Origin of the sequence: Sphingomonas sp. ATCC 31555 (assembly GCF_000282895.1) — a bacterium.
Lineage (GTDB): Bacteria > Pseudomonadota > Alphaproteobacteria > Sphingomonadales > Sphingomonadaceae > Sphingomonas.
Genome location: NZ_ALBQ01000042.1, coordinates 1 through 56,531 on the forward strand (window position 1 = coordinate 1; position 56,531 = coordinate 56,531).

Sequence of the window (56,531 nt, forward strand, 5' to 3'; positions counted from 1 at the left end):
CTCGATTCCTAATCGAGAGGTCGGAGGTTCGAATCCTCTCCGGGTCACCATTTCCCCCGCAGGCGCGTAGAACGAAGGGAGCAGCGCGCCCTAGCACGCTGCTCCCAGTGATCCTCCGCCCGCCGGAGAGGGGATGGCGGGACGGGAGGAAAAAGGCTCAGAAGCGGGTGCCGATGCCGAAGCCGAACACCAGCGGGTTGATGTCAACCTTGGTCTGGTTGATCGTTCCATTGGTATTCAGGCGCGCAGTCGTGTCCATATCGATGTATTTTACGTCGAGGTTTAGGAAGAACTTCTTGTTCAGATCGATATCAATACCCGCCTGCAACGCATAGCCGAAGCTGTCCTTCAGCGAAAGACTGGTCTTGCCAAGCGCTTTGTTCAGCGATTCGCTGGTCTTCTCCGAATAGAAGGTGGTGTAGTTGATGCCTGCGCCGATATACGGGCGCACCGCGGTCTTCGGCATGAAATGATATTGCAGCGTCAGCGTCGGCGGCAGAACCCAGGTGCGGCCGACCTTGCCCAGCGCGGAGATCGCCTCGCGGCCCTGAAGGTCATGACGGGTGCTGGAGACGATCAGCTCCGCGCCGATATTGTCCGTCGCCATATAGGTGAAATCGACTTCGGGCATCACCGCATTGCCGACGCCGACCCGGCCGGTCGGGATCCCGGGCGTGATGCCGCTGGACGACTCGTTCGGGGCAACGACGATGCCGCGCAGGCGGACCAGCCAGTCGCCGGCGGCGATCCCGGCAGCGTCCTGGGCCTGGGCAGCTGCCGTCGAGGCCAGAAGGCCGGCAGCGGCCAGACCGACAAAAAGCGAAGTACGCATCTTCAAATCTCCTCGTGTTCGACGAGGGACCGGGTACGCCTGGCGCACCGCGGCAGGTTTGATCCGGCGCAATGTTGCGGCTAGGTAATGTTCCCAAGGGATTGCTGACCCTTTGCCTCGGACCAATACGTAACGACAGGCCACCGCGCGCGCGCCATGCAACGCGGGGAGGCGGATATGTACATGGATCGGAACCAGCCGGACTTCGGCGCAGCGGAATGGACCTTGCCTACGCGATGCGCCGCTTGCGACGTGCGGATGGCCTCGCTGTGCGGCCGCGTTTCCGCGCCGGCGCTGGAAGCGCTCAACAGGATCGGCCGAAAGCGCGTCTTGCGGCGCGGGGAGGCGTTGATTTGGCAAGGGGATGTCGCCGATCAGGTCGGCATCCTCCATCACGGCTTGGTCAAGCTCTCCGCCTCGTTGGAAGATGGGCGCGAGCAGATGCTGGGCCTTGCCTTTCCGGCCGATTTCGTCGGCGCGATCGGCGATCGACCGTCGAGCCACTGCGTTACCGCGCTCACCGAGACCGAACTGTGCGTCTTTCCGCGAAGCGCCCTGCCGGGGCTGGTCGAAGCGCATCCCGATATCGCCCAGGCACTGCTGACGCGGGCGTATGACGAACTCGATCATATGCGTCGCTGGATGCTGCTGCTTGGCCGCAAATCGGCAGAGGAGCGGGTGGCGAGCCTGTTGCTGCAGTTCGCGGCGCGAGGCGGATGCATGACGGGTGCCGCCGTGCCGCTGCCGCTCACCCGGCAGCAGATGGCCGAACTGCTGGGGCTGACGATCGAGACGGTGAGCCGTAAGCTGACGGCGATGAAGCGCGACGGGGTCATAGCGCTTCCCGATCTACGCAGCTTCGTGATGCTTGATCGCGACGCTCTGTCTGCAATCGCGGCCGAATATCCGTAACAAACCGCATGTCGGTGTCTGCCAGCGCAGAATAGCCTCGGAAGCATCTTCAAGTAAAACCAAGATGTGGAGGCGACGATGAAGAATGTTCTCGTTCTGATGCACGACGACGCCGGGCAGGAAGCACGGTTCCAAGCGGCCGTCGATCTCACGCGTGGTCTGGAGGGGCATTTGCGCTGCGTCGATGTCGCAATGGCCCCGGCCTATATGGGCGACTATGCCGATTTCGGCGTATCGGCGGCGCTGCTTGCCGACGAGCAGGCGCGCGAAGCCGAGAATCGCAGCCGCATGGAGCCGCGGCTGAAGGTGGAAGATGTGCCCTATGACTGGATCGACCAGACCGGATCGATCCGGGACTGCGTGCGGGCGGCGAGCGCGCTGGCCGATCTGGTAGTGCTTAACCGCGAACTGGACGGCACCAGCTATCCCGACATGCGCGAGTTGGTGGGCGATGCCGTGATCAAGACCGGCAAGCCCATCGTCGCGGTGCCGCAAAATGGCACGGGCTTCGATCTATACGGCCATGCCGTGGTGGCGTGGGATGGATCCCGCGCAGCCGAAGCGGCGCTGCAGGCGTCAATCCCGCTGGTGAAACATGCAGGGACCGTCACCATCCTGGTTGCGGACGAAGGCGAGTTGCGCGTCCCCGCAGCGGCGGCGGCCGAGTATCTGTCGCGCCACGGCATGCGGCCGGAAGTGCAAATCGTGCCGGTGCAGCGGAATGTGAGCGACACGATCCTGGAAGCGGTCGCAGCGCTGAAGGCGGCGTATCTGGTAATGGGCGGTTTTGGCCACAGCCGCTTTCTGGAGGCGGCGTTCGGCGGGGTTACGCGGCGGATGCTTGCGGAATGCCCTGTGCCGCTCGTACTGGCGCATTGAACCGCCGGCATTCTCCGTCAGGAAAAACAAATGGGGCGGGCATCATCGGATGCCCGCCCCATTTCCTTGCATCTTGCCGGTGAGGGCAAAGACGAGCGCTTTACTTGACGTGCTTGGCGAGGTGCTTGTTCATTTCGAACATGGTCGCCTTGTCGCCGCCGAAGATCGGCTTCAGCGTGTCGTCCGCCAGGATCTCGCGCTTGTTGGCCGGATTCTGCAGGTTGTTCTTCTTGATATATTCCCAAACCTTGCTGACGATCTCGCTGCGGGGCAGATCGGCGGTTCCTACGATCTTCGCGAGTTCGGGCGAAGGGGTAACCGGCTTGGCAATGCCGCCGCGTGCTTTGGTCTCGGCCATGATGTCTTACTCCTGTTCGTGCCCCTTTTCGGGGCTATTGCTTCGTCAGCGCCTCGGGATCGATGAGGCATCCTCCCCCTTGTCGCGTGCAACGATGTACTGCGGTTCGCACGGTTATGCACGTCCCTCCGCTCCCTTTGATCGTGGGAAGGGCCTCCTGTCCAGCCGAGAGATGGCGGGAAGGCGACGAGTTGCGTTTTTGTGGCGGCGCGGTGGTGCATCGGGGCAACACTCTTGCGGCACGTCATCTGGACAAGCGGCACAAATTGCGTCAGGACGGGGCGATGACGACGTTCGCGCGCCTCGATCTGCGACTTATCCGCCCTTAGGGGCCGATTTCGCACCTGCGCGTCTCCCCTAAGGGCAAACCGGACTTCCCGAACGCATCTCGGCTGCGCTAGGCGCAGTTCGACCTTTTGAGAGAGATACGCCCCATGTTGCGCGATCCGAGCGTGAAATACCGTCCCTTTCCCCAAGTGAATCTGCCCGACCGGCAATGGCCCGGCCGTACGATCACTCGGGCGCCGCGCTGGCTTTCCACCGACATGCGCGACGGCAACCAGGCGCTGATCGATCCGATGGATGGCGAGAAGAAGACCCGCTTCTTCGAACTGCTGCTGAAGGTGGGCGTAAAGGAAATCGAGGTCGGTTTCCCGAGCGCCGGCGCAACCGAGTTCGACTTCATCTCGGGTCTGGTGCGCGAGGGGCGAGTGCCCGACGATGTGATCGTCCAGGTGCTCACCCAGTCGCGTCGCGATCTGATCGAGACCAGCTTTCAGTCGCTGAAGGGCGCCAAGCAGGCGATCGTCCATCTCTATAATGCGGTGTCGCCGGCCTGGCGGCGTATCGTGTTCAACATGAGCCGCGACGAAGTCCGCCAGATCGCCATCGAAGGCGCCAAGGTGCTGCGCGACGAGGCTGGCAAGCAGCCCGACACCGATTGGCATTTCGAATATAGCCCGGAGACCTTTTCCACCGCCGAACTCGATTTCTCGGTCGAGGTCTGCGAGGCAGTCATGGACATCCTGCGGCCAACGCCTGAAAAACCGCTGATCCTGAACCTCCCGGCGACCGTCGAGGCGGCGACGCCGAACGTCTATGCGGACCAGATCGAATGGTTCTGCCGCAATATCCGCAATCGCGATAGCGTGGTCATCAGCCTGCACACGCACAACGATCGCGGGACCGGCGTTGCGGCGTCCGAACTTGGGTTGCTCGCCGGCGCGGACCGTGTGGAGGGCTGCCTGTTCGGCAATGGCGAGCGCACCGGCAATGTCGACCTGGTTACGCTGGCGCTGAATATGTACACCCAGGGCGTCGACCCGGGCCTCGACTTTTCCAATATCGACGAGGTGATCCAAACCGTCGAATATTGCAACCAGCTGCCGGTCCATCCGCGCCACCCCTATGCCGGCGATCTGGTGTTCACGGCTTTTTCCGGCAGCCATCAGGATGCGATCAAGAAGGGCTTCGCGGCCCAGGCGGCTCGCAACGACCAGCTGTGGGACGTGCCGTATCTGCCGATCGATCCCAAGGATCTCGGCCGCGATTACGAAGCGGTGATCCGCGTCAATTCGCAGTCGGGCAAGGGGGGCGTCGCCTGGGTCATCGAACAGGACAAGGGCCTCAAACTTCCCAAGCGCATGCAGGCCGAATTTTCCAAGCACGTCCAGGCGCTTGCTGACGAAACGAGCCGCGAGCTCAACGCCGCCGACATCTGGGGGTTGTTCGAGCGCGTGTACCTGCCGGGCGAGAAGGACCGGATCGCGCTGGTAGATTATGAGGAAAGCGGCAGCGCGGGCAGCCGTGTCTTTGTCGGCCGCATCTCGATCGATGGCGATAGCCGCTCGATCTCGGGGCGAGGCAACGGCCTGATTTCGGGTGTAATCGATGCGCTGGCGGGTTCCACCGGCCCGCGGCTCGACGTCGTTGATTACAGCGAGCATGCGATGGGCGGCGGCGCGGATGCGCAGGCGGCCGCCTATGTCGAGTGCCGTACGGAGGATGGTCGGACGGTGTTCGGGGTCGGTATCGACGCCGATATCGCCACGGCCTCCGTGCGGGCAGTGCTGAGCGCCGCCAACCGCGCCTGAGGCGGCGACCGTCCCTCCCGCCTCGGCGGGAGGGACCTCCGGATTAGTGGACGGTCGCCGCGTTCCGTTCGGAAACGGCGCTGCGGGCCTGCGCGGCGCGATCGAAGCGGAAGGCGCCGGCACGCTGGGCCAGCGAACTGACTTCGCCGGACAGGTTGCGGATCGCGGCCGAAGTTTCCTCGACCATTGCCGCATTCTGCTGCGTCACCAGGTCCATCGCCTTCATCGCCGTCGCCACTTGGCTGACGGCGGCCGACTGGGCATGGTTATCATGGTCGATCGCGGCGATCAGATCGTGCACCGCTTCGACGTCGCCGGAGATCGTGTCGAGCGCCGTATCGGTATCGTGCACCGCATCGGCAGCCTGGATGATGTCCGCCTGGGTTTCGCTCAACATGTCGCGGGCCTGTTTGGCCTGATCTTCGGCACGCAGCGCCAGCGCCGCGACGAGATCGGCGACGACCATGAAGCCGCGGCCGGCTTCCCCGGCGCGACCGGCTTCCACTGCCGCGTTCATCGCGAGCACGCGCGTCTGGAAGGCGATCTTGTCGAGCCCCTCGATTACGCCATCGATATTCTTGGCGCTGCCGCTGGCGCGATCCATTGCCTGCACGGCGCGTGCCGTGGTGCCGCGGCCGTCGCGCAGCGCGGTGGTGGCTTCGCCGGCGCGCTTTACGGTGTTGTCGGCGGCGATCATCGTCGCGCGCAGGCGTTCCTCGATCTTTTCCAGCGCCTGGGTGGCCTGGGCGAGGTTGGCAGCGCTCTTTTCGGTGCGGTGCGCTAGATCCTCCGATCCATGTGCGATTTCGCTGGAGGAGGTGCGGATGTTCTCGGCGCTTTCGCTGACTAGCTGCACGCGCGCGCGCAGCGAAGCGATCGCTTCGTTGATGTTCTGCCGCAGCACTTCATATTCGGCCGGAAAGCAGCGGTCGATCGTACGGCTCAAATCGCCTTCGCGCAACGCGAGGAGGCCACTGCCCAGAACTTCGGTTACTTCGCGCTGCTGCGCCAGCTTGTGCGCATCGGCCTCGCTCTGCGCGGCTGCGGCGGCGCGATAATGTTCGAGGCCGCAGGCGATGCGACCCATCTCGTCGGTGCGATCCTGATAGGGAATGGTCGCCACTTCACCGCGGGCCAGTCGATCCGTCAGGCTTGAAAGCGTGCCGACGGGTTCGAGGACACGGCGATACATGGTGATGTAGAAATGCGCAGCCTGCCCTGCGACGATCAGACCCAGCACCACGACGATGCCGATCGCAAGATAAAATTCCGCGGCGCCGCTCGCCTGGACGCGGGTCTGCTCGGCGCGCGTCATCGCGATCAGCTTGTCCACCGCCGCGCGGTGGGTGGCATAGAGCGCGCTGAGCTTGGCATAGCTCGCGTCCATCGCCGTGCGATTCTGCAGGCGAGCGGCGGGAAGGAAGCTCTGCTCGAGTTCGGTCCAGAAAGCCTGCGCGGCCGGGTGCGCCTGTTGCAGCAACTGATTGCGCAGGCCGTCGTCGATCGATGCCGTCTGCCAATATTGGTTGCGCTCGCCGTAGAGCTTCTGGAGCTTCGACAGCTTTTCCTCATGTGCGCCCACCGTTTCCGGATTGCGGGCGATCAGCGTCGCTTCCAGGAAAGGCTCGATGATATATTCCGGGGGGGGAAGGATGTCCGCGATCAGATCGGCATTCACCTGCTGGTGCACCTGCACTTCGCCGCCCATGCGGATACGATCCAGCCGCCATGCGGCAAGCAGCCCGCCCGCCAGCAGGATCGCCATCATGGCTAAGGCGCTATTGCGAACGAAATTGGCAATCGACATCCACAGTCCTCTGGTGGCGGGCGCACGGCTCCCCCGATCGGCCCCCCGGCGAAAAGGCCTTGGTAGATTATAGCGGGCAGGGTGGGGTCGCGGCGCGGCGACGTCGATTAATCTGCGGAACTACGTATGATTTCGCAGCCGACGCGAGCGTCAGGGTAGACATCCTGCTTGGCGGAGCGGACGCGCACTTCCGCCACTCGCCGATCGCGAAGCGCAAGGCGGGCGATCTCCTCGCACAGCACTTCCTGCAGCTCGAAATGTCGGGATGCTACAAGCGCATGAATGCCCTCGCGGAGGAAATCATAATCCACGACAGCGTCGATCCGGTCCTCCGGGATCGCAGGGTAGCGGCAGGTCATCGCCACATCGATGCGCACCCGCTGCGGCGCCGCGCGCTCGTGCGGATGGATGCCTAGCCCCATGATGACGTCGAGCGCTTCGAGGTGGATGACATAATCAGGCATCGGGTCGGTGCTCGCGTCCTTCGAACATCACGTCGCTGTCGCGGGCAAGGAAATGCTGGCCGCAATCGACATAGACATTCTGGCCGGTGACGCTGCCGCATTCGAGCAGGTATGCAACCGTCGCCGCGATGTCCGCCGGATCGACCGGGCGCCGCAACAGGTTCTGCGTGCCGGTGCGGGCGAATTCCTCTTCGCTCTGGTCCAGGCTGGGCAGGGTGAGGCCGGGGGAGACGGCATTCACCCGCACGCGCGGCGCCAGCTTCTGCGCCAGCATGTGTGTCGCGCCCTGCAGCGCCAATTTGGAGCAGGTGTAGCTGAAAAAGTCCGGGTTGAGATTGCCCACCTTCTGGTCGAGAATGTTGACCACCGCTCCTCCCTCCAGATCGCGCTGCGCCGCCAGCGCCGTCGCAAGGCCGACGGGGGCGGCAAGGTTCACATGCATATGGCGATCGAGCAGGGCGTAGTCGGCGATCGGCGGCTGGTCGTAGGCGAACAGCGAGGCGTTGTTGACCACCGCGTGTAACGTCCCGCCGAAGGCCGCGCGGCAGGCCTCGACCAGCGCGACGGGGGTAGCCGGATCGGCGAGTTCGCCCGGCAGCACGGCCACCGTCGCGCCGTCCATGCGCAGGGCGGCGGCCAGTGCTTCCGCCTCGTCGGGCGAATGATGGTGGTGGAGGGCCACCGCCCAGCCCCGGGCGGCGAGGCAGCGGGAAATGGCGGCGCCGATCCGCCGCGCCCCCCCCGTCACCAGCACACGGCGCTGCATCAATAGCCCATCAGCTTGAGTACTTCGGCCCGGCTCCGCTCGTCTTCGCGGAAGACGCCCATCATCCGGCTGGTGACCATGCCTACGCCCGGCGTGCGGACGCCGCGCGCGGTCATGCAGCCATGCTGCGCCTCGATCACGACTGCGACGCCGAGCGGATGCAGGTTACTCCAGATACAATCCGCGACTTCCGCGGTAAGCCGTTCCTGCACCTGCAGCCGGCGGGCGAAGGCGTGCAGCACGCGTGCGAGTTTAGAAATGCCGACAACATGGTTCCTGGGCAGATAGGCGATCGAAGCCTTGCCCGTAATTGGCGCCATGTGGTGCTCGCAATGTGACTGGAAGGGAATGTCCTTCAACAGCACGATCTCGTCATATCCACCGACTTCTTCGAATACGCGGGCAAGGTGATGCGACGGATCTTCCTGATATCCCGCGCAATATTCCCGCCACGCGCGCGCCACGCGCTGCGGCGTATCCAGCAGGCCTTCTCGGCCGGGATCATCGCCCGCCCAGCGGATAAGCGTGCGGATCGCTTCCGCTACGTGCTCCGGCACCGGAATTTTCGGCGCAGGTGCGACGATGTCACCGTCTTCGGGGCCATCGTGGTGATCGTGCATGTTCCTTCGTCCTTCTGGCGACCGCGTTGCCGTGCCGCTGCACCCTTGGCCCATCACGCGATCTGCAGGACCGCCCTGCGGGACGAGTCAGCGCTACGTTCCGGTTGCAGAAACAGCAAAGTTACTAGCGGCGCAAGCCCGCCGCCCGAGTTCCCAGCGGCGAGGCAGCAACTCGCTTGACCAGGCAACGGAAAACGCCTCGGCGGGCTAACCCCGCCGAGGCGTTGTCGCTGTTTGCTACCCAGTCCCTTCGCCGCGGGAATGGCGATCAAAGGGGCGTGCGGGCAGATTACTTCGCCGCGAACGCCGCGTTGATGTGCAGCTTCACTTCGTCGGAGACGAAGGGAACATATTTGTCCATGCCGAAAGCGCTGCGGCTGATCACGGTGGTAGCTTCGAAGCCAAAATTCAGCTTCTTCGACATCGGATTGGTGCCCGCACCAACCAGCGTCGTATCGAGCGTGACGGGCTTGGTGACGCCGTGCAGCGTCAGGTCGCCGGTGATCTGCGCTTTGGTACCGGAGACGACCACCTTGGTCGAGACGAAGCGGATCGTCGGATACTTGGCCGAGTCGAAGAAGTCCGGCGAAGCAAGGTGCTTGTCGAGCGCCGCGACGGTGGTGACGATGCCGCTGGTGGGAATGGTGATGTCCAGCTTGGCGTCGTTCGGCTTGGCCGGATCGATCGTCAGCGAGCCGGTGGTGCCGCCGGCCTGGCCGGTGAAGTGGCTGAAGCCGAAGTGATTAACGGTGAAGTCGACCTGCGTGTGGCCGGTATCGACTGCATAGGTGCCGGCTGGGACACGGGAAGCGTCGGCCTGGCCGGGCAGTTCCTGGGCGAAGGCGACCGGAGCGGCCGCGATGAGGGCGAAGGCAATGAGAGCGCGCATGACAATTCCCCTTGGGTGGTTGCGTCACGCCCGTAATGAGGCTGCCGGCCGCGCAAAGCTAGTGCGCAGCCGGCAACCTAAGGTTTCCGCCAGTGATCAGTTCTTTGACTGATCGACCAGCTTGTTGGCGCCGATCCATGGCATCATCGCGCGCAGTTCGCTGCCAACCTGCTCGATCTGGTGGCGCTTGGCGGCGATGCGGCTGGCCTTCAACTCGGGCTGGCCGGCGCGGTTGTCGAGCACGAAGTCCTTCACGAAGCGGCCCGACTGGATGTCGGCGAGCACGCGCTTCATTTCCTTCTTGGTCTCTTCGGTGATGATGCGCGGGCCGGTCTTGATGTCGCCATACTCGGCGGTGTTCGAGATCGAGTAGCGCATGTTGGCGATGCCGCCCTCATACATCAGGTCGACGATCAGCTTCAGTTCGTGCAGGCACTCGAAATAGGCCATTTCGGGGGCATAGCCAGCCTCGACCAGCGTCTCGAAGCCGGCCTGGACGAGCGCGGTGGTGCCGCCGCAGAGCACGGCCTGCTCGCCGAACAGATCGGTCTCGCACTCTTCGCGGAAGTTGGTCTCGATGATGCCCGAACGGCCGCCGCCGACGCCGGACGCATAGGCCAGCGCCACGTCATGCGCGTTGCCCGAGGCATCCTGGTGGATCGCGATCAGGCAGGGGACGCCGCCGCCGCGGACATATTCGCTGCGCACGGTGTGGCCGGGGCCCTTGGGCGCGATCATGATCACGTCGATGTCCGCCGGCGGCTCGATCAGGCCGAAATGCACATTGAGGCCGTGCGCGAAGGCGAGCGCCGAACCCGGCTTCATGTTGCCCTTGAGGTCGGCCTCCCAGATCGCGGCCTGGTGCTCGTCCGGCGCCAGGATCATCAGGATGTCGGCCCAGGCGGCCGCTTCCTTGTTCGGCAGCACCTTGAAGCCGGCGGCTTCCGCCTTGGCGGCTGAGGCCGAACCCGGGCGGAGCGCGATCGCGACTTCCTTCACGCCCGAATCGCGCAGATTCTGCGCGTGCGCATGGCCTTGGCTGCCATAGCCGAGGATGGCGATCTTCTTGTCGGTGATCAGGTTCAGATCGGCGTCGCGATCGTAATAGACACGCATGGTGGTATTCTTCCCTTTCAAATCAGCGGTGCGCGGGTGCGCGGAAAATATCAGGCGGCTTCGCGGCCGCGCGAGATCGCGACGATACCGGTGCGGGCGACTTCGATCAGTCCCACTTCGCGCATCAGCTCGACGAACTTGTCGATCTTGTCGATCGTGCCGGTGACTTCGAACACGAAGCTGGAGATGGTCGCATCGACCACCCGGGCGCGATAGACTTCGGCGAGGCGCAGCGCCTCGATCCGGTGATCGCCGGTGCCGACCACCTTCACCAGCGCCAGCTCGCGTTCGACATGCTCGCCCTTGGCGGTGAGGTCGACGACCTTGTGGACGGGCACCAGCCGCTCGAGCTGGGCGATGATCTGCTCCATCACTGGTGCGGACGCGAAGGTGACGATGGTGATCCGGCTAATCAGATCGTCGTCGCTGATCTCGGAAACGGTGAGCGACGAGATATTGTAGCCGCGCGCCGTGAACAGGCCGGCGATCCGCGCGAGGATGCCGGGCTCGTTATCGACGATGACCGCCAGCGTGTGGCGCTCGATGGCTTCTTCCTTGATGTGCATTTCTACCCCTTCGATCCTCCCGCATGGAGAGGATCCAAAATCCGGTCAAACCAGCGCCTTGGCCTCGTCGTCCATTTCGCCGGAGACTTCGCTCGCCTGGAGCAGCATCTCGGTGTGCGCCGCGCCGCTCGGGATCATCGGGAAGCAGTTTGCCAGCTTCGCCACGCGGCAATCGACAAGCACCGGGCCATCATAGTCGAGCATCGCCTGGATGCCGTCGTCCAGCTCGGCGCGCTTCTCGATGCGGATGCCCTTCCAGCCATAGGCCTCGGCGAGCTTCACGAAATCGGGTAGCGCGTCCGAATAGCTCTCCGAATAGCGCGACTGGTAGGTCAGCTCCTGCCACTGGCGGACCATCCCCATATATTCGTTGTTGAGGATGAAGATCTTCACCGGCAGGCGATATTGCGTAGCGGTCGCAAGTTCCTGAATGTTCATCTGGATCGAAGCTTCGCCAGCAATATCAATGACAAGCGCGTCAGGATTACCCAGTTGCGCGCCGATCGCAGCAGGCAAGCCATACCCCATGGTGCCGAGACCGCCGCTGGTCAGCCATTTGTTCGGCGCCTCGAATCCGAAATGCTGGGCCGCCCACATCTGGTGCTGGCCGACCTCGGTGGTGATGATCGGGGCACGATGCTTGGTCGCCTCGTACAGCGCGCGGATCGCCCGCTGCGGCATGATGACATCGCCGCCTTCCGGAAAGTCGAGACAGCGGCGCGCGCGCCAGCCATGAATGCGGCTCCACCATTCGCCAAGATCCGGCTTGGGGTGGGCGCGCGTCTTCCAGCTTTCGATCATCGCATCCAGCGCGCGTGCGCAATCGGCGATGATCGGCAGATCGACACGGACATTCTTGTTCACGCTCGAACGATCGATATCGATGTGCACCTTGCGGCTGTTCGGCGCGAACGCATCCAGGCGCCCGGTGACGCGATCGTCGAAGCGTGCGCCGACGGCGATGATCAAGTCGGCCTGGTTCATCGCCATATTTGCTTCATAGGTGCCGTGCATGCCGAGCATGCCCAGCCACTGGTCCGACGACGCGGGCAGGGCGCCCAGGCCCATCAGTGTCGACGTAACCGGCGCGCCGGTGATTGCAGCCAGCTCTCGCAGTAACCGCGTGGCTTCCGGCCCCGAATTGATGACGCCGCCGCCCGTGTAGAAAACGGGGCGCTCAGCCGCCGCCAGCATATCGACCGCTTCCTGGATCTTCGCAGCGTCTGGTTCTGTCGTCGGCCGATAGGTCTTGTGCTGGATAGGGCCGGGCGCTTCGTAACGTGCGGTGGCGACCTGCACGTCCTTGGGGATATCGATCACAACCGGACCGGGGCGGCCAGACGTGGCGATATGGAACGCCTCGTGCACCGTCGCGCCCAGCAGCTCCGGCCGCTTCACCAGATAGTTATGCTTGGTACAATGGCGGGTGATGCCGACCGTGTCCGCTTCCTGGAAGGCGTCGGTGCCGATCAGCGTCGTCGGCACCTGACCGGTGATGACGACCATCGGGATCGAATCGAGCAGCGCATCGGTGATGCCGGTGATCGCATTGGTCGCGCCCGGGCCCGAGGTGACAAGGACGACTCCCGGCTTGCCGGTCGAACGGGCGTAGCCCTCGGCGGCGTGCGTGGCGGCCTGTTCGTGGCGGACCAGAATGTGCTTGATCCGGTCCTGCTTGAACAGGGCGTCGTAAATCGGAAGCACGGCACCGCCGGGATAGCCGAACACGACTTCCACCCCGAGGTCGGTCAAAGCCTCGATCAGGATGTCTGCGCCGCTCTTCTCGGTCACATTTGCCTCCACGCAATCGCAAAATGGTATACAGTGCAGAAAGATTTCCGCCGGAGAAGGGCTGCTACTCGCACGAATATGATAGGTCAACCCCTAAAGAGATAATTTCCTTTCAATTCTCTTGGCATTTATGTATGTATCTGTCTCCGCCGTCGACTCCCAACCCCCAGGGGGTTGGCGGCGGAACCAAGTGTATTGACGCTTGGCATATTGTCGCGAAGCCGTGGCCCCCGCCCAAACAGCCTCGTCATCGCTCCACTCGCCGGCAAGAACCCTGCTGATCTCGTCTACGCCAATCGCTCGCAGCACCGGTGCGTCGGCGGGGACGTCGCTGCGCGAGAGCAATGCGCGGACCTCGTCTTTCGCCGTCGCGACCATCATGGCGAAGCGGCGATCGATGCGCTCGCCCAGCCAGGCGCGATCGGGCAGCAGGATCAGCGGAGCGAGATAGACGTCCGCGCCGATGCCGCCTTCGCGGCGATCCTGCCATTCCGCGAGCGTGCGCCCGGTGGAGCGCACGACTTCCAGTGCTCGGGCGACCCGCGTGGTATCGCTCGCGTTGAGCCGGGCGGCCGATCCGGGATCTGCGATGGCGAGCGCGGCATGGGCTTCGGCGACCGGCAGTGCGCGCACCCTCGCCCGGATCGCGGGGTCGATTTCGGGAATGGGCGCGATGCCGTCGATCAGCGTACGCAGATATAGGCCGGTGCCGCCAACCAGGATCGGCAGGCGGTTCTCCGCGTGCGCTTCGGCAATCGCAGCGCGCGCGTCGGCGGCCCAGCGCGCGGCCGAGCAGGCCTCGGCACCGTCGATATGGCCGAACAGCCGGTGCGGCGCGCGGGCTTCCTCTTCCTCGGAGGGGCGGGCGGTGAGGATGCGGAGGTCGGCATAGACCTGCATCGAATCCGCGTTGATCACGGTGCCGCGATGCTTTTCGGCGAGCGCGAGCGCCAGCGCGGACTTGCCGCTTGCCGTCGGCCCTGCAATGAGCGCCACGCGCGGTAGCCCAGGGGAAATCATGTTCATTGCGACGCTGATAGCAGAAGGTCTCACGTCAGGGCAGCTGGAGGCGGCCAAGGATCGCCTGGCAGCTGCGGGGTGCGTGCCCGGTAGCTGGCGGTGGCTCGACGATGGCATCGCGGCGGATCTGCCCTTTGCGGCGCAACCGGACGCGGCGCGCGCCGCGCTGGAAGGGGCGGTCCCCGGCACCGATGTGATCGTGCAGGTGGAGGTGCATCGCGAGAAGAAGCTGCTCGTCGCCGACATGGATTCGACGATGATAACCGTCGAGTGCATCGACGAACTCGCCGACTATGCCGGAATCAAGCCGCAGATCGCCGAAGTGACCGAGCGGGCGATGCGCGGCGAGCTGGACTTCGCCGAGGCGCTCGATGCCCGCGTGGCGCTGCTCAAGGGCCTGCCCGAGACCGCGATCGACCAGTGCCTCGAAGAGCGCGTGCGGCTGATGCCGGGGGCTCAGGCGCTGGTGCAGACGATGCGCGCGCGGGGCGCCCATACGATCCTCGTCTCGGGCGGCTTCACCCGCTTCGCCGAGCCGGTCGGCACGCAGATCGGCTTCGATCGCCGCATCGCCAATGTGCTGGAGATCGAAGGCGGCAAGCTCACCGGCACCGTCACCAAGCCGATCGTCGACAGCAGCACTAAGGAAACCACGCTGCTCGGCGCGACGGCGGAGCTTGGCCTATCGCCCGAGCAGACGATGGCAGTGGGCGACGGCGCCAACGACCTGGCGATGATCCGCAAGGCCGGGTTGGGCGTCGCCTATCACGCCAAGCCGATCGTGGCGGCGGCGGCCGGCGCGCGGATCGACCACGGCGACCTGACGGCTTTGCTCTATGCCCAAGGAATTGTGCGGGCCGACTGGGTGCTGGACTGACGGTGCGTTAACCGCTTCTTATCCGCGTTCGTGCCATTTCGGGGCGTCGCCCCACGGGGCTGCCAAGCGCCCAGAACGGACGAGGACGGACATGCTGCCACGCACGATGCTGACGATCGCCGCGATGTTGGCGACGGCGTTGGGCGGGCCCGCGCCCGCGCGGCAGGGCGTGGCGATCGCGCAAGACGCCGAGTCTGCCGAGCAAATCGGGGCGGACACGGCGGTCCGCGACGCCGAGGCTGCGGTTGCGAGAGACCCGGACCATGCGGGCCATCGTGCGGCGCTGGGGAAGGCCTATCTGCGTGCGGGGCGCTTCATCTCTGCCGCACAGGCGTTGGAGGACGCGTACACGCTGCACCCCCAACAGGATCAGCGGGTGGCGTTGAACCTCGCGCTTGCTCGCGTTGCGAGCGGCGACAGCGCCGGTGCGCGGACATTGTTGACCAGCCAGGCAGAAAGCATCGATCCGAGTGACCGGGGCCTGGCACTGGCGCTTGCCGGCGATCCGCTGGCGGCGATCGAGATACTGACACCAGCTGCACGAGCGGCGGGCGCAACGGCGAGGACCCGGCAAAATCTGGCGCTCGCCTTGGCGCTGGCAGGCCGCTGGCAGGAAGCGAAGGCAGTTGCCGCCGCGGATCTCGCGCCGGATCGAGTGAACGAACGGCTGACGCAATGGGCCAGCCTTGTCCGTCCCGCCCGGGCTGCTGCGTTGGTCGCCGCGCTCCTGGGCGTGCGACCGGTGGCGGATGGCGGACAGCCGGCGGCGCTTGCGCTCGTGCGACAGCCGGAGCGCGTGCGCGCAGAAGCAGCGCCGGCGCGTGCGCCCGTGCCGCCCGCACCCGTCTGGGTTGCCCAGCTGCCGTCGAGCGCCCGAATCCGCAAGCCGCCGGCCCCGGTGCGGAAGGTCATCCCGTTGCAGACCGGTGCCTACATGGTGCAACTGGGCGCATTCGAGAACGCCGCCGTCGCCCGTGATGCGTGGCAGCGACTGATTGGCCGTGTTCCCCCGCCCGCCGGGCACAAGCCGCAAGGCGCGGTCATCGCCAGCGGTGGAGTTAGCGTCTATCGCCTTTCCGTCGGCGGCTTTGCGCGCGCTGATGCCGATGCGCTGTGCCGCGCGGTGAAGGCTCGCCGGAGCGATTGCTTCGTCCGCATGGCGGCGGGCGATGCGGCTGCTGGCTGGGTCAAGCCCGGCACCCGCGTCGCCGCGCGCTGATCACTCGACCAGCGCGCCGCCTTTGTAGAGCCGTAACACTCGGCCTTGGGTGGGCAGGCGATCGAACGGCGTGTTGCCGGCGCGGGCGTTCATCCTGCGCGCATCGATCACCCAGGGCGTTTCCGGATCTAGCACGATCAGGTCGGCGGGCAGGCCCGCCTTCAGCGCGCCGCTCTCCAGCCCCAGGATCTTGGCCGGATTGGCGGCGAGCAGCGCGAACAGACGGTCGAGGCCGAGCTTGCCGTCGCGCACCAGCGTGAGCGACAGCGCCAGCAGCGTCTCTGCCCCCGCCATGCCCGGCTCGGCGTCGGCGAAGGGAAGGCGCTTGGCCTCGGGCCCGCGCGGGTCGTGGCCGGAGGCGATCACGTCGATCGTGCCGTCCGCAATGGCGGCCAGCGCCGCTTGGCGGTCACTTTCGTCGCGCAAAGGCGGCGATAGGCGCGCGAAGGTGCGGAAGTCGCTGATCGCGATGTCCGACAGCAGCAGGTGGGCGGGCGTGATGCCGCAAGTGACCCGCACGCCGCGGCGCTTGGCGGCGCGGATCAGGTCGAAGCCGGCGGCGGTGGTCACCTGGCGGAAGTGAAGCTTGGCGCCGGTTTCTTCGGCGAGCATCAAGTCGCGTGCGATGGCCAGCGCTTCGGCAATTGCGGGTGCGCTCGGCAGGCCGAGGCGGGCCGCCGTCTCGCCGGCGGTGGCGACGGTGCCATTCGCCAGCCCGCCATCTTCGGCATGCGCGACGACGGTGAGGCCCAGGTCGCGCGCATAGAGCAGCACCTTGCGCATCGTGCCGGCATTGCCGATCCAGCGCCGCCCCGTAGCGATGGCCCGCGCGCCCGCCGAGGCATTGATCGCGATCTCCGCCAGATCCTCGCCCTGCAAACCGCGCGTCGCGGCGGCAAGCGGATGCACCCAGAGCTGCGGCTTGCCCGAAACCGCGGCGCGGCGGATAATGCCGGGGTCGTCCAGCACCGGCGACTGGTCGGGCATCAGGCCAACCCGCGCGATCCCGCCGAAGCGGCACGCACCCTTGTCGACGGCGAACACGCCTAGATCGATCAGCGCGGGTGCAAGCACCTTGCCGGCAACGTCGACGATTTCGGCATCGGCCGGAGCCTCGATCGCGCCGACCGCGGCGATCGTGTCGCTTTGGACGAGCAGATCGCCTTCGGTAATCCCGCCCGTCGGGCAGACCAGCGTTGCATTGCGGAAGAGGATGCTGCTCATGCCCAACCCTCCACGCCGCGCGATCGTCGGGTGAGGACGTCGAGGCACGCCATGCGCACCGCCACCCCCATCTCGACCTGTTCGGTGATCGCGCTGCGTTCGGGATGGTCGGCGACGATCGAGTCGATCTCCACACCGCGGTTCATGGGGCCTGGGTGCATCACCAGCGCGTCGGGCTTGGCCCGGGCGAGGCGTTCGGGGGTGAGGCCGTAGCGCATGTGGAACTCGCGTGTCGAAGGGATGTAGCCGCCGTCCATCCGTTCGTTCTGGACGCGCAGCATCATCACCACGTCGGCGCCTTCCAGCGCGGCGTCGAAATCGGTGAACGGGGTGACGAACATCCGGTCCATCGCCGGCGGCATCAACGTGGACGGCGCGACCACACGGACCTCGGCGGCCAGCGCCGTGAGCGCTAGGATGTTCGAGCGAGCGACGCGGCTGTGCAGGATGTCGCCGCAGATCACCACGCGCTGCCCCGAGACCTGGCCGCGCCGACGGCGGATGGTGAGGGCGTCGAGCAGCGCCTGGGTGGGGTGCTCGTGCCAGCCATCGCCAGCATTGAGCACCGGGCAATCGACCTTGTCAGCGATCAATTGCACCGCACCCGAGCTCGAATGCCGGATGACGATCACGTCGGCGCGCATCGCGTTCAGCGTGACGGCGGTGTCGATCAGCGTCTCGCCTTTCTTCACGCTGCTCTGCGCGGCGTGCATGTTGACGACGTCCGCTCCCAGGCGCTTGCCGGCGATCTCGAACGACAGCAGCGTGCGTGTAGAGTTTTCGAAAAAGGCGTTGATCTGGGTGAGGCCCTCCAGCCTCTTGTCGCTCTTGGCACGGCTGCGATTGGCCTCGACCCATTGTTCCGCCTCGTCGAGCAGGAACATGATCTCGTGGGGCTGAAGTCCCGAAATGCCGGTGAGGTGCCGGTGCGGGAAAACGGCGCTGCCCTGTATCTGGGCACCGGGGCGATGATCGGAAGTGTGCATTAAAGCCGCCGCCTAGAGCGAGCAGGGCGGCCGCGCAAGATCGCGACTCCGGTTCAGGCGGCGCGGTCGAACAGCGAAAGCAGGATCTTTGGCTGATTATTGGCGATCGACAATGCTTTCGCCGCGAGCTGCTGCTTGATTTGCGCGGATTGGAGTTTGGCGGATTCGACCGCCAAATCAGCGTCGACAAGCGCTCCCACCGCGCCGTCCAGCACGTCGGCCAATGTCGAATTGAAGCTTGCTGCGCGGTCAAAAGCGCGTGCCTTGCTGCCGAAGTGGCTGAGCGCTTCCTTCATTCGTTCCCCCGCGGCAGTGGCAGCATCGACGACACGGGACGGTTCGGACCAGTCGAGCGGTTCGAGGCCCAGGCCGGCTGCGGTCAAATCACGCGAGGTGATCCTGAGCGTGCTCTGGTCCAGATTGGTGATGACGTCATAGTTGACTGGCGCATAGCCCACGATCTGGGCGGAAGAGCTGCTCGTGGTCGCGGTGGCGACGGGGTCGGTAGTGCGGTTGAGCGCCATGCCGGTCACCGCCCAAGCGCTGTTCGGGCTGGCACCGCCAGGGTTGAACTGAAAGGTCACAGCCCCCTTTGTCGGATCATAGTCGAAGCTGACGATCTGCTGGCCGGTCACCGCAGTGCCAGCCGGGACCGCGTTGCCGCCGGGGGCGTAGGATTGCCCGGTGGCGCCGAGGCGGACCCCGTTCTGCCATGCTTCCATCACGTCGCCGACGCCAAAGGCGTCGAACGCCACATCGAGGCGCCCGGCCTGTGTCCCTAAGTCGACGCTGTAGGAGGTGCTGGCGTTTTCCGGTGGCATGTTCAGGCTCTCGCCGGCCTGTTCGGGATCGGTAGAGACGGGGAGCGGATCTCCCAGCGCAATGGATGTGACGACCGATCCGGACTGATAGGTGGTGTCGCTCGGCAGGGGGTCGTTAAGATCCTGGAGTTGTAGGCCCTGGATGGTCCAGGCGGTCCCCGGCTGTGCCCCGGCGGGATTGACCCGGATTTCCAGATCCTGTCCCTTGGCCGGATCGTAGTCAAAAGCGAGCAGCGACTTGCCCGAGACGTTGGATCCGGGCCCGGTGGCCGCGCCCCCCGGTGTGTAGGAGGCGCCAGTCGCGGCAACGCGTGTGCTGCCTTGCCAGATCTCCACCGCGTCCGGCACGCTGAAAGCGTCGATGACCAGTACCACGCGGCCTGGCGCGGCGCCGGCATTCATGGTCGCCGTCTTCGCACCTCCGCCGCTCAGCGTAGCGAGCGCCGTCGCGAAGCTGGCGGGCGTCAGGGGCGAGGCGGGCAGGCCATAGCTGGTTTTGCTCGTGTCTGTGATCGTCGATCCCTGGGGCAGCGCGGCCATAGTTGGAACGGGCGGCAGTGCATAGGCGGAGGTGGACATCGACATGGTGCTGCTGGTCCGAACCAGCGGCGCCTCTTTGCCCGTCAGCAGGTTGGTGCCGTTGAAGTCGGCGCTTTTGGCGATGCTGTTGATCTGCGTGACCAGGGCTTCGATGTATGCCCGAATGGCGGCACGCGAGGTCGCATCAGACGCGGCGCTAAGGCTGTAGCCCTTTGATTTGATCTGATTGACGAGATCGCTGATCTGCTCAGCCCCGCTGGCGGCGACATCGAGTACCGAGCCGGCGCGTGCCATGCTTTGGCCAATTGCGCGGCGCGAGCCTGCGTCCCCACGCAGCGATTGTGCTATGATGTACGATGCGCTGTCGTCCTTGGTGCCATTCACCTTGCGGCCGGTGGAAATGCGCTGTTGTCGAAGATCGATTTCGGCCGTTGCTTCGTTCAGCGCGCGTACCGCCTGCGCTGCCGCCGTATTCGTCAATATCGACATCATGACCAGTCCTCCCTCCGCCTCGCAGAGGTAAGCGGACGAGGTAAACGGATCGTCACTGCAACGACGCTGGACGAAAAAATCAGGCGTTCACCAGGGCATCCAGCGCGCCTTGCAGGATATAGGCGGCGGCCATTTTGTCGATCAGCTCGGCACGCTTGGCGCGGCTGGCGTCCTGTTCGATCAGCGTGCGCTCAACCGCGACTGTTGACCAGCGTTCGTCCCACAGCAGGATCGGCAGGCCCATATCCTCGCAGTTGCGCGCGAAGGCGCGGGTGGATTGGGTGCGCGGGCTATCCGTTCCGTCAAGGTTGAGCGGCAGGCCGATGACCATCCCGCGAACCTGCTGGCAAGCGATGAGCTCGGCGAGTGCCGCCTTGTCCTTGCTGAACTTGGTGCGGCGGACCAGCAGTGCCGGGCTCGCGAAGCTCCAGCCCGCGTCGCACAGCGCAGTGCCGATCGTCTTCGTGCCGACGTCGAGGCCGATCAGGCGGCCGCCCTCGGGCAGGGCGGCGCGAAATTCTGCGGGGGCGATAGTGATCACGACGCGGCTATAGAAGAGGTGCCCAAGACTTCCAAATGCCTGACCGCGGCGGGGGCGGCTACTGCTTGTATGCCGCCAGCCTGCGCGCCGCGTCCGCACGAACATTGGCCCAGAACAGGCTGTAGTCGAACACGTGATAATTGTTTCCGGGCAGCACATATTGGCTGAAGTCCGGCGGAGCGGCGCCGATCGTCAGGATGCCGCGGCCTTCGCAACGTGCGGGCACGCGGCCCGCTTCGAGTCGAGCCGATTGCAGGTTCGCGTCGGGGATCAGCGCTCCAAGATTCGCGCTGGCCGGTGCCGAACCGCCGGGTTTCCCGGTCAGCGGGTTGATGCAGAGCATCGGGGTGCCGGCGCGCGACTTGCCGGTGTAGCCGTTCGTCGCATCGAACGTATCGAGGATCAGCGCGGGATCGGCGGGGGAGGCGAAGCTCTGCCAGGAAAGGATGCAGCCGGGCTGGTCCGGGCCGGTGCAGGCCGGCAGGCCCATCTTCGGCAGGTCAGCGGTCAGCGACACGGGCCAGCCGACGACATAGGCCGCGACGATGCGCCGCGCCACTGGCGTGCCCGCGATTCGCTCGGCGAGCAGGCGGGAAAGGTGCAATGCGCCCTGGCTGTGGCCCGCGAGGATGAGGGGGCGGTCGCCGGCTTCGTGCAGGAACTCCTCGAACGCCGCCGCCACGTCGCGATAGGCAAGGTTGAGCGCCTGCTGCGCCTGCGCCTTGCTGGTGAGGAATGCGCCGAAGGTCGCCTGGCGATAGCGCGGCGCCCAGATCGCGGCGCTGGCGTTGAATGCGCTCGCCTGCCCCCGCAGGAACAGTTCCGCGCGGGCATTGGCGTCCGGATTGTCGAGCGGGGCGTTCCACTGCCTGGTGTCGAGGAAAGAGGTGGGATGGATGAAGAACAGCGCCGCGCGCGGGGCCGGCGTGGCGCTCTGGCCGGCGGGAGTCCACAGCGCGGGGTTACCCGGTTTGTCCGGCCGCGCGATCCACATCTCCGCCCGCGCATAGTCCCGTGCTGACATAGCGGGCAGATCGGCGACTTCTCCCCCTGGCACCATGAACTGGCGCATCAGTTGAATGCCATAGAGCCGGTAGGTGAAGAGGGAAGCAACGCCGAGCATGATCAGGATCGCAACCGCGTAGAGAAATTTCCGGGCCAATCGGCCTCTCCATTGTGCAATGCAGCGTAAACAGGCGGCAACGCAATCGCGTTCCGGTCACTGTCGCGTGCGAAGGATGCAACCGCAAGTGCGGATGCGCGATGCGGACGCTTGAAGGGGCGGGGCTCGGCTGATAGGCGCAATGCCATGTCCGTAGACACCGCAACCGTGAAGAAAGTGGCGAGCCTGGCGCGTATCGCGATCAGCGACGCTGACGCAGAGCGCCTGGCGCCCGAACTCAACAACATCCTCGGTTGGATCGAGCAGCTCGGCGAAGTCGACACGAAGGATGTCGCGCCGATGACTGCGGTGATCCCGAACACGCTGCGCCTGCGCGCCGACGTGATCACCGAGGGCCAGCAGCGCGACTCCGTACTGGCAAACGCGCCGCAGGGCGAACATGGCTTCTTCACGGTTCCGAAGGTGGTGGAATGAGCACGCTGACCGATCTGGGCGTCGCCGCCATCCGCAACGGCGTGCGCGACGGGGAATTCTCCGCGCGCGAGGTCGCCGAGGCGTTCAACGCCGCGGTTGCCGGCGCCGACGCGCTCAACGCCTTCATCGTCAAGACTCCCGAGCATGCGCTCGCTGCTGCCGAAGCAGCCGACAAGGCGCGCGCGGCGGGTGAGACGCTCAAGCCGCTGGCCGGGGTGCCGATCGGCATGAAGGACCTGTTCGCCACCAAGGGCGTCCAGACCACCGCCGCCAGCCACATCCTCGAAGGCTTCAAACCGGAATATGAGTCGACCGTCTCGCACAAGCTGTGGGATGCGGGCGCCGGCATGCTGGGCAAGCTCAATCTCGACCAGTTCGCGATGGGCTCGTCGAACGAGACCAGCTATTTCGGCAACGTGATTTCGCCCTGGCGGCGGGGCGAGGGCGACAATACGCCGCTCGCGCCCGGCGGCTCGTCAGGCGGCAGCTCGGCAGCGATTGCTGCGCGGCTCTGCCCGGCGGCGACCGGCACCGATACCGGCGGCTCGATCCGCCAGCCCGCGGCGTTCACCGGCATCTCGGGCATCAAGCCCACCTATGGCCGCTGCTCGCGCTGGGGCGTGGTGGCGTTCGCCTCCTCGCTCGACCAGGCAGGCCCGATGGCGCGCGACGTACGCGACTGCGCGATCCTGCTCGAAGCGATGGCCGGCTTCGACCCGAAGGATTCGACTTCGCTCGACATGCCCGTGCCGAACTGGGAGGCGGGCCTCTCCGCCGATCTGCGCGGCAAGCGCGTCGGCATCCCCGCCGAATACCGGATGGACGGCACGCCGGCCGAGATCGAGGCGCTGTGGCAGCAGGGCATCGCCTGGCTGAAGGATGCGGGCGCCGAGATCGTCGACGTCAGCCTGCCGCACACCAAGTACGCGCTGCCGGCCTATTACATCATTGCGCCGGCCGAGGCCTCGTCGAACCTCGCCCGCTATGACGGTGTGCGCTACGGCCTGCGCGAGCTGGCCGAGGGCCAGAACCTGCAGGAGATGTACGCCGCCACCCGCGCCGCCGGCTTCGGCGACGAAGTGAAGCGCCGCATCCTGATCGGCACCTATGTACTCTCGGCAGGCTTCTACGACGCCTATTACACCCAGGCGCAGAAGGTCCGCACGCTGATCGCGCGCGACTTCGACAATGCCTGGAGCCAGTGCGACCTGCTGCTCACCCCCACCGCGCCGAGCGCCGCGTTCGGCCTGGGCGAGAAGGTCGATCCGCTGGCGATGTACCTCAACGACGTGTTCACCGTGCCGGCCAGCCTGGCAGGCGTACCCGCGATGAGCGTGCCGGGCGGGCTCGACGCGGCAGGCCTGCCGCTCGGCCTGCAGATCATCGGCAAACCCTTTGACGAGCAGGGCGTGCTCAACGCCGGGCTGGCGATCGAGCAGCGCGCCGGGTTCACGGCGCGTCCCAAGGCCTGGTGGTAATCTAACGACCCTCCCCGAGCCGGGGAGGATCGTTATTTCTGCACGATCGGCACGGCTAGATACGCCAGCCGGCGCACTTCGCGCCGGCCGCGGACCACCGTGTCGAGGATCAGCCCGGTGAAGAAGCTCAGCGTCGCCACGATCGACAACCCTGTCACCAGCACTGCCGTCGGCAGGCGCGGGACTTGGCCGGTGTGCCAATAGGTTACCGCCAGCGGAATCGCGAGCAGCACCGCCAGCAGCGCCAGCACCGCGCCGATGCCGCCGAAGAACAGGATCGGCCGCTCGATGCGGAACAAGGTCACGATCGTCCGCAGGATCCGCCAGCCATCGCTATAGGTCGATAGCTTCGAGGTCGAGCCTTCCGGCCGCGCCGCATAGGCGGTGACAACTTCCGCCACCGGCATTCGCAGCTCCAGCGCGTGGATGCTGATCTCGGTCTCGATCTCGAACCCTGCGGAGAGCACGGGAAAGCTCTTCACGAAGCGGCGCGAGAACACCCGGTAGCCCGACAGGATGTCGCTGAAGCTGCGGCCGAACAGCCGCGCCAGCATGCCCGTCAGCATTCGGTTGCCCAGACGGTGACCGCGCCGATAGGCCAACTCCACCTCGGATTTCCGCGCGCCGACCACCATGTCCAGCTGTTCGTCGAGCAGTCGTTCGATAAGGGCAGGGGCGGCATCTGCGTCATAGGTCAGGTCGCCGTCGGACAGGACATACACGTCCGCCTCGATATCGGCGAACATGCGGCGGACGACATTGCCCTTGCCCTGCATCCGCTCGGTGCGCACCACGGCTCCCGCAGCGCGTGCCACCTCGCTCGTCCGATCCTGACTGTTGTTGTCGTACACATAGACGGTGGCGCCGGGCAGGCTCGTGCGGAACGCCGCCACGGTCCGCGCGATCGCCACCTCTTCGTTATAGCAGGGCAGCAGCACCGCCACCCGCAATCCCGTTACCCGATCCTCTAACCGCGACGACACCGAGGCCATGCCTGCCATACTCCTTGATCGGCGGCGCCTAATCGACTCGATGCGGCTGCGCAATTGTGCGCTGGACCTGAAGGCGGCGACGCGCGATAGGCAGAGCCACGCATATTCCCATTACCTTGTGAAGAGCACATGGCGACCAAGACTGCATCGAACTACCGAATCCAGGGCGATACCGGCGAGTGGGAGGTCGTGATCGGCCTCGAAGTCCACGCGCAGGTGACGTCCAACGCCAAGCTGTTTTCCGGTGCGGCAACGGCATTCGGGGCCGAGCCGAACAGCCAGGTGAGCCTGATCGACGCGGCCATGCCCGGGATGCTGCCCACGCCCAACCGCGAGTGCATCCGGCAAGCCGTGCGCACCGGCATGGCGATCGGCGCCGTGATCAACAAATGGTCGCGTTTTGATCGCAAGAACTATTTCTATGCCGATCTGCCGCAGGGCTATCAGATCAGCCAGCTCTACCATCCGCTGGTGGGCGAGGGCACGGTAACGATCAGCCTCGACGAGAAGGATCCCGAGGCCGAGGTGAAGACGATCGGCGTCGAGCGCATCCATGTCGAGCAGGATGCGGGCAAGCTGATGCACGATCAGCATCCGAGCCGCTCCTATGTCGACCTGAATCGCGCCGGCGTGGCGCTGATGGAGATCGTCTCCAAGCCCGACATGCGCTCGCCGGCCGAAGCCGGCGCCTATCTGTCGAAGCTGCGCTCGATCCTGCGCTATGTGGGCTCGTGCGACGGCAACATGGATCAGGGCTCGATGCGCGCTGACGTCAATGTGTCGGTCCGCAAGCCGGGCGAGCCGTTCGGCACGCGTACCGAGACCAAGAACGTCAACTCGGTCCGCTTTGTGATGCAAGCGATCGAATATGAGGCGCGCCGCCAGGTAGAAGTGCTGGAGAGCGGCGGTCGCATTGTCCAGGAAACTCGCCTGTTCGATCCGGACAAGGGCGAGACCCGGTCGATGCGATCGAAGGAAGATGCGCACGATTACCGCTACTTCCCCGATCCCGACCTGCTGCCGCTCGAGCTGGACGAGAGCTTCCTTGAGGAGTGCCGCCAGAGCCTACCCGAGCTGCCTGACGCCAAGCGCCGCCGCTATGAGGAGTCGCTGGGCCTCACCGCGTACAATGCCGCGGTGCTGACCGCCGAGGCGGAGACGGCGCGCTGGTTCGAGGCGCTGCTCGCCGAGAGCGCGCGGATCCAGAAGAAGGGCGAACAGGAAGTTGCACGCGCAGCAGCCAACTGGCTGCTCTCGGATCTGTACGGGGCGCTCAATCGTCTGGGCAAGGGTATCGACGAAAGCCCCGTGAGCCCCGAACAGGGCGCCGAGCTGCTCGCGCTGATCGCTGACGGGACGATCTCCAACACGCTGGGCAAGCAGGTGTTCGAGATCATGCTCGAAAGCGGCGACGCGCCGGGCAAGATCGTCGAAGAACGCGGAATGAAGCAGACCAGCGACACCGGCGCGATCGAGGCGGTGATTGCCGACGTCCTCGCCAAGAATCCGAACCAGTTGGAGCAGTATCGCGCCGGCAAGGAAGCACTGTTCGGCTTCTTCGTCGGGCAGACCATGAAGGCGATGGCGGGCAAGGCCAACCCCGCGGTCGTCAACGAACTGCTGAAGAAGGCATTGAGCTAGGGGAGGCGAACGGATGCTGCGTCGACTGCTCGTTCTGGCCCTGTGCCTGTTTCCGCTCGCGGCTTCAGCGCAGACGGCCCCGGCGCCGGTGAGCCCGCCTGCGAATCCCCAGGTCGCGATCGAGACGAGCGCGGGCCGGATGATCGTGGAAGTCTATCTCGATAAGGCGCCCGTCTCCGCGCGCAATTTCCTTCGCTATGTCGACGCGAAGCGGCTCGATGGGGCGGCGTTCTATCGGACCGTCAAGCCAGCGGAGAAGTTTGGGTTCGTTCAGTTCGGCGTGCAGAACGCGCCGGCCAAGATGTTTCCGCCGATCAAGCACGAGCCGACCAGCGAAACCGGCATCAAGCATCTCGACGGCACACTATCGTTGCCGCGGCTCGCGCCGGGGAGCGCGCGCGGCGAATTCACGATCATGGTAGGGGATCAGCCATCGTTCGATGCCGATCCCGCCAAGCCGGGGGACAACCTCGGCTATGCCGCCTTCGGTCGCGTGATCGAAGGGGGGGACGTACTGCTGAAGATTTTCGACGCGCCGACTTCCCCCACCAAGACGTTGATGGGCAGCTTCAAAGGCGAAGTTCCTGAAGCGCCTGTGAAAATCCTGACGGCACGGCGCATGGCGCGCTGATTTGCTTTCGTGCGCGGCAGTCTTGCTGCAATAGCGCCAATGTGTATCTTCTCCCTGGGGAAGTCGCCGGATCTGGCGACGGTGAAAACGGGGGGGGATATGAAAGACCGGCGAATCGCCGCATGCGCGGTGATGATGGCAATACTTGGCGCACAGGCACCGGCATTTGCGCAGGACGCAGCGCTGCCGACTGTCGCGAAACCAGCAATATTCTTGGACAGCGCGTCTCCGTTCGGCACGCCAAGCGCCAAGGAACTGGATCCGGCAGGGGTGAAGATGCCGGTGCTCGCGTTCGAACCGAACGGCACCGAAGCCCAGGACTTCGACAAATACTATTATTTCCGTCGCGACGATACCGACTTCGCGACGGCCTATGCCGATATTCGCGAATGCGACGGCTATGCCAGCGGCCTGACAAGCGGAATCGGCTATCAGCAGGTGCCCTATCCCTATTCTGGCACGATGGCAGGTGCGGTCGGCGGGGCGATCGGCAATGTGCTGGCGGTGGCGATCTTCGGTTCGGCCGAGAAACGCAAGGCGCGGCGCATCAACATGCGCACCTGCATGTTTTACAAGGGGTACCAGCGCTACGGCTTGCCCAAGGATCTGTGGACCGAATTTAACTTCGAGGAAGGGATCGGGCATGTCGGCGAGGAACGCCGCATCGTCTTTCTGAAGCAGCAGGCGCTCGTCGCCGCCAAGGCGGCATCGAACGGGGAGGCTCTGGGGCTATGATCCGCGCGACCATTCTTACCATCATGTCGCTGCTTGCGGCGGCGCCCGCGGCAGCCGGCGAAAAGGCACCGGCATTCGTGAAGACCAAGGCGGTCGCCGATAAGCCGTCGATCTCGCTCAACCCCGCATCCGGCTATGTCCTGCTTCGCACGGATACCGCGATGCCGCTGCATCTGGTGCGCGTGCCTTCGGAGTCGGAGAAGGCGATCTATGCAGCGCTACGCGCAAAGGCTTTCGCGGAGGCGCAGCGCAAGTATCAGAAGAAGCTGAAAAGCTACGAGTCGCTGATGGCCGACGAGACGCGCATGCCCAATGCCGCTCGCCCGCAAAAGCCCGTCGAGCCGACCGAGGCGAACTTCGAGTTCACGCCGTTTGAACTGATGACCGGAGTGGCGATCGGCCCTACCAATCGCTTCGCCAAGCAGGATGGCGGCGCTTCCACCTATTTGCAGGAACTGACGCCCGGCGAATACCGCATCTACGGCCCCGCACAGGTTATGCCCGCGGGTGGCGCGGCCGGCACCTGCTGGTGCATGGGAAGCGTGAAGTTCAAGGTGGCGGCGGGAGAGATCACCGATCTGGGCCTTATCGCGACGAAGCAGGGGAAGCCGAGCGTCACGGTGGCCGACAAGAACTTCCCAGTGCCGATGGACATTCCCAACTTCCTGGGCGCCGCGCCTGAACAGGCAGCCATCGATCCCCGTCTGGCCAAGTTCCCCATTCGGCGGGCGGAGTATCGTCCGGTAGGCAAGCTTCCGAACTATTTCGGCATTACCGTCGGCCGGATACCTGCCATGCCGGGGGTACTGCGCTACGATCGTGATCGGATCGTCGACCTGACGGCGCGATGATCATCGGCCGGCCGCTGTGGCAGGCACGGGCCGGTCACAGCGGCAGGGGCTGCAGATACAGATAATCGGGGTCGAATTCCGCTAGCCGCTTCAAGGCCTGCACATCCCGCATCAGCACCTGGCCGCTGCGGAATTCGAGTAACTCGCGCTCGCGCAAGTCACGCAGGACGCGGTTCACATGCACCGGGGTGAGCCCCAGGCACTCCGCTAGTTCGGCCTGGCTGATCGGCAACGCATAGCTGTCCGGTTCGGCCAGCCCGACTACGGCCATGCGCGCCTGCAATTCGCAGAACAGATGCGCCGCTCGCTGGATTGCGGAGCGCCGGCCGAGCGAAACCTCCCACTCGCGGTGGATGGCCGCGTCGACATTTGTGGAGAACCACATCATTCGCGTCAGATGCGGTAAGCGCTCGGTTATTTCTTGCAGCCGGCTGTGCGACGCGCGCGCGACTACGCACGGGCTGAGCGCGAGCAGCGAATGATCCAGCCGCTTGAGCGTGAAGCCGTGCAGATCGGCGAAGTCGCCCGGAACGTGCAGGTGCGTGATCTGCCGGCTTCCGCCCCTTAGATCCTTGTAGCGCCCGATCAGCCCTTCCAGCAGCAGCGTCGAATGTTGCAGCGACTCACCAGCGCGGGCGATCGTGCGATTGGCGGCGTGTACTACCGTATCCACGATCGTCCCGCGCAGTGCGGCCTCCTCCTCGGCGCTGATCACGTCGCGCAGGCGCAACTTCAGAAGATGGCGTTCAATCATCGGCTGAGCGCTTCGAACGGCGTTGGTGAACCCCGATGTGGAGAGGAGGCCGCAGGCGCCATCTATTGCTGATTCCCGTCCTGGTTCTTCACGACTCCGCCGGCGCCGTTCTCACCGCCAGCGCCTTCGAGCGGGGTTGCATCGGTCTGGGCGTTCTTCGCCGCATCGGCGCGTGCTTCGACGGCCTGCTGGATGTCGGGGCGATCGTCGTCACGGTCTTGGGTCGGTTCGGGCATGATCTTCTCCATGTGTCAGGCGATGGGCTGGCCGGGCGTAATGCCCGGGGCGATGCCGGGATCGGTCTGCGGCGCAGGAACGTCGATGTCGGGACCGGGCGGGGAGATTTCCGGCGGCGGGCTGCCCGGCTGGCCGGGATCTGGCGCGGGGCTTTCGGCCGGGGGAGTAATGGGTTGAACGGGGGGCTCCACGGGCATGGTCGATCTCCTGCTTGTTTCCACGCTAACGCGGCAACGCACCGGAACGTTGCTTCGTACTTGCCCCGGACCCCATGACTGCTATAGAGCCCGCCGACCGGCGGTGTCCCTGCGGGCGTGGCGGAACTGGTAGACGCGCTGGATTTAGGTTCCAGTATCGAAAGATGTGGGGGTTCGACTCCCTTCGCCCGCACCAGTCCTCGTGGCTGATGTGTGGTACACCGCAATTCCGATTCCTTTGAGAAAGCGTGAGAATGCAGACTGTCGAGACGTTGAACGAGGGCCTGAAGCGCGCCTTCACGCTGAAGATCACCGCCGCGGACATCGACTCGAAGGTCGATGCCGAGGTCAAGCGGGTCGCTCCGCAGATTCGCATGCCCGGCTTCCGCCCCGGCAAGGTGCCGACCAACCTGGTCCGCAAGATGCACGGTGAGGCGCTGACCCAGGACGCGCTCAACAGCTCGATCCAGGAAGGCATCCAGAAGCTGATCGCCGATCACAAGCTGCGCCCGGCGATGCAGCCGTCGGTCAGCCTCGAGGGCGAATATGCCCCCGGCGGCGACGCGGAAGTGAAGGTCGAGCTGGAAGTGTTGCCCGACGTTCCGACCCCGTCGATCGAAGGCCTGAAGCTGGAGCGCCTGACGGTGCCGGTGCAGGATTCGGAAGTGCAGGAGCAGCTGAAGCAGCTCGCTGACCAGCAGAAGCGCTGGGACGATGCCGCCGAGGGCCACGCGGCGACCACGGGTGACCAGGTCGTCATGGACTTCGTCGGCAAGGTCGACGGCGTCGCCTTCGACGGCGGCACCGGCGAGGGCATGGCCGTCGAGCTCGGCTCGGGCCGCCTGATCCCGGGCTTCGAGGAGCAGCTCGAAGGCGTGAAGGTCGGCGACGAGAAGCAGCTCAACGTCACCTTCCCGGAAGATTACGGCGCCAAGGATCTGGCCGGCAAGGCCGCGACCTTCGACGTCAAGATCACCGCGGTGCAGACCGCCGGCGAGACCAAGATCGACGACGACATGGCGAAGGCGTTCGGTCTCCAGGACCTGGAGCAGCTGACCGGCCTGCTGAAGGGCCAGATCGAGCAGCAGCTCAACGGCCTGACCCGCACCCATATGAAGCGCAAGCTGCTCGACCAGCTCGCCGCCGGCCATGACTTCCCGGTCCCGCCGTCGATGGTGGAAGCCGAGTTCGACCAGATCTGGCACCAGCTCGTCCACGAGACCGAGCATGAGGAAGATCCGGCCGCAGCGCTTGCCGAGCTCGAGAGCGAGCGCGACGAATACCGCGCGATCGCCGAGCGCCGCGTGCGTCTGGGCCTGCTGCTCAGCGAGATCGGCACCGCCAACGGCGTCGAAGTGACCGCGCAGGAAATGAACCGCCTGATCGCGCAGGCCGCGCAGCAGTATGGCCCGCAGGATCGCCAGCGCTTCATCCAGTATGTCCAGCAGGAGCCGATGGCGGCTGCTCAGCTGCGCGCGCCGCTGTTCGAGGACAAGGTCGTCGACTTCCTGTTCGACAAGGCCGAAATCACCGATCGCGAAGTGACCAAGGAAGAGCTGGAAGCCGCGATCGAGAGCGAAGACGGCTTCTCGTCGGGCACCCACGTCCACGATCACGACAACCACAAGCCGAAGAAGAAGGCCGCCAAGAAGGCTGACGCTTCGGATGAGGCTGGTGAAGAGAAGCCCGCCAAGAAGCCGGCGGCCAAGAAGGCCAAGGCCGAGGAGGCTCCGGCCGCCGAGGGCGATGCGCTCGTCGAGGCCGAGCCGGTGAAGAAGGCGGCGACCAAGAAGGCGCCGAAGGCTGCCGAAGGCGAAGGCGAAGAAGCCGCGCCGAAGCCCAAAAAGGCAGCGGCGAAGAAGAAGGCCGACGCCGAGTGATGCGAGAAGGGCCGGAACGAAAGTTCCGGCCCTTTCTCTTTCTTCTCCCCCGCCGCAAGCGCGAGCGGCGTGCATGGGAGGTCGCTGGGATCAGCGAAGCGCCACGATCAGCGTGGTGATTGCCCCGGGTTCGGCGAGCGCCTGTGCTGGTACGACCGCAGCATCCCGCGTGGAATCGGTTACAATCCGCTCCACCACCCGCGCCCCCGGCACGCCGATCGTCAGCCGCCGGGTCACCGCGCCGCCATTGACGTGGACCAGCACCAGCCGCTTGCCGTCCGGTGATAGCGCGCCGACCGTATCGGCATCGTCGACCGGCACCAGCCGATAGCCGGGCCGGATGTAGCGGCTGAACTGCGCCATCGCCCAATATTTGCGGGTAAGCTGGATCGGATGCTCGGCCGCCGATGCGGGTGTATAGGCCATTTTGATCAGGCCCCAGTTGCTGCCGCCACCGCTGCCGTCGCCCTTGCCCTCGCCTCGGCGCTCCACCGCCTGCCAGAACACCCAGGCGACCGGTTCCAGCCGCTTGAGATCGTGGACGACATGCTCGGCAAAGGCGAGCGGCGTGGCGATGCCGTCGAAATTCTCGGGATCCTTGTCGAGCGGGGTATCGTTCTCGCTCATCCACAGGCGGATGCCATGGGCGCGGGCGATGTCGCGCACCGCCGTCTGGTGTACGCTGCCATAGCTATGCACGTTCAACTGGCCGATCCGGGCGCGCGTCGCTGCCGGATAGCCCTGCCAGTCGCGCACGAAGAGGTGGGAGTTGGTCTCGTCGGGGGCGGCGATCACCGTCTTGAGGCCGTGCGCCTTGAGCGCGCGGTCGGACGCATCGATCATCAGCGCCTGGCGCGCGGGGCTCCAATGCGCACCTTCCTGGGTGTTCTTGGCGAACCAATAGTCGGTATTCGGCTCGTTGACCGGCGACAGCGTGCGGAAGCTGATGCCGTGCGCCTGTTGCAGCTTGTCCACCACGATCGCCAGATACTCGGCAAAGCGCGCTTCCTGCCCGGGGCGGAGATTGTCGTCGGTGCCCTTTTCGGCGCCCGAGACCTTGCCGCTCACGGTCATGAACCAGGGCGGCGAGTTCGAGAAGGCTTCGAAGATCGGCGCCTTCACGCGGCGCTTGATCGCGTCCAGCCACCAGCGCTGGTTGGCGTCGGCGGACCAGTCCCACATTGCCGGATCGGCCGGATCCCACCAGTCGATGCCGGTTGCCCCTATGGGGCGGCGCCAGAAGCCGGGCACATCAGCGCCCAGGCGAAGATAGGGCTTGGTCTCGGGCGCGTCGCCGCCGCCGATATTGTAGCGGGCGATCGTCCAGCCCAGTCCGTCGGGCCCGTAGAACAGGTCCGCAAGCTTCTCGCGCACCGGGTCGGGATAGCCGCCGGTGACGTGCGCGAACCAGGCGAGCGCCGTGCCCCAGCCCTCAAAGGGCTGGCCAGGCCGCTGGAGGTCGGGTCGCAGCGTCAGCGTCACCGCCGGTTCGGCAGCGGGCGGCGGCACACTCGTCTGGGCGAGCGCGGCGGGGGAGGCGGCGAGCAGCAGCGAGAGGGCGAGCGCGCGGATCATGCCGCCGTCACCCGATAGAGGCAGGCGCCGTGCGGCGGCAGCGTGCGCGCGAGCCGGAGCGGGCCTTGGCCCTCGTCCTTGCTCTCCCACAGGTTGCGCACCCGCACCGCGCCCGCCAGACCCAACAGTCGCAGGTCGAACGCAGCCTCGCCGGCCTTGTCGCCGGTGTTGAACAGCGCGACATAATGGCCGCCCCCGGCCGCGCGTGCGGTCCAGACGCGGCGATCGTCGGCGACGAACCAGGGGCGGTTGTCACTGCTCGCCTGGTTCACCGCGATCACCTCCCGATTCGTGAGCAGCGCGCGGGTTGGGGCGTCGAGATGCCGCAGGTCGCCGCCCATGATCAGCGGCGAGCGGGCGATCGACCAGAGCGTCATTAGCGTCCGCTGCTCGTCGGGGGTGAACTTGGTGTCGCGCTGGCCAAGCGCGAGCCGGCCGAGCGGGAGCATGTCGGCATCCGGCCAGGCACCCGGGCGGGCGTACGGGCTCCAGTTTTCCAGCCGGGTGAACTGGGCGTCCAGCAGCTTCCACTCGTCCCAGAAATCGTCGGAGATGCGCCACATCTGGGCATGGCGAGCGACATGGTCGGCGCGCGGCACCGGCGTCTCGCCGGGCGAGAGGCTCAGCAGGATCGGCTTTCCCGTTGCCTTGATCGCGCGCGCCGCCGCTTCGATCTCAGGGGCATGCGCATCATAAGGGCGGCTCATATCGTCCATTTTCACGAAATCGACGCCCCAGGCGGCGAACAGCGAGAACACGCTGTCATAATAGGCCTGCGCCCCCGGTTTGCGCATGTCGACGCCGTACATGTCGGGGTTCCAGGGACAGGTGCTGCCGGTATCGGCGATATCGGCGGCGCGGACCCCGCTGGTGCCGAGGATCGGCAGGTTGCGTTCCACCGCGAGTCGGGGAATGCCGCGCATCAGGTGGACGCCGAAGCGCAAACCCAAAGCATGTACCTTTGCGGCGATCGGGCCGAAGCCTTTGCCATGCGCTGCCGAGGGGAAGCGGTTCGGCGCCGGTAGCAGCCGCCCATGGGCGTCCATCGTCGGCACCGGCTTGGCGTTATAGGTGTAGCTGTTCGCTTCCGGCTCGTACCATTGGATGTCGATGGTGAAGATGTCGTAGCCGAATGGCAGCAGCTCGCGCGCCTGGATCTCGGCTATCTCCAGCGCCTGGGCTTCGGTGATGGTGGTGGCGAAGCTGTTCCAGCTGTTCCAGCCCATGGGCGGCGTGGGCGCGAGCGGCGGCGCCTTTGCGGAAGCGCGTGCGTGCGGCGCGGCTGCGAGGCTGCCCAACATCGCCGCACCCTGGAGCAGCCCGCGCCGATGGATGACGTGACCGCGCGCGTTGAACCCTGGCATCGCTTCCTCCTCCATTTTTTGTCTGACTATAAGCCAGGACGGCGGCCGTCAACGTCGCCGGGATCAGCCTTGGAGCGAGGTTTCGATATCTTCCTGTGCCTGTAGAATCAGCGTGATGGTCGCAGCGCGGGCGGCGACCGGATCGCCATCGGTGATGGCGGAGAACAGATCCCGGTGCAGCGGGATGGAGTCGCGCAACTGCTTGGCCTTGCGGTGCTTGAACAGAGTCGTGGAGCGCACCGCGGCGCCGATGCTGCCGGACAGGCTGATCAACAGGTCGTTGGCGGTCGCTTCCAGGATGATGTTGTGAAACTGCTGGTCGGCGGCTTGGCCCTCCGCACTCGACAGCCCTTCTTCTTCCATCACTTCCAGCGCGTGGCCCAACCGGGCGATATGCCGCGTGGTGCGCAGGCGCGCTGCCATTTCCGCCGCGGCGGGCTCCACGATCATGCGCAGCTGGAACAGGCTGTCGACAAATCCCATCGGCGGCTCGCCTTCGAACATCCAGGCGAGCAGATCGGGGTCGAGCAGGTTCCAATCGGCGCGAGCGCGAACGCGGGTACCGGCCTTGGGGCGACTGTCGATCAGACCCTTGGCGGCCAACGTCCGCAACGCTTCGCGCACCACGCTGCGGGATACGTTCCGCGATTCGGCGAACTCCAGCTCGCCGGGCAGGACCGCGCCAGGCAGATAGCGCCCCGTGAGGATTGCCACGCCTAGCTCGCGCGCGAGCGATCGATGTGCCGGGTTGCGTTTCGCCTGCCGAACCAAAGCCTCATCCCTTGTAGTGCTTGCCGTTGTGCGGCGCGGCTATCGCTGTGGCCACAAAAAATAACAGCATGTGCTTCGGAACGTGCTTGCCTAACAAGCCTCCGCCCCTATTATGTCCGACAAAATCGGCGTCAGTTCATGGCCGGTCGACACGGGGAGGGGGAATGCGCGCGGGAACGAACCGCATCTCTGCGACAAACGTGATCCAAGTCGGCCGAATCTGCAACACGCCTTTTCGGGAGAAATCAGCGTGAACAAGGTCGGGTGGCTGGCAGCGGCAGGCGTGGTTGCGCTCGCCTCCGGCATGGGCATGGCGCAGGATGGGCCGAAGATCGGCGACGCGCCGCAGGTCCAGCCGGTCCAGGTCGATCCGCGCCGTCCGGATTGGGAAAATCCGGCGGTGTTCGCACGTGGCAAGATGCCGGCAAACGCCACGCATTTCGCGTATGAGAGCCGCGCCGCGGCGCTGGTGGGCGATCCCGCCAAATCGAGCCGTTATATGACACTCGACGGGCAATGGCGCTTTCACTTCTCGCCATCGTCAGATGCGGTGCCGGACGGGTTCGAAAAGCCGGACTATGACATCGCCAAATGGAAGAGCATCAAGGTGCCCGCCGATTGGCAGACCGAAGGCTTCGATCAGGCCCGGTACAACAACATCACCTATCCGTTCCCGGCTAACCGTCCGCTGATCCCCCATGCAACCAACCCCGTGGGCTCCTATCGTCGCGACGTGCAGTTGCCGGCGAACTGGTCCGGACAGGATGTCATCCTGCATATCGGCGCGGCCGGTTCGGCCTACCGCGTGTGGGTGAACGGCGTCGAAGCCGGCTATTCGGAGGATTCAAAGCTTCCGTCCGAATTCGACGTGACCAAGCTGGTCCATGCCGGGCGCAACACCGTCGCGATCCAGATCCATCGCTGGTCGGACGGCTCCTACCTGGAGGACCAGGATTTCTGGCGCGTCTCGGGCATCGAGCGCTCGGTCTATCTTGCGGCGGTTCCCAAGGTGCGGATGGCGGACCTGTTCGTCCATGCCGGCCTGGATGGCGCGTACAAGGATGGCAAGCTTTCCGCCGATCTGGCGCTCACCGATCGCATCGCGCCGCTCACCGCCCGGATGACGCTGCTCGACGGCACCCAGACGCTGCTGGTGCGCGAGGTAGAACTTGCCGCAGGCCCGGCACAGAAGGTGACGCTCGCCGCCGACGTTCCCGGTGTACGGCCCTGGACGGCGGAAACGCCCAATCTCTATACGCTGCTCGTCGAACTGGTCGATGCCGATGGCAAGGTCGTGCAGGCGACGCCGCAGCGGATCGGCTTTCGCACCGTGGAGATCAAGGACGGCTTGGTCAGCGTCAACGGCAAGCCCATCACCATCCGCGGCGTCAATCGCCACGAGCATGATCCGGAGACGTTCCACGTCATCAGTCGCGCGTCGATGGAACGCGATATCCAACTGATGAAGCGCGCGAACATCAACGCGATCCGCACCTCGCACTATCCGAACGACCCGTATCTGTACGAGTTGGCCGATCGCTACGGCCTCTATGTGATGGACGAGGCCAATATCGAGAGTCATGCCTATATGGACTATGCCAATCGGCATGGCGAACGGCGGGCAGAATTGCAGATCGGTTTCGATCCGGCGTGGAAGGACGCGCACGTCTCCCGCGTCGTCAACATGGTCCAGCGCGACAAGAACCATCCGTCGGTGATCTTCTGGTCCTTGGGCAACGAGGCGGGCATCGGCCCGAACTTCGAAGCGGCGGCGGCGGCGGCACGCGCGGTCGATCCGGGACGGCTGATCTCCTATCTGGGCTGGGGCACCTGGGACGGGATTCAGGATCATCGTCCGAACTGGTATGCCGACATCTACGCGCCGATGTATGATCCCGCGGTGAAGCTGGCGGATTACGCCACCAACTGGAACTTCAGGCAGCCGGTGATTCAATGCGAATATGCCCATGTGATGGGCAATTCCGGGGGCAATCTGAAGGAATATTGGGACACGATCTACGCCCATCCGCACAAGCTGCAGGGCGGGTTCGTGTGGGACTGGGTGGACCAGTCCATGTATCGCACTACCAAGGACGGCCGCCGTTATTGGGGCGATGGCAGCGAATATGGCCCGAACCCCGGGGGCGACATAGAGTTTGGAGACGGACTCCTCCAGGCCGATCGCACGCCCAATCCGCATCTCTACGAGCTGCGCAAGGTCTATGCCCCGATTCAATTCGACGGGTTCGATCCGGCGACCGGTCAGGTAACGGTGCGGAACCGCCATGACTTCCGCGACCTTTCCGGATTCACCTTCGAATGGGAGGTGCAGGAGAACGGCGTCGCGGTGGCGAATGGCGCGCTGGCGACACCCGAAGTGGCGGCGCATGGCGCGGGCAAGATCGCGCTGCCGCTCGCCGGGCTGACCCGCAAGCCGGACGCGGAGTATTTCGTGACGATACGCGCCAGGGCCAAGGCCGACGCGGTGCCGCTGGTGCCCGCGGGCGCAGTGACCGGATGGGAGCAGTTCGCGCTCGATCCGGCCTATCGCGCCGCCGAGGGCACGTCTCCCAAGGGCCGTGTGACGATGCGGGACGGGCAGGGGGCGATCACCCTTTCCGCCGCCGGCGCAACGCTGGTGGTGGACCGCGCGACCGGCCTGGTGAATCGCTATGCCGCCAAGGGCAAGACGCTGCTCAGCGGTGGCACGCCGCATTTTTGGCGGGCGGTGACGGACAACGACATCGGCATCGGCACAGACAAGCAGCTCGCCGTCTGGAAACAGATGAGCGAGACGCGCAGCCTGGAATCTGTTCAGGTGCAGGATCTGGGCGAGGACGGCGCGGAGGTGCGCGCCGCCTACACTATGGGCGCTGGCGCGGTTCGCTTCACCAGCGTGTATCGCATGGCCGGCGACGGCTCGGTCGCCGTCGACGGGCGGTTCGAGCCGGTTTCGAAGCAATTGCCGCCGCCGTTCCGCATCGGCCTGGCCTTTACCACGCCGGGCAGCCTGAAGACGGTGGAATGGTACGGTCGCGGCCCGCATGAAAGCTATGTCGATCGCAAGACGTCGGCCGCGATCGGCCTTTGGCGAGGCGCGATTGTCGATCAGGTTCACGATTATCTTCGCCCCCAGGAAACCGGCAACAAGCTCGACGTCCGGTGGATGGAGCTGTCCGGCGCCGGGGCTGGTCTGCGGGTGCAGGGCGACACGCCGCTGATGATGAACGCGCTCGCCTTCCCCTATACCGATCTGGATCGACACACGCCCGGCACTTGGAAGAGCACCGATGTTGTTCCCAAAGCTCAGGGCGCGTTGCTGATCGATGTCGCGCAATGGGGCGTCGGCGGCGACACCCAGTGGAGTGCGTTCGGCAAGCCGCTTCCCGAATATCGCACTAAATTGGAGCCCATTTCGATACGTTTCCGCCTGACCCCCTTTTCGGGCCAAGGCACAACCCCAGCCAAGGCGCGCCCGGCGCGCGCGACGGAGAAAGAATGATGCGTAGCTTCATCAGCGCGATCGCGCTGCTCGCCGCCCTGCCAGCGATGGCACAAACCGGCGGCGACGCCGTGACGGTGCATGGCGACCAGCCCGGTCCGAAATATGATCGCCGCATGTTCGGCCAGTTTGCCGAACATCTGGGCACCGGCATTTATGGTGGCATGTGGGTCGGCACCGAAAGCAAGATCCCCAATGTGAAGGGCTTTCGCCGCGATGTGATCGACGCGCTGAAGGAGATTCGCGTGCCGCTGATCCGCTGGCCGGGCGGCTGCTTCGCCGACGAATATCATTGGCGGGAAGGGATCGGCCCGCGCGCCAAGCGCCCGGTGAAGGTCAACACCAACTGGGGTGGCGTGACTGAAGACAATGCCGTCGGCACCAACGAATTCATGGACTTCACCGAGATCGTTGGCGCCGAAGCCTATGTCTCGGGCAATGTCGGTACCGCCCCCCCCAGCGAGATGGCGGAGTGGGTCGAATACATCACCTCGCCGACAAAATCCACGATTGCAAACCAGCGCCGTGCCAATGGTCGTGACAAGCCGTGGAAGCTGCCGCTGTTCGGCATCGGTAACGAGCTTTGGGGTTGCGGTGGCGACATGCTGCCGGAATATGCGGCCGACGTTACACGCCGCTACGCGACTTTCTTGAAAGTGCCGGCGGGCGAGAAGCTGATGAAGATCGCCAGCGGTGCCAATTCGTTCGATTACAATTGGACGGAAGTGATGATGCGCAAGGCCGGCGACAAGATCGACGGCATCGGCGTACATTATTACACGGTGCCTGGTCCTTGGAGCAAGAAGGGGGCCGCCACCGGCTTCGACGAGGAGAGCTGGGCGCGCACCCTTTCCAAGACGCTGAAGATGGAAGAGTTGCTCACTGAGCACGGTAAGATAATGGACAAGTACGATCCGAAGAAGCGGGTCGCGCTGCTTGTCGACGAATGGGGCACCTGGTACGATGTCGAACCGGGCACCAATCCGGGTTTTCTCTATCAGCAGAATAGCTTGCGCGACGCAGTTGTCGCCGCGCTGAACTTCAACATCTTCGCCCGCCATGCCGATCGCGTGCGCGGTGCGAACATCGCGCAGATGGTCAACGTACTGCAGGCGATGCTGCTGACCGACGGTGCCAAGATGGTGAAGACGCCCACTTACTGGGTGTTCGACATGTACAAGGACTATCAGGACGCGACCGTCCTGCCGGTAGACGTCACCTCGCGCTGGTACAACAACGATCAGTGGACAATGCGCGCGGTGAGCGCCAGTGCGGTGCGCGGCACCGATGGTGTCGTGCATATCGGCCTGGTCAACGTCGATCCGAACCGTCCGTCCAGCGTCAGCGTCAAGCTGGACGGCGTGACGGGGAGCCAGGTCTCCGGGCGGATCCTCACCGGCGACAAGATGGACGCGCATAACGACTTCGCCGCACCGGACGCCGTCAAGCCGGTGGCGTTCAACGGCGCCAGCCTGTCCGCCGGCACGCTGACCGTGCAGGTGCCGGCCAAGGCGATCGTGATGCTCGACATCAAGTGAGGACGCGACTGGCTCTGGTGGCGGCGGCGGGCTTGCTCGCCGCCGCCGACGCACCGGCGCCGAGCTGGGAGACGCCGGGGGACAGCAATCCGCTGATCCCCGGCTATTTCGCCGATCCCTCGATCGTGCGCGACGGCGGCACCTGGTATCTCTACGCCACAATCGACCCTTGGGGCGACGACCGGCTGGGGATGTGGACTTCCGTCAACGGTCGCGATTGGACCTTCTCCACCCCTGCCTGGCCCACCAAGGCGGCGGCGACGAGCCCGAGTTCGGGCGATTCCAAAGTGTGGGCGCCTTCGGTGGTGAAGGCGGCCAACGGCCGCTGGTACATGTATGTGTCGGTGGGATCCGAAGTGTGGGTGGGCAGCGCGCCGTCCCCCGCCGGGCCCTGGGCCGATGCCAATGGCGGCAAGCCGCTGATCGCCAAGAGCTTCGCGCCCGCCTATCACATGATCGACGCCGAAGCCTTTATCGACGACGATGGCACCGCCTATCTGTACTGGGGCTCCGGCCTCAACTGGGTCAACGGGCACTGCTTCGTCGTCAAGCTGAAGCCGGACATGGTGACCTTCGACGGCGTTCCGCGCGACGTCACGCCGGCCAATTATTTCGAGGGTCCGTTCTTGGTGAAGGCGGGCAGCCACTATGTGCTGACCTATAGCGACGGCAAGACGACCGAGGACAGCTATAAGGTCCGCTACGCCATCGGCGAGACGCCGTTCGGGCCGTTTCGCGAAGGCCCCGACAGCCCCATCCTCTCCACCGACCGCGGGCGGCACGTGATCAGCCCAGGGCATCACGCGATCTTCCGCGTCGGTGCGCAACCCTACATCCTGTATCACCGCCAATCGCTGCCCTGGCCACGCGTGGGGGAGGATGCGACGTTGCGGCAGATTGCGGTCGATCCCCTGACGATCCGCGGCGACGGCACGATCGCCCGCGTTACGCCCAGCCATGGCAGGGCGGTGGCCGGCTTCGCCCCGCGTCGCACGCGCGGCATCGCGCTTCGGCTCAGCGGCGCCGCCGCCGGCCCGGCCTATGCCGCCGATCGTGCCGCAGACGACAATTACGCGACGCAGTGGCGGCCTGCGGCGGGCACCGATCCCGTGCTGACGGCGGATCTCGGTCGCGTGCAGGCAGTGCGTGAGACCCGTCTCCGAATGGAATATGCCCAGCGGGCCTATGATCTTACGGTGGAGGGCTCTGCGGACGGACGGAACTGGCGGCTGCTCGCCCGGCGTGCGGCGGCAAGCGGATCGCCCATCAGCCTTGCGCATCCCGCGCGCGTCCGGTTCCTGCGGTTGCGCGTTCCGCAGGATGCGGGCCTTTGGGAATGGGGCGTGTTCTGATCCCGCGCTACGCGCGCGCGCCGATGGATACTGGCGCGGTGGCGGCATCATCCCCATATAGACTATATCGCGCTGTCGTTCTCGAGCCTGGCCGCGACTGAGAGTTGTTCATGCTCCCGCTCTGACGCGGAGATTAGCATGTTGATCCTCCGCCATGACCGCCCCACGCGCAGGCTTTGCCACCGGCGAGCCCGCGTCGTCGCGACCCTCATTTTCTGGAAGTAGAATCATGGCCAAAGGACAGCAGCGCGGCAATCGCGAGACACGCAAACCGAAGAAGCCGGAACCGCCGAAACAGAATGCGTCGAACCCATCGTTGAAGGGCACGCCCGCAGGACAGCCCACCGCCAAGCGCGGCTGATCATTTCCCTTCCGTCGAAAGGTTCTTCCATGCAGCCCTCTGCCGATCTTTGCCGCGCCCGCGCGGCGCATCATGACGCCGTCGCCCGCGGTGCTACGCTCGACAATGTTCGCCTGATTGCCAGTGCGGCCGCGGCCGCCTGGGCCAAGGAAGGCGCCGCCGCCGATATCCGCGAAGACCGAAGGCTGCGCACCCAAGCATTCGCCGCTGCCCCGATGCTGCCAATCGAGCCGCCGTCCGCCGCGCTTCGCGGTTTGAGCGAAAATCCTGATCGCGGACATGCCGACCGCGCCTGATGGCGTTGCGGATAGCGGAGAAGCGGAGCGAATGCGTCTCGAGATCGTGCATGTCACCCGCTATGCCTATCGGCAGCCGGTGGCGCTTTCGGCGCATCGGATGATGCTCCGCCCACGCGGATCGTCGGCGCTTCGCCTGCTCGCGGCGGATCTGCATTGCGATCCTGCCCCCGCGTTCGCGTGGACGCAGGACGTGTTCGGCAACCTGATCGCAACGGCCAGCTTCGCGGCGCCGACAGACCGGCTGACGATTACCAACCGCTTGACGGTGGAGCAGGCTGCGGCCGCTTTTCCCTTGTTCAGCATTGCACCGCATGCGCATCGCTATCCGTTCGACTATTCGGACGACGAGCGAACCGATCTGGGCGCCTTGCTTGTTCCGGAGCATGACGATCCGGGCGGCCGGCTTGCCGCCTGGGCACGTGCGCAGGTGCTGGGGGCCGACACCGACACCCTGTCGCTGCTGCAGGATGTGAACGCGGCCACGCGCATGGGCATGATCTATGTGGCGCGCGACGAAGTCGGGACGCAGTCGCCGCACCGGACGCTAGATCTGGGCTCAGGTTCCTGCCGTGATCTAGCCATGTTGTTCATCGAAGCGGTGCGCCACCTTGGCTTCGGCGCGCGTGCCGTATCCGGATATCTGTTCGATCCGCCGATCGCCGGTGCGCCACAAGGTCAGCACGGTGCCACCCATGCCTGGGCCGAAGTCTATCTGCCCTGCGCGGGATGGATTGCGTTCGATCCCGCCAACGGGCGGATGGGTGAGGCGCAACTGGTGCCCGTTGCCGTCGGGCGCAGCATCACGCAACTTAGCCCGGTGGACGGCCGCTATGTTGGCCCGGCCGGCGCCTTTCTCGGGCTTACGGTGGAGGTCACCGTCTCCGAACTGCCCCCACCTTTGGATGACGCACGGGGCTTCCGCGACAACCGCTAGCGCATGAGCCCGGCGGCACGGAGCGCATCTTCGATGACGCGCCCGATCCGGTCCTTTGCCGGTGCGCGGTTCGAAGGCGAATCGACACGCGGTGTCGGTTGAGCGGTCGGCCGGCGTGGCGCCGAAGGTGCGGGGAGGGGATCCAGCTGTGGCTGGGCCCGTTGCGCACCTTGTGTGGGGTCGGCGATTCCCCAAAATTGCGCAATCCGACGCGTCGACGAAATCCCCGCTTCGAGCAGGAACGGGCCGGCGGCGCCGCACGCTTCCGCGCCGGTAGTGGCGAGCGGCGTGCCGTGGGCCATTCCGTCGATGCGATATTCCTCGATCACTGCGCGGCCTTTAGCATCGTGCCACAGTGCGCGGCGATAGCCGGCACCCTGTTCGACCTGCGTGGCTTCGCGCGATACGCCGTGCAGCTCGCGCCACTGCTCCACCACCAGCGCGGCGTTGGCGACAGCGACGGTTGCGTCGGCTGTGCCATGCCATACCGACAGCACAGGCCATGGCCCTTCATGCGGCGATGCCGTCGACACCAGCGCGCCGAGCGCCGACGCCGGCGGTCCGCCATGGGCGCGCATTCGATCGAACGCCTCGGGTACCGAATGCGCCGTGCCATAGGGCAGACCGGCAATCACCGCTCCGCCGGCGAATAGCTCCGGATACGTCGCCAGCATCACCGACGTCATCGCGCCGCCTGCCGAAAGGCCGGTCACAAAGATACGCGTCGGATCGATTCCGTGCGCCGACACCATCGCAGCGACCATTTGCCGAATCGACAGCGCTTCGCCGGCATCCCGGCGGATGTCGCCAGGCTGAAACCAGTTGAAGCAGAGATTGGCGTTGTTGGCGCGTTGCTGCTCCGGATAAAGCAGCGCGAAACCATGCGCATCGGCGAGCTGCGACCAGCCGGATCCATGATCATAGCCGGCTGCCGTCTGAGTACAGCCGTGCAGCACCACCACCAGTGGGGCGTTCGGCGAAAGATGCTCGGGAACATAGCAGCGCGCCCGCAGGGCGCCGGGATTGCTGCCGAATGCCGGCAGGTCCTCAAGACGATCCGAGCCCGATTGTCCAAACCCGGATGCGGCACCGCGCATCGCGGCAAGCCGGTCAATGGTATCGTTGATGCTTCGCATGCGGCATTCTCCTGGCCACGGCGAGCGCCCTGACAACACAGCGGTACTTTGCTGCACTGCACAATGTCGGAACTGCTAATCGAACCGCAAGGGGGGAGGGGGGAATATTGATGCTGCGGAGAGGCAAAGCCTTCTCGTCGGCGAAGGTAACGAGGCAGGGCGAAGGGGCTTTTGCTGCTTATGATTGGCACGCCATGAAGAAGTCGACGACGCTCATCGGACACATTCGATCCAGTGGGCGTTGTCGCGCTGCGTAGCTGAATGATCGGATTAGCAATATGTCGGAGGGGGAACCCATCGTCGCAGTGGCCCTTCTCAGTCAACGGGATATCGACCGCTTTGGAGACAATCTGATGCGGTGCTACCGGGTCGATGATGCGTCCGATTTTGACGAACTGCTCCGCCTGATCGATCAGGCCGATAATGCACGCGAGAACCGGATCGAGGGGGGCACCGCATGAACCATCGTCCTCGCGCGCGCTGCCCGTTCGGCAGCCAATCGCCCCAAGCGCGCCGGACCGTTATCGCGATCCGCTAGCCGGCAACACCGGCAATCGCCTGGGCGAGTTCGTCCTTGCGGAACGGCTTGGCAAGGCGGGGAACGCTGGGATCTACGCCGGCGATGTCGGCATAACCCGATACCAGCAGCACGCGTAATCCCGGTCGCGACGACCGCATCGACAGGGCAAGCTCGGTTCCGCTGATGCCCGGCATCAAATGGTCGGTAACGAGCAGGTCCACCTGTTCGCCCTCGGCCAGGATCTGCGCCGCTTCTTCGCCGGATGCGGCTTCGATCACCGCATAGCCAAGCTCGCCCAGCATCGCCGCCGTGCTCATGCGGACAAGTTCTTCATCGTCGACCAGCAGCACCGTCCCATGGGCGGCAAAGCTCGCCCGCTCTCGGCTGGTTTCGTGCGCCTGATCGAATATCTGAGTTTGCGGCAGCCAAAGCTCGACATTGGTGCCAAGTCCTGGCCGGCTTTCGATCGTGATGCCTCCGCCGAGCTGTGAGACAAGGCCATGAACCATCGACAGGCCGAGGCCGGTGCCCTTTCCGACGCCCTTGGTCGAAAAGAAGGGCTCCACCGCACGGGCTAGGGTGGCTTCATCCATTCCCATGCCGGTATCGGCGACGGAGACGCAGATATAGTGGCCGGTGCGCAAGCCGGACCGGTGGCCCGGCCGGATCCGCTCCGCACAGGCGGAGATGCGCAGGGTGCCGCCATGGGGCATGGCGTCGCGCGCGTTCACCGACAGGTTGAGGATCGCCATTTCCAGCTGGTTCGGATCCGCCTTGGCGTGGGGCAGGTCCGGCTTGGCGTCGACGATCACCCGTACTTGCGGGCCGGTCGTGCTCGACACCAGCTCGCCCATGCTGGTGACGAGCTTGGCGATGTCGACGGGGATCGATTGGAGCGGCTGTCGCCTGGCGAAGGCGAGCAGGCGCTGGACCAATACCTTTGCCCGCTCCGCCGACTGCACCGCTGCCGCGATCAGGCGCTGGTCGCGCTCGCTTCCCACGCTCTTGCGTTGGAGCATGTCCAGGCTGCCGACGATGGGGGTAAGGAGATTGTTGAAATCATGGGCAACGCCACCGGTAAGTTGGCCCATGGCCTCCATCTTCTGGCTCTGGCGCAGCGCCGCCTGCGCTTCTTCCCGTTCGGCGATCGCCGTGGTTACCCGCGCTTCGAGCGTGGCGTTCAGCTCGCGCAGCGCTTCCTCGGCCGCCTTTCTGGCGCTGATCTCGACGACGGTGCCGGTCACCCGCAGGCAGCGCCCCTCATGGTCGAATACGCCGCGGCCCTTGGCGGCAAGCCAGCGGACCACGCCGTCTTCCTTGCCGATGGTGCGATATTCGACGTCATAGAGTGAACGCCGTGCCGCATCGGCGGCCGCGGCAAAGGCGGCGGTGGTTTTCTCGCGATCGTCCGGATGCAGGCCATCATAGAAATCCTGCATCGTCACCGGCACATGCGGGAAGATGCCGAACATCGCCTTGGTCCGCGCCGGCCAGATCAGCGCGTCGTTGACAACGTCCACGTCCCAGAAGCCGATATCGGCATGGTCCACCGCCAGCCGCAGGCGCTCTTCGCTATCGCGCAGCCTGGCTTCGGCGCCGACCCGCTCGACATGCGCCCAGCAGCGTTCGGCAGCTTCCTTCACCAGCGCGATCTCCGCGTCCGTCCAGACGCGCGGCGTATCCTGATGCACGGCCATCATCGCGGCGAGCTGGCCGTTCTTGATCAGGGGACAGCAGATGATCGCCGCGATGCCGATCGCCTGGAAACCGTCGCGGCCGGCGAGGGGGGTGAGCTCGGCGCCGACATCGACCAGGACGAGCGCGCGACCCTCGCGCATGTCGGAAGCGGCGCGGGCACCGAACAGATCCAGCCGATAGGCACCGGAGGAGGATTCGATCCCCGGCGCGGTGTAATCGTTGCGGATCCAGAACCGGTCGCCATCTTCGTCCACATCGGCATAGGCGCAGCGCGAGGCGCCCAGCCGCGTTCCGAGCATGGCAGTTGCGGTGCGCATCACATCGGCGGCATGCGCGGAGCCGAACAGCCGATCCTCCAGCTCGCGGAAGAAGCGCAACCGATCTTCGCTCTCCCGCAGCGCGCGATCGGCGACGCGGAGCTGTTCGATGATGGTGCGGTAGTTCCGCTCGATTTCCGCCTGCGCTTCGGCCGTGCCCCGCATCTCCATCAGTTCGGTTACATCTTGGGCATGGTGGACAATGAACACCAGTCGGCCATCTGCATCAAGCAGCGGCGTGTTCACGGCCTGCCACCAGCGCTCGACGACCTGTCCGGCAGCGTTGGGTGCCGGATATCGCTGGGCCGGCATCTTATCAACGGATTTGCTGTGCAGCACACGCTCCAGCGACGCCTTCAGGCTGCGGAGTTCAATGTCTGAACTGTGATCTGAATCTTTCTGAAAAAGAGTAAAAAAATTCTTGCCTATGGCGTATCGTAGAACAATGCCGGCGGCGTGAAGTCGGGCTTCGTCGGCGGCCAGAATCGTCCCGTCGGGAGAAAGCACCAGTAGCGGCGCCGCCAGGCTGTCGAACAACGCATCGGAGGACGTGCCATACGCGCCAGACGATTGGTTCTCGTCCATGGTCCTCGATCCCCCTGTGCCTGGCCCTGCTGTAGATTCCTCGCATAATCCGAACGTTAGCGATAGAGACAACAATCGTTCGACAGAAAACAAGGCAACGCTGCCGACAGGGGGAGGCCACATCATCGCAGCAGAACGGGCGCATAAGCTTCGTAGTTGTGCAACAAGGAGGCTTTCGCGATTCCGGCTGTAGAGAAAGACCGAGGTCTATCTTCGAGCGATGGGTCGCCAGTAAGGATATTTCTTGCGACGACGCGGTTCACGCGGGGAACGCTGAGGCTTTCCAGCGTCAATCGCAGTTGTCGTCGTCGCTTTCGGCACGCGAACTTCGGCTGCAGAAGGCATGGCAGGCGTCGATGCAGTCGCGGTCCGGCTTTCGGCCGGGGAGCGGCATCGACCTGCCTGTGGGCATGCAGAAGCGCTGCGTCAGCACCAGGCCGGCCGCACCGCTGGCGTGCGGCACGCCTGCCAGCAACATCGCCGCCATCGCCGCCGCAGACGCGATCCGGCGCGTCATGGCCGGTCGTCCGGCCGGCTAGCTTCATCGTCGATCAGAATCCGCAGCGCGGCGCCGTCGAGATCATCGAACTGGCCGCTGGCAGACGCCCAGAAGAAGGCGCCCAGGCCCAGAAGCCCCAACAGCAGCGCAACGGGAATGAGGACGGCGACGATGCTCATCGCGCTGCACCGCGCAGGCGCAGCGCGTTGGCCACGACAAGGATCGACGAGCCCGACATCGCCAGCGCGGCGACCAGCGGCGTGACATGGCCGGCGATGGCCAGCGGCACCGCCAGCACGTTATAGCCGATCGCCAGCACGAAATTCTGCCGCACGACCCGCATCGTCCGCCGCGCAGCCACGATGGCGGCGGGAACGGGCATCAGCCGATCGCCGAAGAAGACGATGTCAGCGGCCTGACGGCCCACATCGCTCGCAGCGGACGGCGCCATGCCGACCGACGCGCATTTGAGCGCAGGTCCGTCGTTGACGCCGTCGCCCACCATCAGGACGTGCCGGCCGGCGGCTTCGAGCTGCGACACCGCATCATGCTTGTCGGCCGGCGACATTTCCGCGCGGGCGGGCAGGCCGAGCCGATCGGCCAGCGTCCGCACGGCCAGGATGCTGTCTCCGGACACGAACCGAACGTCGAGTCCGAGCGTCTTCAGCCGACGCACGGCAGCACTCGCATCAACGCGAACGGCATCCGCGAAGACGATGCCGGCAGCGGGTGCCGTATCGAAGGCGAAGACGGTGCGTGTTCCGGCGGCGTCGGGCTCCGGCGCGCCGGCGCACGCCCAGCTTGCCCGGCCCAGCGCGGCACGGCGGCCATCGAGCAGCCCCTCCACGCCGCTGCCGACGACTTCGCGCAGCTCGCTGAGTAGCGCCGGGACGACCCCCTCCGCTTCCAGCGCGCGAGCGATGGCACGGGCGTGCGGATGCCGGGTACCCAGCGCGAGTGCCAGCAGCACGCGGCGCTGCTCGGTATCCGCGGGGATGCCGGAAACCGGAGTGAGCTGACCCAATGTGACGGTACCGGTCTTGTCCAGCAGCACGGTATCGACCACCGCCAGCTTTTCGAGTGCGGCGCCATCGCGGACGAGCACGCCACGGCGCATCAGCGCCCCCGACGCGACGACCTGCGCCACCGGCACCGCCAGCCCGAGCGCGCAGGGGCAGGTGATGATCAGCACGGCGACTGCGATCAGCAGCGCCTCGTGCCACCCCGCGCCGGCGAGCAACCATCCGGCACAGCTCAGCGCTGCGAGCAAGTGGACGGCCGGGGCATAGAGCCGCGATGCGCGATCGGCGATGCGCACATAGCGCGACTTGTGCTGGCCCGCCGCTTCCATGAGCCGGGCGATATCGGCGAGCACCGTGTCGGCGGCCGCAGCTGTTACTCGCACGGTGAGGGGCGAGGTGAGGTTGATCGTGCCGGCCAGCACCTGACCGCCGGCGGCGATCGGCTCGGGCGCGCTTTCGCCTGTCACGATGCTGCGATCGACATCGCTGATCCCGGCCTCGACCGCTCCGTCCACGCCGATCCGGTCGCCCGCTGGAACCAGCACGCGCATGCCCGGCCGCACCGCTGCCACGGCGACGCTGCGCACCTGACCGTCCTCTTCCAGCACGCGCACATCGTCCGGCAGCTTGCGGAGCAGCGCGGCGACGCCGTCCTGCGCGCGTTCGCGCATCACGCTGTCGAGCAGGCGCCCGCCGAGCAAAAAGGCAATCAGCATCACCGCGCCATCGAAATAGGCGTGGGGCCCCTGCACGGCGGTTTCGTACAGGCTCATCGCGCAGGTGAGGGTGATGCCGATGCTGATCGGCACGTCCATATTGGTCCGCCCCTGCCGCAGCGCGCGCCAGGCGCTTTCGAAGAACGGCCGACCGGCATAGGCGATGGCGGGCAGCGCGATCAGCGCCGACAGCCAGTGGAACAGCGCGCGCGTGGCACCATCGGCGCCGGACCACACCGAGACCGAGAGCAGCATGACGTTCATCGCCGCAAAGGCCGCCACCGCCAGTGCGCGAGCCACGCGCTTGCTCTCGCGGTCCACCGTCCCGGTCTCCGCAAGCAGATGGGCTTCGAAGCCGATCCTGCCGATCCCGGCGATCAGCGCGTTGGCATCGAGCACCGGTTCGTGTACGACATGCAGCCGCTTGGTGGTGAAGTTGACGCGCGCTTCGGCCACGCCGTCGACCGCCAGCAGACCCTGTTCGAGCTTGGCGATGCAACCGGCGCATCGCAGCCCGTCGACGACAAGATCCGTGCCGGCGAGTTCGGCCGCCGGGCGCAGGGTGGCGGGGGCGTTCACAGACGTACGTCCTTCACGAACCGCGCGACGCGGCTGCCGGTTTGCGCGTCGATACGAATTCGCCACCGCCCCGCAGCAAGCGCGTGCGGCGCGACGTAGCGGCCGTCGCCCAGCGCGGTAAGCGGGAAACTGCGGCCGGGCAGGCGGCCCAGCGGATGTTCGGCCCTGACCGTAACAACGGCGTGCCGGATCGTGCCCTGCGCATCCCGCAGCGCCACCACCAGCGCACCGTCGGCGGTGCCCTGAGCATCGGCATGCCAGCCTGCCGCGTCTTGCGCGCGGCCTTCGGCCAGCCAGCGATTGAAGCGCTGGCTGGCGACATAACTGTTGTCGACCACGACCCCACCGAAGGTGCGCACCGCGTTCGTTGCCATCACGAGGTTGACGCCGATCACCACGGCGAAAAACGCGAGGAGAATAGCCGACATGTGCCAGCCGGTGAAGGAACGTGTCATGGCTGCATCTCCGGGCGTTCGAAATAGCTGGTGGCGGTGGCGGTCTCGCCCTGCGGATCGAGCGCGCGGACGGTGAAGCGCAGGTCGCTGCGCTGCGGGCCGGCTTCGGGCGCGGCGACGAACAGCCGTTCCTTGGCAACCTTGTCCGCCTCGATGCTGAAGCGCACGCTGGTGCCTGCATGGGCGCGGTCGCCCGTCTCGGTCCACAGCACGCCGGGCGCGCCGTCGATGCGGACTTCCACGTCGCGCGGCCGGGCCTCGAGATTGCGGATCTTGACCTCGTAGCCGTTGCGGATCGCGCCGTCGCTGAGCCGCACCCACAGCGGATTCCGCGTCTGGAGCACGCTCAGTTCCAGCCGCGTCCGGCCGCCGAGCGTCGCCAGCATCGCGAGGCCGATCGCGCACCAGACGGCGAAATAGACGAGGGTGCGCACGCGCAGCAGTCTGCGCAGCGTGGGGGCCGATGCCTGGCCGGCCTGTTCGGCGAGGGCGTCGAGCTCGGTCGTATAGGCGATCAGCTTGGGCGCCCGGCCGATGCGGGTCATCATGTCGTCGCAAGCATCGATGCACAGCCCGCAGGTGATGCAGCCGATCTGCGGCCCTTCGCGAATGTCGATGCCGGTGGGGCATACCGCGACGCAGGCGCTGCAATCGATGCAGTCGCCGGTGCTGAGCGGCGCGACTTGCTGCGCCCCTGCCGCCTTGCTCCGCTTGAGGCCGTGCCTGCGCGGTTCGCCGCGCCAGAACTTGTAGGTGATGGTGAGCGAGCGCTCGTCCATCATCGCCGTTTGGATGCGCGGCCAGGGGCACATGAATTGGCAGACCTGCTCGCGCAGCAGGCCGCCGAGCACATAGGTTGTCGCCGCGAGGATGCCGACGGTGGAGTAGGCGACCCATGGCGCCCCCCCGGTCACGAACTGGCGGGCGAGCGTCGGCGCGTCAGCGAAGTAGAAGATCCAGGCGCCGCCGGTCAGCACGCCGATCGCAATCCAGCTGACGTGCTTGGCGCTGCGGCGGGCGATCTTGCCCGGCCCCCAGGGGGCGGCGAGCAGGCGGATCTGGGCATTGCGATCGCCGTCGATCAGCCGCTCGACGTGCTGAAACAAATCAGTCCACACTGTCTGCGGGCAGGCATAGCCGCACCAGGCGCGGCCGACCGCGGAGGTGACGAGGAACAGCCCGATCGCCGCCATCACCAGCAGCCCGGCGACATAATAGAATTCGTGCGGCCAGATCTCGATCGAGAAGAAGTAGAAGCGGCGATGGGCGAGATCGACCAGTACCGCCTGATCAGGTGCGAAGGCGCCGCGATGCCAGCGCAGCCAAGGGGTGACGTAATAGACCAGCAGGGTGAGCGCCATCACCGCCCATTTGAAGCGGCGAAACGGCCCCTTCACTGCTTTCGGCAGCACCTTTCGCCGCGCCTCGAACAGGTGCGACGAAGGGCTGAGGCCGGAGGGCGCGTTCATCGGATGCTTATCGCGGCGGCGCGGCAACGGGTGCCGTGGCCACCTGTGCCGCCGGAGGGTTCGGCTCGCCGCCGCCGAGCGAATGGACATAGGCGGCCACCATCTTGATCGTCACCGGATCGAGCTGCTTGCCCCAGGCCGGCATGCTGCCGCCATGGGCATTGGCGACGCTATCCGTCAGCGCGACACGATCGCCGCCATAGAGCCAGATATGGTCGGTCAGGTTCGGCGCACCGAAGGTGCGGTTCCCGCGCGCATTGTCGCCATGGCACACGGCGCAATTATTGACGAACAGCGCGGCGCCGCGCTTTGCCGACGCGCTTGCCGGCTCCTGCTTCGATACGAGGCGCACATAGGAGACGACGTCGTCCACCTCCGCCGGTTTCAGGATCTGGTCGCGACCGAAGGCCGGCATCTGCGACATGCGGGTGGCGTCGTCGTCCGGCTGGCGAATACCGTGGACGACCGTCTGCTGGATCGTGGCGATGTCGCCGCCCCACAGCCAGTCGTCGTCGTTAAGGTTGGGATAGCCCTTGCTGCCCGCCGCACCGGCGCCATGGCAGGCGGCGCAATGGACCTTGAACACCGAGCGTCCGCCTTCCACCGCGGCTGCGAGCAGCCTGGGATTGTCCGCCAGCCGCTCGATCGGCGTTGCGGCAAGCGCGCGCATGGTCGGCGCCCGCCGCTCGCGTTCGGCGGCCAGTTCCTGCTGCAGATCGCCGCGGCTCGACCAGCCGAGCATGCCCCGCGTCGCGCCGCTGAGCAGCGGCCAGGCCGGATAGGCGACGCAATAGGCGATCGCGAACAGGATGGTGGCGTAGAAGGTCCACAGCCACCAGCGCGGCATCGGCGTATCGAGTTCCTCGATGCCGTCCCATTCGTGGCCGACCGTGCTCGTGCCGGTCTTCTCGTCGATGCGCTTGTTCTCAGCCATCGATAGGTTCCTCGTCTTCGAAGATGCTGGTGGCGGCGCGGGCGTTGCCGCGCGCGGAACCGGGCAGGAAGGGCCAGGCGGCGAGGGTGACGAAGACCAGCGTCATCACCACCAGCCCCCAGCTGTCCGCGAAATGGCGGAGCGCGTCGTAGCTCATTGCGTCTTCTCCCGGGCCGCGGCCTTGGCGAAGTCGACCTGGGTGCCCAGCCCCTGGAGATAGGCGACCACGGCATCCATCTCGGTCAGCCGCTCGCGGTTGCCGTCGAAGTCGCGCGACTGGGCGCCGGGATAGCGGCGGGCGAGATCGGCGGTGTCGCCGTCGCCATAGCCTTGCGTCCGAACGTCCTGCACCGCCTTGGCGATATCGTCGTCGGTATACGGCACGCCCTCGGCGCGAAGCGCCTTCAGGTGGCCGGCCATGTCCTCGGCCTTCAAGTCGCGCTGGGCGAGAAAGGCATAGGGCGGCATGATCGATTCCGGCACCACGGCGCGGGGCGCCTTGAGGTGCTGGACGTGCCACTCGTCCGAATAGCGGTTGCCGACGCGGGCCAAGTCCGGCCCGGTGCGTTCCGATCCCCATTGGAATGGATGATCGAACATGCTCTCGGCGGCGAGGCTGTAATGGCCGTAGCGCTCGGTCTCGTCGCGGAACGGCCGGATCATCTGGCTGTGGCAGCCATAGCAGCCTTCGCGGATATAGATGTTGCGGCCGGCCAGCTCGAGCGGGGTGTAGGGGCGCACCCCGTCCACCTTCTCGACGGTTGACTGGATCCAGAACAGCGGCGCGATCTCGACGATCCCGCCGATGGCCACGGTAACCAGCGCGAGTGCCGCCAGCAGCGTCACGTTACGCTCGATCTTCTTATGGCCTTGGACGAAGTTGAACATCGTTGGCGTTCCTTATTCGGCGGCCGGAGCGCGGGCGGGGAGGGGATGGTCGCGAGCCGGATCGAACGGCGTGTCGGTCATCGGCGCTTCGTCGCGCAGCTTGCCGGCGATCGTCATCCAGACGTTCCACACCATGAACAGCGCGCCGATGAAGTAGAGCAGGCCGCCGCCGACGCGGATCACGTAATAGGGGTGCATCGCCTGCACGACTTCGGCGAACGAGTAGACGAGATAGCCGTCGTCGCCGTACTCGCGCCACATCAGGCCCTGGGTGATCCCCGCCACCCACATCGCGGAGGCGTAGAGCACGATGCCCAGCGTCGCGCACCAGAAGTGCCAGTTGACCATGCGCAGCGAATAGAGCCGGCTGCGGCCCCAAAGGCGCGGCGTCATGTAGTAGATCGCGGCGAAGGTGATCATGCCGTTCCAGCCGAGCGCGCCCGAATGGACATGGCCGATCGTCCAGTTGGTGTAGTGCGACAGCGAATTGACGCTCTTCACCGACATCATCGGGCCTTCGAAGGTGCTCATCCCGTAGAAGGCGAGCGCGAACACCATCATCCGGATGATCGGATCGGTGCGGACCTTGTCCCAGGCGCCGTTGAGCGTCATCAGCCCGTTGATCATGCCGCCCCAGCTCGGCATCCACAGCATCACCGAGAACACCATGCCCAGCGTCTGCGCCCAGTCGGGCAGCGCGGTATAGTGAAGGTGGTGCGGGCCGGCCCAGATGTAGAGGAAGATCAGCGACCAGAAGTGGATGATCGACAGCCGGTAGCTGTAGATCGGCCGTTCCGCCTGCTTCGGCACGAAGTAGTACATCATGCCCAGGAAGCCGGCGGTGAGGAAGAACCCAACCGCGTTGTGGCCATACCACCACTGGGTCAGCGCGTCCTGCACGCCCGAGAAGAGCGAGTAGGATTTGGAACCCACCCAGGAGACCGGCAGCGACAGGTTGTTGACGATGTGGAGCATCGCCACGGTGAGGATGAAGCCCAGGTAGAACCAGTTGGCAACATAGATGTGCGGCTCGGACCGCTTGAGGATCGTGCCGACGAACACGGCGAGATAGGCGACCCAGACGATCGTCAGCCAGATGTCGACATACCATTCGGGCTCGGCATATTCGCGACCCTCGGTAACGCCGAGGAGATAGCCGGTGGCCGCCAGCACGATGAACAGCTGATAGCCCCAGAACACGAACTTGGCGACGCCGGGCAGCGCCAGCCGCGCACGGCAGGTGCGCTGGACGACGTAGAAGCTTGTGGCGATCAGCGCATTGCCCCCGAACGCGAAGATCACCGCCGAGGTGTGGAGCGGCCGCAGCCGCCCGAACGTGGTGTATTCGGTCGGCAGGTTGAGCACGGGGAAGCTTAACTGCGCAGCGATGACGATGCCGACGAGAAAGCCGACCACGCCCCAGAACACGGTGGCGATCACCCCCCAGCGGATGACTTCGTCGTCATAGCGCTCCGCCGCCCGGGCGGCCGCCGATCGCGTCGGCAACAGGCTGATCCCGCGCAGCGAGACAAAGGCGGTCAGCACCGCCGCCGCGGCCGCGATCCCCATATGGATCGCAAAGGCGGTATCGGCCGCGGCCGCGGCAGCGAAGATCGCCACGACCGCGATCACGAACCAGCCGCCGCTGCGTAAGAGAATATCGTCTTCCATGTTCGGCTCCACTGCGCGGCTGGCCCGTCAGGCCCTCCGGGAGAATGTCGTTCGCGGTGCGGAGAGATCAGGCACGAGCCCCGGTCCGGCCGATCTCGCCGAGGCGCGACGACCTCTTCCGGCCACCATCGGATTCCGGACGCTTTCGCATGCTCGCCCGTGCTGCACCTGATGCTCCCCCTCGGCGCGACGGTTATGCGGGGAGGGCGAGGCGAGCTATTGTGGAGTCCCCTTACGGAGCCTGCCGGAGATCGATGCTGCTACTGGCGGCTTTCTCGCACCGCAGAATGTACTGCGGACCCCGCCCACCAAAAGAAGACTCCAGGCTTGCGGTTCGGCGCGACGAAGTGGCGAGAAGACTTCGCGACCATGAGCAAGCATTGGTCCAAAACAAGTTGTGTTCGTGCGGTACGAAACCTACTCTGGCCGCATGCACAAGCTGACCCCGCTCGCCGCCCTGGCCATCTTCTGGTTCATCGGCATCGTCTTCGGGAAGCCCGGAATCTGGTTCCCGCTCGGCGTCCTGGCAATGATTGCGAT

53 protein-coding genes and 1 tRNA gene (1 of these 54 running past the window's edge) are annotated in these 56,531 nt (G+C 65.6%); 20 read left to right on the plus strand and 34 right to left on the minus strand.

All coding sequences use genetic code 11. The features are described from left to right. Window positions 1–157 precede the first annotated feature (157 nt). Window positions 158–832 (minus strand): OmpW/AlkL family protein, encoded by a 675-nt coding sequence (locus tag B215_RS0115390; RefSeq protein ID WP_019370538.1) that lies wholly within the window; start codon window positions 830–832, stop codon window positions 158–160. Window positions 833–1,009: 177 nt separating this feature from the next. Between B215_RS0115390 and B215_RS0115395 the strand changes: the two genes are divergently transcribed. Beyond that, entirely contained in the window at window positions 1,010–1,744 is a 735-nt protein-coding gene (locus tag B215_RS0115395) for a Crp/Fnr family transcriptional regulator (protein ID WP_019370539.1), read from the plus strand. A 78-nt stretch (window positions 1,745–1,822) separates the two neighbouring features. After that, window positions 1,823–2,623, plus strand: a complete 801-nt coding sequence (locus tag B215_RS0115400; RefSeq protein WP_026009313.1) for a universal stress protein — start codon at window positions 1,823–1,825, stop codon at window positions 2,621–2,623. 100 nt (window positions 2,624–2,723) lie between these two features. On the opposite strand, the gene B215_RS0115405 is transcribed toward B215_RS0115400, so the two are convergent. Beyond that, the gene (locus B215_RS0115405) at window positions 2,724–2,981 is read right to left on the minus strand and encodes an SWIB/MDM2 domain-containing protein (protein WP_010543335.1); all 258 of its coding nucleotides are present in this window, start codon (window positions 2,979–2,981) and stop codon (window positions 2,724–2,726) included. 434 nt (window positions 2,982–3,415) lie between these two features. Here B215_RS0115405 and leuA point away from each other — a divergent pair, with 434 nt between their 5' ends. Continuing rightward, window positions 3,416–5,074 carry a 2-isopropylmalate synthase gene (gene leuA / locus B215_RS0115410; protein WP_019370541.1) on the plus strand — a complete coding sequence of 553 codons (1,659 nt, stop codon included), beginning with the start codon at window positions 3,416–3,418 and terminating at the stop codon, window positions 5,072–5,074. Between the two features lie 43 nt (window positions 5,075–5,117). Here the strand turns inward: leuA and B215_RS0115415 are convergent, their stop codons facing one another. The 9 genes from B215_RS0115415 to miaA all read right to left on the minus strand — a co-directional run bounded on the left by B215_RS0115415 (window position 5,118) and on the right by miaA (window position 14,113). Next, entirely contained in the window at window positions 5,118–6,881 is a 1,764-nt protein-coding gene (locus B215_RS0115415; protein ID WP_019370542.1) for a methyl-accepting chemotaxis protein, read from the minus strand. Between the two features lie 107 nt (window positions 6,882–6,988). Further along, window positions 6,989–7,345 (minus strand): dihydroneopterin aldolase, encoded by a 357-nt coding sequence (locus B215_RS0115420; RefSeq protein WP_019370543.1) that lies wholly within the window; start codon window positions 7,343–7,345, stop codon window positions 6,989–6,991. Beyond that, entirely contained in the window at window positions 7,338–8,111 is a 774-nt protein-coding gene (locus B215_RS0115425) for an SDR family oxidoreductase (protein ID WP_019370544.1), read from the minus strand. The genes B215_RS0115420 and B215_RS0115425 overlap by 8 nt, the downstream gene beginning before the upstream one ends. Next, complete coding sequence (folE, locus tag B215_RS0115430) at window positions 8,111–8,731, minus strand: GTP cyclohydrolase I FolE (RefSeq protein WP_019370545.1); 621 nt, start codon at window positions 8,729–8,731, stop codon at window positions 8,111–8,113. The genes B215_RS0115425 and folE overlap by 1 nt, the downstream gene beginning before the upstream one ends. A gap of 289 nt (window positions 8,732–9,020) precedes the next feature. Then, entirely contained in the window at window positions 9,021–9,620 is a 600-nt protein-coding gene (locus B215_RS0115435; protein WP_019370546.1) for a YceI family protein, read from the minus strand. Between the two features lie 96 nt (window positions 9,621–9,716). Next, entirely contained in the window at window positions 9,717–10,736 is a 1,020-nt protein-coding gene (gene ilvC, locus B215_RS0115440) for a ketol-acid reductoisomerase (RefSeq protein WP_019370547.1), read from the minus strand. A gap of 50 nt (window positions 10,737–10,786) precedes the next feature. Continuing rightward, window positions 10,787–11,302 carry an acetolactate synthase small subunit gene (ilvN, locus tag B215_RS0115445; RefSeq protein ID WP_019370548.1) on the minus strand — a complete coding sequence of 172 codons (516 nt, stop codon included), beginning with the start codon at window positions 11,300–11,302 and terminating at the stop codon, window positions 10,787–10,789. Window positions 11,303–11,347: 45 nt separating this feature from the next. Next, entirely contained in the window at window positions 11,348–13,093 is a 1,746-nt protein-coding gene (locus tag B215_RS0115450) for an acetolactate synthase 3 large subunit (RefSeq protein WP_026009314.1), read from the minus strand. Between the two features lie 93 nt (window positions 13,094–13,186). After that, on the minus strand, window positions 13,187–14,113 hold the full coding sequence (gene miaA, locus B215_RS0115455; RefSeq protein WP_026009315.1) for a tRNA (adenosine(37)-N6)-dimethylallyltransferase MiaA: 927 nt from the start codon (window positions 14,111–14,113) through the stop codon (window positions 13,187–13,189). On the opposite strand from miaA, the gene serB reads away from it, so the two are divergent. Together serB and B215_RS0115465 are read left to right on the plus strand one after the other, a co-directional pair. After that, entirely contained in the window at window positions 14,112–14,990 is an 879-nt protein-coding gene (gene serB / locus B215_RS0115460) for a phosphoserine phosphatase SerB (protein ID WP_019370551.1), read from the plus strand. The two genes, miaA and serB, sit on opposite strands and share 2 nt — an antisense overlap. Window positions 14,991–15,081: 91 nt before the next feature. Next, window positions 15,082–16,209, plus strand: a complete 1,128-nt coding sequence (locus B215_RS0115465; RefSeq protein ID WP_019370552.1) for an SPOR domain-containing protein — start codon at window positions 15,082–15,084, stop codon at window positions 16,207–16,209. On the opposite strand, the gene B215_RS0115470 is transcribed toward B215_RS0115465, so the two are convergent. The 5 genes from B215_RS0115470 to B215_RS0115490 form a co-directional block, all read right to left on the minus strand. Beyond that, the gene (locus B215_RS0115470) at window positions 16,210–17,433 is read right to left on the minus strand and encodes a dihydroorotase (RefSeq protein WP_019370553.1); all 1,224 of its coding nucleotides are present in this window, start codon (window positions 17,431–17,433) and stop codon (window positions 16,210–16,212) included. Further along, window positions 17,430–18,419 carry an aspartate carbamoyltransferase catalytic subunit gene (locus B215_RS0115475; protein WP_026009316.1) on the minus strand — a complete coding sequence of 330 codons (990 nt, stop codon included), beginning with the start codon at window positions 18,417–18,419 and terminating at the stop codon, window positions 17,430–17,432. Before B215_RS0115475 ends, B215_RS0115470 begins: the two co-directional genes overlap by 4 nt. A 53-nt stretch (window positions 18,420–18,472) precedes the next feature. Next, a complete protein-coding gene (locus B215_RS22035; RefSeq protein ID WP_019370555.1) occupies window positions 18,473–20,272 on the minus strand; it encodes a flagellin N-terminal helical domain-containing protein in 1,800 nt (599 codons plus the stop codon). Window positions 20,273–20,351: 79 nt separating this feature from the next. Beyond that, window positions 20,352–20,813 carry a Holliday junction resolvase RuvX gene (gene ruvX, locus B215_RS0115485; protein WP_019370556.1) on the minus strand — a complete coding sequence of 154 codons (462 nt, stop codon included), beginning with the start codon at window positions 20,811–20,813 and terminating at the stop codon, window positions 20,352–20,354. Window positions 20,814–20,871: 58 nt separating this feature from the next. Beyond that, window positions 20,872–21,975: a DUF3089 domain-containing protein gene (locus B215_RS0115490; RefSeq protein ID WP_019370557.1), complete on the minus strand. Its 1,104-nt coding sequence runs from the start codon at window positions 21,973–21,975 to the stop codon at window positions 20,872–20,874. A 147-nt stretch (window positions 21,976–22,122) separates the two neighbouring features. Here B215_RS0115490 and gatC point away from each other — a divergent pair, with 147 nt between their 5' ends. Both gatC and gatA read left to right on the plus strand, forming a co-directional pair. Next, complete coding sequence (gene gatC / locus B215_RS0115495) at window positions 22,123–22,410, plus strand: Asp-tRNA(Asn)/Glu-tRNA(Gln) amidotransferase subunit GatC (RefSeq protein ID WP_019370558.1); 288 nt, start codon at window positions 22,123–22,125, stop codon at window positions 22,408–22,410. Then, the gene (gene gatA / locus B215_RS0115500; protein WP_019370559.1) at window positions 22,407–23,888 is read left to right on the plus strand and encodes an Asp-tRNA(Asn)/Glu-tRNA(Gln) amidotransferase subunit GatA; all 1,482 of its coding nucleotides are present in this window, start codon (window positions 22,407–22,409) and stop codon (window positions 23,886–23,888) included. The genes gatC and gatA overlap by 4 nt, the downstream gene beginning before the upstream one ends. Before the next feature lie 32 nt (window positions 23,889–23,920). On the opposite strand, the gene B215_RS0115505 is transcribed toward gatA, so the two are convergent. Then, complete coding sequence (locus B215_RS0115505) at window positions 23,921–24,880, minus strand: glycosyltransferase family 2 protein (protein ID WP_050990204.1); 960 nt, start codon at window positions 24,878–24,880, stop codon at window positions 23,921–23,923. Window positions 24,881–25,009: 129 nt separating this feature from the next. On the opposite strand from B215_RS0115505, the gene gatB reads away from it, so the two are divergent. The 4 genes from gatB to B215_RS0115525 all read left to right on the plus strand — a co-directional run bounded on the left by gatB (window position 25,010) and on the right by B215_RS0115525 (window position 28,738). Continuing rightward, a complete protein-coding gene (gene gatB / locus B215_RS0115510) occupies window positions 25,010–26,521 on the plus strand; it encodes an Asp-tRNA(Asn)/Glu-tRNA(Gln) amidotransferase subunit GatB (protein ID WP_019370561.1) in 1,512 nt (503 codons plus the stop codon). 13 nt (window positions 26,522–26,534) lie between these two features. Continuing rightward, a complete protein-coding gene (locus tag B215_RS0115515; RefSeq protein WP_019370562.1) occupies window positions 26,535–27,152 on the plus strand; it encodes a peptidylprolyl isomerase in 618 nt (205 codons plus the stop codon). Between the two features lie 213 nt (window positions 27,153–27,365). Further along, on the plus strand, window positions 27,366–27,887 hold the full coding sequence (locus B215_RS0115520) for a hypothetical protein (protein ID WP_192813039.1): 522 nt from the start codon (window positions 27,366–27,368) through the stop codon (window positions 27,885–27,887). Then, window positions 27,884–28,738, plus strand: a complete 855-nt coding sequence (locus tag B215_RS0115525) for a hypothetical protein (RefSeq protein ID WP_019370564.1) — start codon at window positions 27,884–27,886, stop codon at window positions 28,736–28,738. Before B215_RS0115520 ends, B215_RS0115525 begins: the two co-directional genes overlap by 4 nt. Before the next feature lie 34 nt (window positions 28,739–28,772). Here the strand turns inward: B215_RS0115525 and B215_RS0115530 are convergent, their stop codons facing one another. The 3 genes from B215_RS0115530 to B215_RS20970 form a co-directional block, all read right to left on the minus strand. Continuing rightward, a complete protein-coding gene (locus tag B215_RS0115530; RefSeq protein ID WP_236704461.1) occupies window positions 28,773–29,468 on the minus strand; it encodes a Crp/Fnr family transcriptional regulator in 696 nt (231 codons plus the stop codon). A gap of 86 nt (window positions 29,469–29,554) precedes the next feature. Further along, the gene (locus B215_RS21610; protein ID WP_162839597.1) at window positions 29,555–29,728 is read right to left on the minus strand and encodes a hypothetical protein; all 174 of its coding nucleotides are present in this window, start codon (window positions 29,726–29,728) and stop codon (window positions 29,555–29,557) included. A gap of 15 nt (window positions 29,729–29,743) precedes the next feature. Then, the gene (locus B215_RS20970) at window positions 29,744–29,926 is read right to left on the minus strand and encodes a hypothetical protein (protein WP_082664456.1); all 183 of its coding nucleotides are present in this window, start codon (window positions 29,924–29,926) and stop codon (window positions 29,744–29,746) included. Window positions 29,927–30,037: 111 nt separating this feature from the next. Here B215_RS20970 and B215_RS0115540 point away from each other — a divergent pair. Both B215_RS0115540 and tig read left to right on the plus strand, forming a co-directional pair. Next, window positions 30,038–30,122: transfer RNA gene (locus tag B215_RS0115540), tRNA-Leu, on the plus strand. A 58-nt stretch (window positions 30,123–30,180) separates the two neighbouring features. Beyond that, a complete protein-coding gene (gene tig, locus B215_RS0115545) occupies window positions 30,181–31,806 on the plus strand; it encodes a trigger factor (RefSeq protein WP_019370567.1) in 1,626 nt (541 codons plus the stop codon). Window positions 31,807–31,896: 90 nt separating this feature from the next. On the opposite strand, the gene B215_RS0115550 is transcribed toward tig, so the two are convergent. The 3 genes from B215_RS0115550 to B215_RS0115560 form a co-directional block, all read right to left on the minus strand. Then, on the minus strand, window positions 31,897–33,381 hold the full coding sequence (locus B215_RS0115550; RefSeq protein ID WP_019370568.1) for a glycoside hydrolase: 1,485 nt from the start codon (window positions 33,379–33,381) through the stop codon (window positions 31,897–31,899). Next, window positions 33,378–34,745 carry a glycoside hydrolase family 27 protein gene (locus B215_RS0115555; RefSeq protein WP_050990205.1) on the minus strand — a complete coding sequence of 456 codons (1,368 nt, stop codon included), beginning with the start codon at window positions 34,743–34,745 and terminating at the stop codon, window positions 33,378–33,380. Before B215_RS0115555 ends, B215_RS0115550 begins: the two co-directional genes overlap by 4 nt. Window positions 34,746–34,808: 63 nt before the next feature. Further along, entirely contained in the window at window positions 34,809–35,516 is a 708-nt protein-coding gene (locus B215_RS0115560) for a FadR/GntR family transcriptional regulator (RefSeq protein WP_019370570.1), read from the minus strand. Window positions 35,517–35,766: 250 nt separating this feature from the next. Here B215_RS0115560 and B215_RS0115565 point away from each other — a divergent pair, with 250 nt between their 5' ends. From B215_RS0115565 to B215_RS0115585, 6 genes are all read left to right on the plus strand, one after another. Then, window positions 35,767–39,018, plus strand: a complete 3,252-nt coding sequence (locus tag B215_RS0115565; protein ID WP_019370571.1) for a glycoside hydrolase family 2 TIM barrel-domain containing protein — start codon at window positions 35,767–35,769, stop codon at window positions 39,016–39,018. Next, the gene (locus B215_RS0115570; RefSeq protein ID WP_019370572.1) at window positions 39,018–40,556 is read left to right on the plus strand and encodes an alpha-N-arabinofuranosidase; all 1,539 of its coding nucleotides are present in this window, start codon (window positions 39,018–39,020) and stop codon (window positions 40,554–40,556) included. Before B215_RS0115565 ends, B215_RS0115570 begins: the two co-directional genes overlap by 1 nt. Next, complete coding sequence (locus B215_RS0115575) at window positions 40,553–41,908, plus strand: family 43 glycosylhydrolase (RefSeq protein ID WP_026009320.1); 1,356 nt, start codon at window positions 40,553–40,555, stop codon at window positions 41,906–41,908. Before B215_RS0115570 ends, B215_RS0115575 begins: the two co-directional genes overlap by 4 nt. Before the next feature lie 154 nt (window positions 41,909–42,062). Beyond that, window positions 42,063–42,269 (plus strand): hypothetical protein, encoded by a 207-nt coding sequence (locus B215_RS21870; protein WP_237718468.1) that lies wholly within the window; start codon window positions 42,063–42,065, stop codon window positions 42,267–42,269. 29 nt (window positions 42,270–42,298) lie between these two features. Further along, window positions 42,299–42,565, plus strand: coding sequence for a hypothetical protein (locus B215_RS0115580; RefSeq protein ID WP_019370575.1), 267 nt, complete (start codon window positions 42,299–42,301; stop codon window positions 42,563–42,565). Between the two features lie 31 nt (window positions 42,566–42,596). Further along, a complete protein-coding gene (locus B215_RS0115585; protein WP_037513961.1) occupies window positions 42,597–43,502 on the plus strand; it encodes a transglutaminase family protein in 906 nt (301 codons plus the stop codon). On the opposite strand, the gene B215_RS0115590 is transcribed toward B215_RS0115585, so the two are convergent. The 11 genes from B215_RS0115590 to ccoN all read right to left on the minus strand — a co-directional run bounded on the left by B215_RS0115590 (window position 43,499) and on the right by ccoN (window position 55,991). Beyond that, window positions 43,499–44,638 (minus strand): extracellular catalytic domain type 1 short-chain-length polyhydroxyalkanoate depolymerase, encoded by a 1,140-nt coding sequence (locus tag B215_RS0115590; protein WP_019370577.1) that lies wholly within the window; start codon window positions 44,636–44,638, stop codon window positions 43,499–43,501. The two genes, B215_RS0115585 and B215_RS0115590, sit on opposite strands and share 4 nt — an antisense overlap. A gap of 534 nt (window positions 44,639–45,172) precedes the next feature. Beyond that, a complete protein-coding gene (locus B215_RS20695; RefSeq protein ID WP_082664455.1) occupies window positions 45,173–47,884 on the minus strand; it encodes an ATP-binding protein in 2,712 nt (903 codons plus the stop codon). Between the two features lie 163 nt (window positions 47,885–48,047). Continuing rightward, a complete protein-coding gene (locus tag B215_RS0115605; protein ID WP_019370580.1) occupies window positions 48,048–48,275 on the minus strand; it encodes a hypothetical protein in 228 nt (75 codons plus the stop codon). Continuing rightward, on the minus strand, window positions 48,272–48,436 hold the full coding sequence (ccoS, locus tag B215_RS0115610) for a cbb3-type cytochrome oxidase assembly protein CcoS (RefSeq protein ID WP_019370581.1): 165 nt from the start codon (window positions 48,434–48,436) through the stop codon (window positions 48,272–48,274). Before ccoS ends, B215_RS0115605 begins: the two co-directional genes overlap by 4 nt. Next, window positions 48,433–50,574 (minus strand): heavy metal translocating P-type ATPase, encoded by a 2,142-nt coding sequence (locus B215_RS0115615; protein ID WP_019370582.1) that lies wholly within the window; start codon window positions 50,572–50,574, stop codon window positions 48,433–48,435. The genes ccoS and B215_RS0115615 overlap by 4 nt, the downstream gene beginning before the upstream one ends. Further along, window positions 50,571–51,029: a FixH family protein gene (locus B215_RS0115620; RefSeq protein WP_019370583.1), complete on the minus strand. Its 459-nt coding sequence runs from the start codon at window positions 51,027–51,029 to the stop codon at window positions 50,571–50,573. The genes B215_RS0115615 and B215_RS0115620 overlap by 4 nt, the downstream gene beginning before the upstream one ends. Next, the gene (gene ccoG, locus B215_RS0115625; protein ID WP_026009322.1) at window positions 51,026–52,498 is read right to left on the minus strand and encodes a cytochrome c oxidase accessory protein CcoG; all 1,473 of its coding nucleotides are present in this window, start codon (window positions 52,496–52,498) and stop codon (window positions 51,026–51,028) included. The genes B215_RS0115620 and ccoG overlap by 4 nt, the downstream gene beginning before the upstream one ends. A 7-nt stretch (window positions 52,499–52,505) precedes the next feature. Continuing rightward, a complete protein-coding gene (ccoP, locus tag B215_RS0115630) occupies window positions 52,506–53,432 on the minus strand; it encodes a cytochrome-c oxidase, cbb3-type subunit III (RefSeq protein WP_019370585.1) in 927 nt (308 codons plus the stop codon). Next, window positions 53,425–53,589, minus strand: coding sequence for a cbb3-type cytochrome c oxidase subunit 3 (locus B215_RS0115635; RefSeq protein ID WP_019370586.1), 165 nt, complete (start codon window positions 53,587–53,589; stop codon window positions 53,425–53,427). Before B215_RS0115635 ends, ccoP begins: the two co-directional genes overlap by 8 nt. Then, entirely contained in the window at window positions 53,586–54,320 is a 735-nt protein-coding gene (gene ccoO / locus B215_RS0115640; protein WP_019370587.1) for a cytochrome-c oxidase, cbb3-type subunit II, read from the minus strand. Before ccoO ends, B215_RS0115635 begins: the two co-directional genes overlap by 4 nt. A gap of 12 nt (window positions 54,321–54,332) precedes the next feature. Beyond that, a complete protein-coding gene (ccoN, locus tag B215_RS0115645; protein ID WP_037513964.1) occupies window positions 54,333–55,991 on the minus strand; it encodes a cytochrome-c oxidase, cbb3-type subunit I in 1,659 nt (552 codons plus the stop codon). 430 nt (window positions 55,992–56,421) lie between these two features. Here ccoN and B215_RS21420 point away from each other — a divergent pair, with 430 nt between their 5' ends. Then, window positions 56,422–56,531 carry the 5' portion of a hypothetical protein gene (locus B215_RS21420; RefSeq protein WP_156804372.1) on the plus strand. It continues 43 nt past the right edge of the window, so the window shows 110 of its 153 coding nt (coding positions 1–110); its start codon is at window positions 56,422–56,424; the stop codon falls past the right edge of the window.

Excerpts from the sequence above, each read along its gene's own strand:
- B215_RS0115390 (WP_019370538.1), bottom strand. The coding sequence starts at position 832 with ATGCGTACTTCGCTTTTTGTCGGTCTGGCCGCTGCCGGCCTTCTGGCC.
- B215_RS0115395 (WP_019370539.1), top strand. The coding sequence starts at position 1,010 with ATGTACATGGATCGGAACCAGCCGGACTTCGGCGCAGCGGAATGGACC.
- B215_RS0115400 (WP_026009313.1), top strand. The coding sequence starts at position 1,823 with ATGAAGAATGTTCTCGTTCTGATGCACGACGACGCCGGGCAGGAAGCA.
- B215_RS0115405 (WP_010543335.1), bottom strand. The coding sequence starts at position 2,981 with ATGGCCGAGACCAAAGCACGCGGCGGCATTGCCAAGCCGGTTACCCCT.
- leuA (WP_019370541.1), top strand. The coding sequence starts at position 3,416 with ATGTTGCGCGATCCGAGCGTGAAATACCGTCCCTTTCCCCAAGTGAAT.
- B215_RS0115415 (WP_019370542.1), bottom strand. The coding sequence starts at position 6,881 with ATGTCGATTGCCAATTTCGTTCGCAATAGCGCCTTAGCCATGATGGCG.
- B215_RS0115420 (WP_019370543.1), bottom strand. The coding sequence starts at position 7,345 with ATGCCTGATTATGTCATCCACCTCGAAGCGCTCGACGTCATCATGGGG.
- B215_RS0115425 (WP_019370544.1), bottom strand. The coding sequence starts at position 8,111 with ATGCAGCGCCGTGTGCTGGTGACGGGGGGGGCGCGGCGGATCGGCGCC.
- folE (WP_019370545.1), bottom strand. The coding sequence starts at position 8,731 with ATGCACGATCACCACGATGGCCCCGAAGACGGTGACATCGTCGCACCT.
- B215_RS0115435 (WP_019370546.1), bottom strand. The coding sequence starts at position 9,620 with ATGCGCGCTCTCATTGCCTTCGCCCTCATCGCGGCCGCTCCGGTCGCC.
- ilvC (WP_019370547.1), bottom strand. The coding sequence starts at position 10,736 with ATGCGTGTCTATTACGATCGCGACGCCGATCTGAACCTGATCACCGAC.
- ilvN (WP_019370548.1), bottom strand. The coding sequence starts at position 11,302 with ATGCACATCAAGGAAGAAGCCATCGAGCGCCACACGCTGGCGGTCATC.
- serB (WP_019370551.1), top strand. The coding sequence starts at position 14,112 with ATGTTCATTGCGACGCTGATAGCAGAAGGTCTCACGTCAGGGCAGCTG.
- miaA (WP_026009315.1), bottom strand. The coding sequence starts at position 14,113 with ATGATTTCCCCTGGGCTACCGCGCGTGGCGCTCATTGCAGGGCCGACG.
- B215_RS0115465 (WP_019370552.1), top strand. The coding sequence starts at position 15,082 with ATGCTGCCACGCACGATGCTGACGATCGCCGCGATGTTGGCGACGGCG.
- B215_RS0115470 (WP_019370553.1), bottom strand. The coding sequence starts at position 17,433 with ATGAGCAGCATCCTCTTCCGCAATGCAACGCTGGTCTGCCCGACGGGC.
- B215_RS0115475 (WP_026009316.1), bottom strand. The coding sequence starts at position 18,419 with ATGCACACTTCCGATCATCGCCCCGGTGCCCAGATACAGGGCAGCGCC.
- B215_RS22035 (WP_019370555.1), bottom strand. The coding sequence starts at position 20,272 with ATGATGTCGATATTGACGAATACGGCGGCAGCGCAGGCGGTACGCGCG.
- gatC (WP_019370558.1), top strand. The coding sequence starts at position 22,123 with ATGTCCGTAGACACCGCAACCGTGAAGAAAGTGGCGAGCCTGGCGCGT.
- gatA (WP_019370559.1), top strand. The coding sequence starts at position 22,407 with ATGAGCACGCTGACCGATCTGGGCGTCGCCGCCATCCGCAACGGCGTG.
- B215_RS0115505 (WP_050990204.1), bottom strand. The coding sequence starts at position 24,880 with ATGGCCTCGGTGTCGTCGCGGTTAGAGGATCGGGTAACGGGATTGCGG.
- gatB (WP_019370561.1), top strand. The coding sequence starts at position 25,010 with ATGGCGACCAAGACTGCATCGAACTACCGAATCCAGGGCGATACCGGC.
- B215_RS0115515 (WP_019370562.1), top strand. The coding sequence starts at position 26,535 with ATGCTGCGTCGACTGCTCGTTCTGGCCCTGTGCCTGTTTCCGCTCGCG.
- B215_RS0115525 (WP_019370564.1), top strand. The coding sequence starts at position 27,884 with ATGATCCGCGCGACCATTCTTACCATCATGTCGCTGCTTGCGGCGGCG.
- B215_RS21610 (WP_162839597.1), bottom strand. The coding sequence starts at position 29,728 with ATGCCCGAACCGACCCAAGACCGTGACGACGATCGCCCCGACATCCAG.
- B215_RS20970 (WP_082664456.1), bottom strand. The coding sequence starts at position 29,926 with ATGCCCGTGGAGCCCCCCGTTCAACCCATTACTCCCCCGGCCGAAAGC.
- tig (WP_019370567.1), top strand. The coding sequence starts at position 30,181 with ATGCAGACTGTCGAGACGTTGAACGAGGGCCTGAAGCGCGCCTTCACG.
- B215_RS0115550 (WP_019370568.1), bottom strand. The coding sequence starts at position 33,381 with ATGATCCGCGCGCTCGCCCTCTCGCTGCTGCTCGCCGCCTCCCCCGCC.
- B215_RS0115555 (WP_050990205.1), bottom strand. The coding sequence starts at position 34,745 with ATGCCAGGGTTCAACGCGCGCGGTCACGTCATCCATCGGCGCGGGCTG.
- B215_RS0115570 (WP_019370572.1), top strand. The coding sequence starts at position 39,018 with ATGCGTAGCTTCATCAGCGCGATCGCGCTGCTCGCCGCCCTGCCAGCG.
- B215_RS21870 (WP_237718468.1), top strand. The coding sequence starts at position 42,063 with ATGACCGCCCCACGCGCAGGCTTTGCCACCGGCGAGCCCGCGTCGTCG.
- B215_RS0115580 (WP_019370575.1), top strand. The coding sequence starts at position 42,299 with ATGCAGCCCTCTGCCGATCTTTGCCGCGCCCGCGCGGCGCATCATGAC.
- B215_RS0115585 (WP_037513961.1), top strand. The coding sequence starts at position 42,597 with ATGCGTCTCGAGATCGTGCATGTCACCCGCTATGCCTATCGGCAGCCG.
- B215_RS0115590 (WP_019370577.1), bottom strand. The coding sequence starts at position 44,638 with ATGCGAAGCATCAACGATACCATTGACCGGCTTGCCGCGATGCGCGGT.
- B215_RS20695 (WP_082664455.1), bottom strand. The coding sequence starts at position 47,884 with ATGATGTGGCCTCCCCCTGTCGGCAGCGTTGCCTTGTTTTCTGTCGAA.
- B215_RS0115605 (WP_019370580.1), bottom strand. The coding sequence starts at position 48,275 with ATGACGCGCCGGATCGCGTCTGCGGCGGCGATGGCGGCGATGTTGCTG.
- ccoS (WP_019370581.1), bottom strand. The coding sequence starts at position 48,436 with ATGAGCATCGTCGCCGTCCTCATTCCCGTTGCGCTGCTGTTGGGGCTT.
- B215_RS0115620 (WP_019370583.1), bottom strand. The coding sequence starts at position 51,029 with ATGACACGTTCCTTCACCGGCTGGCACATGTCGGCTATTCTCCTCGCG.
- ccoG (WP_026009322.1), bottom strand. The coding sequence starts at position 52,498 with ATGAACGCGCCCTCCGGCCTCAGCCCTTCGTCGCACCTGTTCGAGGCG.
- ccoP (WP_019370585.1), bottom strand. The coding sequence starts at position 53,432 with ATGGCTGAGAACAAGCGCATCGACGAGAAGACCGGCACGAGCACGGTC.
- B215_RS0115635 (WP_019370586.1), bottom strand. The coding sequence starts at position 53,589 with ATGAGCTACGACGCGCTCCGCCATTTCGCGGACAGCTGGGGGCTGGTG.
- ccoO (WP_019370587.1), bottom strand. The coding sequence starts at position 54,320 with ATGTTCAACTTCGTCCAAGGCCATAAGAAGATCGAGCGTAACGTGACG.
- ccoN (WP_037513964.1), bottom strand. The coding sequence starts at position 55,991 with ATGGAAGACGATATTCTCTTACGCAGCGGCGGCTGGTTCGTGATCGCG.